The 54,116-nt window shown below is 59.8% G+C and carries 60 protein-coding genes and 2 pseudogenes (1 of these 62 running past the window's edge); 28 read left to right on the top strand and 34 right to left on the bottom strand.

The window, feature by feature from the left end:
- Positions 1-2,051 carry the 5' portion of a hypothetical protein gene (locus L8H52_RS27505; protein WP_242209637.1) on the bottom strand. Its footprint begins 847 nt before the window's first position, so only the first 2,051 of its 2,898 coding nucleotides appear in the window; the start codon lies at positions 2,049-2,051; its stop codon lies off the left edge, out of view.
- 506 nt (positions 2,052-2,557) lie between these two features.
- On the opposite strand from L8H52_RS27505, the gene L8H52_RS27500 reads away from it, so the two are divergent.
- Both L8H52_RS27500 and L8H52_RS27495 read left to right on the top strand, forming a co-directional pair.
- Positions 2,558-2,938, top strand: a complete 381-nt coding sequence (locus tag L8H52_RS27500; protein ID WP_242209638.1) for a DUF6124 family protein — start codon at positions 2,558-2,560, stop codon at positions 2,936-2,938.
- Positions 2,939-2,940: 2 nt separating this feature from the next.
- Positions 2,941-3,210 (top strand): hypothetical protein, encoded by a 270-nt coding sequence (locus tag L8H52_RS27495; RefSeq protein ID WP_116030089.1) that lies wholly within the window; start codon positions 2,941-2,943, stop codon positions 3,208-3,210.
- Between the two features lie 139 nt (positions 3,211-3,349).
- On the opposite strand, the gene L8H52_RS27490 is transcribed toward L8H52_RS27495, so the two are convergent.
- Both L8H52_RS27490 and L8H52_RS27485 read right to left on the bottom strand, forming a co-directional pair.
- Positions 3,350-3,763, bottom strand: a complete 414-nt coding sequence (locus L8H52_RS27490; protein ID WP_242209639.1) for a hypothetical protein — start codon at positions 3,761-3,763, stop codon at positions 3,350-3,352.
- A 35-nt stretch (positions 3,764-3,798) separates the two neighbouring features.
- Positions 3,799-4,137: an FKBP-type peptidyl-prolyl cis-trans isomerase gene (locus L8H52_RS27485; protein ID WP_053121462.1), complete on the bottom strand. Its 339-nt coding sequence runs from the start codon at positions 4,135-4,137 to the stop codon at positions 3,799-3,801.
- A gap of 163 nt (positions 4,138-4,300) precedes the next feature.
- On the opposite strand from L8H52_RS27485, the gene L8H52_RS27480 reads away from it, so the two are divergent.
- On the top strand, positions 4,301-5,377 hold the full coding sequence (locus L8H52_RS27480) for a sensor domain-containing diguanylate cyclase (RefSeq protein ID WP_242209640.1): 1,077 nt from the start codon (positions 4,301-4,303) through the stop codon (positions 5,375-5,377).
- Between the two features lie 5 nt (positions 5,378-5,382).
- Here the strand turns inward: L8H52_RS27480 and L8H52_RS27475 are convergent, their stop codons facing one another.
- Both L8H52_RS27475 and L8H52_RS27470 read right to left on the bottom strand, forming a co-directional pair.
- Positions 5,383-5,847 carry a hypothetical protein gene (locus tag L8H52_RS27475; RefSeq protein WP_242209641.1) on the bottom strand — a complete coding sequence of 155 codons (465 nt, stop codon included), beginning with the start codon at positions 5,845-5,847 and terminating at the stop codon, positions 5,383-5,385.
- A 101-nt stretch (positions 5,848-5,948) separates the two neighbouring features.
- Positions 5,949-6,254: an RcnB family protein gene (locus L8H52_RS27470; protein WP_242209642.1), complete on the bottom strand. Its 306-nt coding sequence runs from the start codon at positions 6,252-6,254 to the stop codon at positions 5,949-5,951.
- Positions 6,255-6,373: 119 nt separating this feature from the next.
- On the opposite strand from L8H52_RS27470, the gene L8H52_RS27465 reads away from it, so the two are divergent.
- The 4 genes from L8H52_RS27465 to L8H52_RS27450 all read left to right on the top strand — a co-directional run bounded on the left by L8H52_RS27465 (position 6,374) and on the right by L8H52_RS27450 (position 11,304).
- The gene (locus L8H52_RS27465; RefSeq protein ID WP_242209687.1) at positions 6,374-6,976 is read left to right on the top strand and encodes a LemA family protein; all 603 of its coding nucleotides are present in this window, start codon (positions 6,374-6,376) and stop codon (positions 6,974-6,976) included.
- Positions 6,977-6,998: 22 nt separating this feature from the next.
- Positions 6,999-8,954, top strand: coding sequence for a M48 family metallopeptidase (locus tag L8H52_RS27460; protein ID WP_242209643.1), 1,956 nt, complete (start codon positions 6,999-7,001; stop codon positions 8,952-8,954).
- 274 nt (positions 8,955-9,228) lie between these two features.
- Positions 9,229-10,521 carry an MFS transporter gene (locus L8H52_RS27455; protein ID WP_108226972.1) on the top strand — a complete coding sequence of 431 codons (1,293 nt, stop codon included), beginning with the start codon at positions 9,229-9,231 and terminating at the stop codon, positions 10,519-10,521.
- A 12-nt stretch (positions 10,522-10,533) separates the two neighbouring features.
- On the top strand, positions 10,534-11,304 hold the full coding sequence (locus L8H52_RS27450; protein ID WP_242209644.1) for a substrate-binding domain-containing protein: 771 nt from the start codon (positions 10,534-10,536) through the stop codon (positions 11,302-11,304).
- Here L8H52_RS27450 and L8H52_RS27445 read toward each other — a convergent pair.
- The gene (locus tag L8H52_RS27445; protein ID WP_242209645.1) at positions 11,294-12,208 is read right to left on the bottom strand and encodes a LysR family transcriptional regulator; all 915 of its coding nucleotides are present in this window, start codon (positions 12,206-12,208) and stop codon (positions 11,294-11,296) included. The two genes, L8H52_RS27450 and L8H52_RS27445, sit on opposite strands and share 11 nt — an antisense overlap.
- A gap of 251 nt (positions 12,209-12,459) precedes the next feature.
- On the opposite strand from L8H52_RS27445, the gene L8H52_RS27440 reads away from it, so the two are divergent.
- Positions 12,460-14,268, top strand: coding sequence for a monovalent cation:proton antiporter-2 (CPA2) family protein (locus L8H52_RS27440; protein WP_242209646.1), 1,809 nt, complete (start codon positions 12,460-12,462; stop codon positions 14,266-14,268).
- Positions 14,269-14,403: 135 nt separating this feature from the next.
- On the opposite strand, the gene hcnC is transcribed toward L8H52_RS27440, so the two are convergent.
- The 4 genes from hcnC to L8H52_RS27420 all read right to left on the bottom strand — a co-directional run bounded on the left by hcnC (position 14,404) and on the right by L8H52_RS27420 (position 18,168).
- The gene (gene hcnC / locus L8H52_RS27435; protein WP_242209647.1) at positions 14,404-15,663 is read right to left on the bottom strand and encodes a cyanide-forming glycine dehydrogenase subunit HcnC; all 1,260 of its coding nucleotides are present in this window, start codon (positions 15,661-15,663) and stop codon (positions 14,404-14,406) included.
- Positions 15,656-17,065 carry a cyanide-forming glycine dehydrogenase subunit HcnB gene (gene hcnB, locus L8H52_RS27430; RefSeq protein WP_242209648.1) on the bottom strand — a complete coding sequence of 470 codons (1,410 nt, stop codon included), beginning with the start codon at positions 17,063-17,065 and terminating at the stop codon, positions 15,656-15,658. The genes hcnC and hcnB overlap by 8 nt, the downstream gene beginning before the upstream one ends.
- Entirely contained in the window at positions 17,062-17,379 is a 318-nt protein-coding gene (gene hcnA, locus L8H52_RS27425) for a cyanide-forming glycine dehydrogenase subunit HcnA (protein WP_242209649.1), read from the bottom strand. Before hcnA ends, hcnB begins: the two co-directional genes overlap by 4 nt.
- Before the next feature lie 240 nt (positions 17,380-17,619).
- Positions 17,620-18,168 carry a hypothetical protein gene (locus L8H52_RS27420; protein WP_347340761.1) on the bottom strand — a complete coding sequence of 183 codons (549 nt, stop codon included), beginning with the start codon at positions 18,166-18,168 and terminating at the stop codon, positions 17,620-17,622.
- Here L8H52_RS27420 and L8H52_RS27415 point away from each other — a divergent pair.
- On the top strand, positions 18,152-18,358 hold the full coding sequence (locus tag L8H52_RS27415; protein WP_242209651.1) for a hypothetical protein: 207 nt from the start codon (positions 18,152-18,154) through the stop codon (positions 18,356-18,358). The two genes, L8H52_RS27420 and L8H52_RS27415, sit on opposite strands and share 17 nt — an antisense overlap.
- A 24-nt stretch (positions 18,359-18,382) precedes the next feature.
- On the opposite strand, the gene L8H52_RS27410 is transcribed toward L8H52_RS27415, so the two are convergent.
- On the bottom strand, positions 18,383-19,312 hold the full coding sequence (locus L8H52_RS27410) for a hypothetical protein (protein WP_242209652.1): 930 nt from the start codon (positions 19,310-19,312) through the stop codon (positions 18,383-18,385).
- A gap of 192 nt (positions 19,313-19,504) precedes the next feature.
- Positions 19,505-19,813, bottom strand: a complete 309-nt coding sequence (locus L8H52_RS27405) for a hypothetical protein (protein ID WP_242209688.1) — start codon at positions 19,811-19,813, stop codon at positions 19,505-19,507.
- Between the two features lie 193 nt (positions 19,814-20,006).
- On the opposite strand from L8H52_RS27405, the gene L8H52_RS27400 reads away from it, so the two are divergent.
- Both L8H52_RS27400 and L8H52_RS27395 read left to right on the top strand, forming a co-directional pair.
- Positions 20,007-20,690: a response regulator transcription factor gene (locus L8H52_RS27400; protein ID WP_016986226.1), complete on the top strand. Its 684-nt coding sequence runs from the start codon at positions 20,007-20,009 to the stop codon at positions 20,688-20,690.
- Entirely contained in the window at positions 20,668-22,062 is a 1,395-nt protein-coding gene (locus L8H52_RS27395; protein ID WP_242209653.1) for a HAMP domain-containing sensor histidine kinase, read from the top strand. The genes L8H52_RS27400 and L8H52_RS27395 overlap by 23 nt, the downstream gene beginning before the upstream one ends.
- Before the next feature lie 25 nt (positions 22,063-22,087).
- On the opposite strand, the pseudogene L8H52_RS27390 reads toward L8H52_RS27395, so the two are convergent.
- The 4 genes and pseudogenes from L8H52_RS27390 to L8H52_RS27375 all read right to left on the bottom strand — a co-directional run.
- A pseudogene (locus tag L8H52_RS27390) lies at positions 22,088-22,270 on the bottom strand (hypothetical protein); the annotation flags it as partial.
- On the bottom strand, positions 22,194-22,604 hold the full coding sequence (locus L8H52_RS27385) for an SRPBCC family protein (RefSeq protein WP_242209654.1): 411 nt from the start codon (positions 22,602-22,604) through the stop codon (positions 22,194-22,196). The gene L8H52_RS27385 and the pseudogene L8H52_RS27390, both read right to left, overlap by 77 nt.
- 23 nt (positions 22,605-22,627) lie before the next feature.
- Positions 22,628-23,425 (bottom strand): SDR family oxidoreductase, encoded by a 798-nt coding sequence (locus tag L8H52_RS27380; RefSeq protein ID WP_242209655.1) that lies wholly within the window; start codon positions 23,423-23,425, stop codon positions 22,628-22,630.
- Complete coding sequence (locus L8H52_RS27375) at positions 23,422-24,444, bottom strand: aldo/keto reductase (protein WP_242209656.1); 1,023 nt, start codon at positions 24,442-24,444, stop codon at positions 23,422-23,424. Before L8H52_RS27375 ends, L8H52_RS27380 begins: the two co-directional genes overlap by 4 nt.
- 113 nt (positions 24,445-24,557) lie before the next feature.
- Between L8H52_RS27375 and L8H52_RS27370 the strand changes: the two genes are divergently transcribed.
- Positions 24,558-25,454 (top strand): LysR substrate-binding domain-containing protein, encoded by an 897-nt coding sequence (locus L8H52_RS27370; protein ID WP_242209657.1) that lies wholly within the window; start codon positions 24,558-24,560, stop codon positions 25,452-25,454.
- Positions 25,455-26,068: 614 nt separating this feature from the next.
- Positions 26,069-26,728, top strand: coding sequence for an isoprenylcysteine carboxylmethyltransferase family protein (locus L8H52_RS27365; protein WP_242209689.1), 660 nt, complete (start codon positions 26,069-26,071; stop codon positions 26,726-26,728).
- 126 nt (positions 26,729-26,854) lie between these two features.
- Here the strand turns inward: L8H52_RS27365 and L8H52_RS27360 are convergent, their stop codons facing one another.
- On the bottom strand, positions 26,855-27,523 hold the full coding sequence (locus tag L8H52_RS27360; protein ID WP_242209658.1) for an HAD family hydrolase: 669 nt from the start codon (positions 27,521-27,523) through the stop codon (positions 26,855-26,857).
- A 56-nt stretch (positions 27,524-27,579) separates the two neighbouring features.
- Positions 27,580-27,993 carry a response regulator gene (locus L8H52_RS27355; RefSeq protein ID WP_242209659.1) on the bottom strand — a complete coding sequence of 138 codons (414 nt, stop codon included), beginning with the start codon at positions 27,991-27,993 and terminating at the stop codon, positions 27,580-27,582.
- 199 nt (positions 27,994-28,192) lie between these two features.
- On the opposite strand from L8H52_RS27355, the gene L8H52_RS27350 reads away from it, so the two are divergent.
- Positions 28,193-29,134: a class I SAM-dependent methyltransferase gene (locus L8H52_RS27350; protein WP_242209660.1), complete on the top strand. Its 942-nt coding sequence runs from the start codon at positions 28,193-28,195 to the stop codon at positions 29,132-29,134.
- Positions 29,131-29,262: pseudogene (locus L8H52_RS27345) on the top strand (metal ABC transporter ATP-binding protein); the annotation flags it as partial. The gene L8H52_RS27350 and the pseudogene L8H52_RS27345, both read left to right, overlap by 4 nt.
- A gap of 21 nt (positions 29,263-29,283) precedes the next feature.
- Here L8H52_RS27345 and L8H52_RS27340 read toward each other — a convergent pair.
- Complete coding sequence (locus L8H52_RS27340) at positions 29,284-30,057, bottom strand: helix-turn-helix transcriptional regulator (RefSeq protein WP_242209661.1); 774 nt, start codon at positions 30,055-30,057, stop codon at positions 29,284-29,286.
- A 110-nt stretch (positions 30,058-30,167) separates the two neighbouring features.
- Here L8H52_RS27340 and L8H52_RS27335 point away from each other — a divergent pair, with 110 nt between their 5' ends.
- Positions 30,168-31,283, top strand: a complete 1,116-nt coding sequence (locus L8H52_RS27335) for a polyamine ABC transporter substrate-binding protein (RefSeq protein WP_242209662.1) — start codon at positions 30,168-30,170, stop codon at positions 31,281-31,283.
- A gap of 159 nt (positions 31,284-31,442) precedes the next feature.
- Positions 31,443-32,561, top strand: coding sequence for a P1 family peptidase (locus tag L8H52_RS27330; protein WP_242209663.1), 1,119 nt, complete (start codon positions 31,443-31,445; stop codon positions 32,559-32,561).
- Positions 32,562-32,669: 108 nt separating this feature from the next.
- Here L8H52_RS27330 and L8H52_RS27325 read toward each other — a convergent pair whose 3' ends face one another.
- On the bottom strand, positions 32,670-33,257 hold the full coding sequence (locus L8H52_RS27325) for an NAD(P)H-dependent oxidoreductase (RefSeq protein ID WP_242209664.1): 588 nt from the start codon (positions 33,255-33,257) through the stop codon (positions 32,670-32,672).
- An 86-nt stretch (positions 33,258-33,343) separates the two neighbouring features.
- Between L8H52_RS27325 and L8H52_RS27320 the strand changes: the two genes are divergently transcribed.
- The gene (locus L8H52_RS27320) at positions 33,344-33,982 is read left to right on the top strand and encodes a TetR/AcrR family transcriptional regulator (protein WP_242209665.1); all 639 of its coding nucleotides are present in this window, start codon (positions 33,344-33,346) and stop codon (positions 33,980-33,982) included.
- A gap of 189 nt (positions 33,983-34,171) precedes the next feature.
- Here the strand turns inward: L8H52_RS27320 and L8H52_RS27315 are convergent, their stop codons facing one another.
- Positions 34,172-34,858, bottom strand: a complete 687-nt coding sequence (locus tag L8H52_RS27315) for a GNAT family N-acetyltransferase (RefSeq protein WP_242209666.1) — start codon at positions 34,856-34,858, stop codon at positions 34,172-34,174.
- A 151-nt stretch (positions 34,859-35,009) separates the two neighbouring features.
- Here L8H52_RS27315 and L8H52_RS27310 point away from each other — a divergent pair, with 151 nt between their 5' ends.
- The 3 genes from L8H52_RS27310 to L8H52_RS27300 all read left to right on the top strand — a co-directional run bounded on the left by L8H52_RS27310 (position 35,010) and on the right by L8H52_RS27300 (position 36,255).
- Positions 35,010-35,495, top strand: a complete 486-nt coding sequence (locus L8H52_RS27310; RefSeq protein WP_242209667.1) for a DUF3592 domain-containing protein — start codon at positions 35,010-35,012, stop codon at positions 35,493-35,495.
- 181 nt (positions 35,496-35,676) lie between these two features.
- Positions 35,677-36,000, top strand: coding sequence for a YXWGXW repeat-containing protein (locus tag L8H52_RS27305; RefSeq protein ID WP_242209668.1), 324 nt, complete (start codon positions 35,677-35,679; stop codon positions 35,998-36,000).
- Between the two features lie 42 nt (positions 36,001-36,042).
- Complete coding sequence (locus L8H52_RS27300) at positions 36,043-36,255, top strand: YXWGXW repeat-containing protein (protein ID WP_007908149.1); 213 nt, start codon at positions 36,043-36,045, stop codon at positions 36,253-36,255.
- Positions 36,256-36,270: 15 nt separating this feature from the next.
- On the opposite strand, the gene L8H52_RS27295 is transcribed toward L8H52_RS27300, so the two are convergent.
- Both L8H52_RS27295 and L8H52_RS27290 read right to left on the bottom strand, forming a co-directional pair.
- Positions 36,271-36,828, bottom strand: coding sequence for a YceI family protein (locus L8H52_RS27295; RefSeq protein WP_242209669.1), 558 nt, complete (start codon positions 36,826-36,828; stop codon positions 36,271-36,273).
- 74 nt (positions 36,829-36,902) lie between these two features.
- Positions 36,903-38,258, bottom strand: a complete 1,356-nt coding sequence (locus tag L8H52_RS27290; protein WP_242209670.1) for an MATE family efflux transporter — start codon at positions 38,256-38,258, stop codon at positions 36,903-36,905.
- Between the two features lie 199 nt (positions 38,259-38,457).
- On the opposite strand from L8H52_RS27290, the gene L8H52_RS27285 reads away from it, so the two are divergent.
- The gene (locus L8H52_RS27285; RefSeq protein ID WP_242209671.1) at positions 38,458-39,018 is read left to right on the top strand and encodes a chorismate mutase; all 561 of its coding nucleotides are present in this window, start codon (positions 38,458-38,460) and stop codon (positions 39,016-39,018) included.
- 156 nt (positions 39,019-39,174) lie between these two features.
- Here L8H52_RS27285 and L8H52_RS27280 read toward each other — a convergent pair whose 3' ends face one another.
- The 3 genes from L8H52_RS27280 to L8H52_RS27270 form a co-directional block, all read right to left on the bottom strand.
- Complete coding sequence (locus tag L8H52_RS27280) at positions 39,175-39,468, bottom strand: hypothetical protein (protein WP_242209672.1); 294 nt, start codon at positions 39,466-39,468, stop codon at positions 39,175-39,177.
- A 266-nt stretch (positions 39,469-39,734) separates the two neighbouring features.
- On the bottom strand, positions 39,735-40,154 hold the full coding sequence (locus L8H52_RS27275) for a cytochrome c family protein (protein ID WP_242209673.1): 420 nt from the start codon (positions 40,152-40,154) through the stop codon (positions 39,735-39,737).
- Between the two features lie 52 nt (positions 40,155-40,206).
- Positions 40,207-41,538 carry a PLP-dependent aminotransferase family protein gene (locus tag L8H52_RS27270; protein ID WP_242209690.1) on the bottom strand — a complete coding sequence of 444 codons (1,332 nt, stop codon included), beginning with the start codon at positions 41,536-41,538 and terminating at the stop codon, positions 40,207-40,209.
- Positions 41,539-41,627: 89 nt separating this feature from the next.
- Between L8H52_RS27270 and L8H52_RS27265 the strand changes: the two genes are divergently transcribed.
- On the top strand, positions 41,628-42,521 hold the full coding sequence (locus L8H52_RS27265; protein ID WP_242209674.1) for a DMT family transporter: 894 nt from the start codon (positions 41,628-41,630) through the stop codon (positions 42,519-42,521).
- Between the two features lie 3 nt (positions 42,522-42,524).
- On the opposite strand, the gene L8H52_RS27260 is transcribed toward L8H52_RS27265, so the two are convergent.
- Positions 42,525-43,340: an AraC family transcriptional regulator gene (locus tag L8H52_RS27260; protein WP_242209675.1), complete on the bottom strand. Its 816-nt coding sequence runs from the start codon at positions 43,338-43,340 to the stop codon at positions 42,525-42,527.
- Positions 43,341-43,471: 131 nt separating this feature from the next.
- Between L8H52_RS27260 and L8H52_RS27255 the strand changes: the two genes are divergently transcribed.
- The gene (locus L8H52_RS27255; RefSeq protein ID WP_242209676.1) at positions 43,472-43,984 is read left to right on the top strand and encodes a carboxymuconolactone decarboxylase family protein; all 513 of its coding nucleotides are present in this window, start codon (positions 43,472-43,474) and stop codon (positions 43,982-43,984) included.
- A 576-nt stretch (positions 43,985-44,560) separates the two neighbouring features.
- Here the strand turns inward: L8H52_RS27255 and L8H52_RS27250 are convergent.
- Complete coding sequence (locus tag L8H52_RS27250) at positions 44,561-46,006, bottom strand: SulP family inorganic anion transporter (protein WP_242209677.1); 1,446 nt, start codon at positions 46,004-46,006, stop codon at positions 44,561-44,563.
- 156 nt (positions 46,007-46,162) lie between these two features.
- Here L8H52_RS27250 and L8H52_RS27245 point away from each other — a divergent pair, with 156 nt between their 5' ends.
- Positions 46,163-46,480, top strand: a complete 318-nt coding sequence (locus L8H52_RS27245; protein WP_242209678.1) for a hypothetical protein — start codon at positions 46,163-46,165, stop codon at positions 46,478-46,480.
- Between the two features lie 53 nt (positions 46,481-46,533).
- Positions 46,534-47,079, top strand: coding sequence for a hypothetical protein (locus L8H52_RS27240; protein WP_141129093.1), 546 nt, complete (start codon positions 46,534-46,536; stop codon positions 47,077-47,079).
- A 41-nt stretch (positions 47,080-47,120) separates the two neighbouring features.
- Here L8H52_RS27240 and L8H52_RS27235 read toward each other — a convergent pair whose 3' ends face one another.
- Both L8H52_RS27235 and L8H52_RS27230 read right to left on the bottom strand, forming a co-directional pair.
- Positions 47,121-47,756, bottom strand: coding sequence for a hypothetical protein (locus L8H52_RS27235; protein ID WP_242209679.1), 636 nt, complete (start codon positions 47,754-47,756; stop codon positions 47,121-47,123).
- A gap of 128 nt (positions 47,757-47,884) precedes the next feature.
- Positions 47,885-48,343, bottom strand: coding sequence for a GNAT family N-acetyltransferase (locus L8H52_RS27230; protein ID WP_242209680.1), 459 nt, complete (start codon positions 48,341-48,343; stop codon positions 47,885-47,887).
- 143 nt (positions 48,344-48,486) lie between these two features.
- Between L8H52_RS27230 and L8H52_RS27225 the strand changes: the two genes are divergently transcribed.
- Positions 48,487-49,131, top strand: coding sequence for a TetR/AcrR family transcriptional regulator (locus tag L8H52_RS27225; RefSeq protein WP_242209681.1), 645 nt, complete (start codon positions 48,487-48,489; stop codon positions 49,129-49,131).
- Positions 49,132-49,150: 19 nt separating this feature from the next.
- On the opposite strand, the gene L8H52_RS27220 is transcribed toward L8H52_RS27225, so the two are convergent.
- The 3 genes from L8H52_RS27220 to ggt form a co-directional block, all read right to left on the bottom strand.
- Positions 49,151-50,164 (bottom strand): hypothetical protein, encoded by a 1,014-nt coding sequence (locus L8H52_RS27220; RefSeq protein WP_242209682.1) that lies wholly within the window; start codon positions 50,162-50,164, stop codon positions 49,151-49,153.
- Between the two features lie 198 nt (positions 50,165-50,362).
- Positions 50,363-50,896 (bottom strand): cysteine hydrolase family protein, encoded by a 534-nt coding sequence (locus L8H52_RS27215; protein ID WP_242209683.1) that lies wholly within the window; start codon positions 50,894-50,896, stop codon positions 50,363-50,365.
- A 66-nt stretch (positions 50,897-50,962) separates the two neighbouring features.
- Positions 50,963-52,690, bottom strand: a complete 1,728-nt coding sequence (gene ggt, locus L8H52_RS27210; RefSeq protein ID WP_242209684.1) for a gamma-glutamyltransferase — start codon at positions 52,688-52,690, stop codon at positions 50,963-50,965.
- 152 nt (positions 52,691-52,842) lie between these two features.
- Here ggt and L8H52_RS27205 point away from each other — a divergent pair, with 152 nt between their 5' ends.
- Positions 52,843-53,358 (top strand): methylated-DNA--[protein]-cysteine S-methyltransferase, encoded by a 516-nt coding sequence (locus L8H52_RS27205; RefSeq protein WP_242209685.1) that lies wholly within the window; start codon positions 52,843-52,845, stop codon positions 53,356-53,358.
- A 1-nt stretch (position 53,359) separates the two neighbouring features.
- On the opposite strand, the gene L8H52_RS27200 is transcribed toward L8H52_RS27205, so the two are convergent.
- Complete coding sequence (locus L8H52_RS27200) at positions 53,360-53,950, bottom strand: NUDIX domain-containing protein (RefSeq protein WP_242209686.1); 591 nt, start codon at positions 53,948-53,950, stop codon at positions 53,360-53,362.
- Positions 53,951-54,116 lie beyond the last annotated feature (166 nt).

Here is a 54,116-nt window from a genome sequence, read left to right as displayed (position 1 = left end):
TTGGCGCCGGTAATGACCGCCGGTATGTTGAAATCAACAAAGGCCTGGTCGTTAACCTTTTTCGGTTCGGGCGAAGACGAACCATCGCCCGGACGACCGATTACCGTCAGTTCGATTTCGTCGTCGGGTTTCAGTTTCGAGGTGTCGAAGCGCACGGTGAAACCCTGCTGATGCTGGTTCGGGTCGAGCACATAAACGGGGGCTTCGATAACAGTAGGCGGTGGTACTTCGGCCTGCGCCTGGCCGATGCTCAGCGTCAGCTCACCGGATGTACCGAGCAGTTCGCCGTTACGCAAAATCGTGTAAGTCGCTGCAACTTTGCCGTTCAGATTGGCCGTCACATACGGTTTGGCCACAGTAAACTTCACCGGACTGCCCGCCGAATGCGACGTCAGGTCGGCGAAATCACTTGTGCTGCCATTGCTGCCTGAGCCGCGCCAGACATACGTCACGCGATCGTGCGCCAATGTGCCCAGATGCGGACAAATCAACGTGACACCGGCGGGCGGCACCTGCTCAGGATCGAGCGTGCCGTCCTGAGCTTCCTCCACCTCTGGTGCGGCAAACGTCGGCAATGTCACCCCTACTTGCAGCGACAACGGCAACGAATCGCGCACGTTCTGCAGCAGCAGATCGTCGTTGGCCACCGTGTAATGCACAGTCACCCGCAACCCGTTGAACCTGCGGATGACTGCATTACTGACGGTACGCAGGATCGGTGTGTTTTCCGGCACGTTGCCGACCGGACGCGGATCCGAGTAATACTCCGCACCGCCGCCAGGCAGCGTGGCCTCCCAGATCAGGTTGATCTGATCGCCGCTTTTGCGCCCTGCATACCAAGGGATTTCGTTGGTTGCCCAGGGCGCCTCGGGGTCCAGAAAACCGCCCGATGCCTCGATCACGTTGGGCGCCGCCAGTTGACTGATTTCCCCTTGCACATTGACGCTAGCGACCATTGAAGAGGCATCGACCTCGCCTGCTCTCGTGCGCACATACCTGACTGAGGCCGAACCCTTGGCAAGGGCTCGAACTGAAGCATTGGGAATCACGAACTCGTAGGCGAATTCGGTAAATTCGACGAGTTGCTCCGCTGGCGTAACGACGATCGGTTTGCCTTGCGCAGGCATACCGGTCCAGGTCACCGCAATCGTGTCGTTTATTTTGAAGTGTTCATCCCGCGTGTACACACTGACGATGACATCGCTGTCGCCCAGTTGCTCGAGATCAATGACGATTGTGACGGGTCTGTTGTTGACCAGAATTCTCGGCTGGGGAAGCCGCGTTCCCTTCGCATCCACCAGGACCCGAGTGATTTTCGCCCAAGGCGCGCGCTCATCCGGGTAGTTGCCAACGCGATCGATGACCTGAAAAGTCACCGCTACATCCGGGCCATCGCCAGCGCTCTCGATCACGCCCTTAGCGAAGGTGATCAGGATCGGATGATTTACCGGGTCGTCGACCTGCTCCTGAGTCACCGGATAGTAAGGTACTTCCTGACTACCCCAGCGGCACAAGATGTAATCGAAAGCAGCCATGTTTTCGTAGGGGAAAACATGCATCTGAACGCCTTTCTCAGCTATTTCCGGAGTGACCCCATGCGCCAGGTCCGGCATCAACATGTACGTGAGACCAGAATGACCTTCTTCGGGATCATTATCAAAGCCGCCGGGGCGCTGGAATTTGGCCAGCAGAATCAACGTTGGCTCGGAGTCCTGGAACGCCTGTCCCACTCGCTTTACGCGATAAAACGCATTGACCTCGCCCTCCAGAACAAAACCTTTAGCAATCCTGAATACGAGTCGCTTGTTGAGATCTTCGGCGTCGAGTTCCTTGCTCCACACCGCGACCGTCAAATTGCCCAGAAACATTTCGAACTTGTCCCCAATGCTCATCACCAGCCACGGGTCAACGATGACTTGCAAATCCCCCTCGACAGCGCGAATGGGAATACCACCGTGGTAGTGCTCCGGCGTTCGCAACTCGGTTCTGCCGGTAATATGCGGTGGGCTCAGGGCGAGTGTCTGATTGTCATCCTGCAGGCTGTTGTTCATGGCGAAGCTCCTTTGAGGTGGGCTGGCGTCGGTCAACGAGGCGCTGCGCTCATCAGAAAGGATTTCATCGTTGAGGTGTACTGACAGATCTGACAGGTAGAGGCAGTTTTCCGACAGATGGCAGTGCTGGTCAGATTGCTGAATCTCTGGTCGGGCGCCGGGTAAAACGCAGCATCATTTAGACATCAGCCACAAGGCTACAGCGCCTTGCGCCTTTGCCTACAACTACGCCAGAATCCGCCGGCTTGTGCGGCTTGGAGGTCACCGGTAACTTGGTTCGCGTCACTGAATGTTCAGTGATCGGGTTTAGTCGCTCGGTAATCTACTTAAACTGCACAACGTTCCAGACAGTAGGTATTTCGATACCTCACTCAATGGTAGCTGTGCGCAGGGCGCCTTCGGGTGCGCCGGTTTTGGTGGGTTTACCGGTCGACTAACCTGCGTACAGCTGCCACCTTTTCGTTTAGTCGCGAGGTGGTGTCGGCATCAATTAGGAAACCTACACCATGTTCAAAATAACGCCGAATCCGCCCGAAACAGATGCGGAAGTTGATCAAAATCCAACGTCCCCCTATTCCGAACCGGGCTCCAGAAAACTCCACGAAGCCGCCGAACGCGCCCTCGACCACTACCTGAAACCCACACCGCCTTCACCACCGCGCAGACCAAGCACCATGTTCCTCGTCGACCCCAACACCGGCGCCGAAGACCTTATGGCCCACGCCTGCGAATCCATGGCTTCGGCCAGCGTCATGCTCAGCGACTTCGCCGCCCTGCTCGACTCGCCCTATCGCAACACCGTGCTCGGCATCCAGCAAGTGGTCATGCTCGGCGAACTCGCGGTCAACCGCGCCCTCGACAAAATCGACCCCACCCTGAGGCAATAAACATGTCCAACAAAACCGATGCACAAGTCGTCGCGGCACTGGTGGCCATGGGCTTCAACGAACGGGACGGACGCTGGGCGCAGAACGCCTGCCTGGTGCTCTTCGAAAGCGAACGCGAATCCATCGTCGCCTCCGCCGTCACCGTCCTCCCTCAACTCGATGAACTGGAAATCGACGCCGTGCTACCCGCACTGCGGCGCGTGACCCGCCGGTTCCCCTCACTACAAAGAACCGTGGCCGACACACTGGCCGAGATGGCGCACGCAGCCTGATTGACCGCGTGATCGTTCTTCGCGAGCAGGCTCGCTCCCACAGTTGTTCGCGGTTACTCGCAGCACTTGAGTACACCGCCGACCCAATGTGGGAGCGAGCTTGCTCGCGAAAGCGTTCTTTCTGCATCGGACGCGTGAGTCACGACGCTCGAAAATCCGCGAGGATAAAGGGTGTGTGGTCACGCAAGTAAACGTCGACATCGTCCAGCGAGTGCAACGCTTCACTGGATGACTCCACGTATTCTTCATCGTCATGGCGAATGACCGTGACGAAAAAGGTGTCTGCCTGTCGGTCCAACGTCGCAGTGCGTTTGACCGGCCGCCCATCCTCCTGAGCAAAGGACATCGCACGTAAAGTTTCATGTTGCAGAGCTTCAGACACGTTTGCTTGGAGGGCTTTGCGTTTGGCGAGCAGTTCTTTCGCGACTACCCAACTGCCCACTGCAGCGGCAGCAGAAACGAAATACATGTAGTTGTAAGTCGATCCCCTGCGCGAAGCATGCCTCTCCACCAGCCAATCGGCAACTTGTGAAACCCACTGCCACACATCCATCGCATTTATTCCCAAGCGTAAAAAACGACCCGGTTTCAATCCTCCCGCGTCAGCACTTCCAACAACTCAATCTCAAACACCAGATTCGAATTCGGCGGAATCTTGCCCATCGTCCGCTCGCCATACCCCAAATGCGCCGGCACCAACAATTTGCGTTTGCCCCCCACCTGCATGCCCATCAAACCCTGATCCCACCCTTTGATCACCCGCCCGGTGCCAATCACGCACTGGAAAGGTTTGCCACGGCTGTAGGAAGAATCGAACTCGCTGCCGTCTTCCAGCCATCCGGTGTATTGGGTGGTGATCAGCGCGCCTTTGACGGCGGCTTTGCCTTCGCCGACCTGAAGATCGATTACCTGCAGTTCATCATTCATAACATTCACTCTATTGTTCAGCTGGCCGCCGTTTTCCCAGAATTGCCGGTAATTGGCAACCTGCCAGCGCAGATCAACGTGGTATCCGAACCGAGTATTGAAGCATTAACATAGCCAACCGCCATTACTCCACGGATCGACCCGCCATGCTGGCAGCGCCTGAATGACTCTGTTCTGGATCAGCCTTGCCGTCGGCGCGAGCATGCTGGCCGTCATTGCCCTGCTGCTGTGGCGCGAACGCGGGTTGCGCAGGCAGCTCGCGCAGTACCGGGATCTGCTGACGCGTGCTGCTGATGGCCAGCACATTCAGCAGGACGGCGACGTCGAGCGTTTCAAGCGCAGCCAATACTTTGCGCGCATCGGTACGTGGGACTGGGAAGTCGACACGGATCGGCTGTACTGGTCGGATGCGATTTACGGCATGTTCGGGTTCAAGATCGGCGAAATCACCCCGTCCTATGCGCTGTTCTGTTCCTGCGTCCATCCGGACGACCGAACCAAGGTGCGCGAAGGTGAACTGCGTTGCCTGGAAACCGGCGAAAACCATGATGAGGAATACCGCGTGGTGTGGCCCGACGGTACGATTCGTTGGTTACGGGAAACCGGCAACGTGGTGCACAACGACCGCGATGCGGTGGTCAAGATGATGGGCGTGGTGCGCGACATCACCGAAGAAAAAGCCTCGGCCAGCTACCTGCAACACCTCGCCCACTTCGATCCGCTGACCGGCCTGGCCAATCGTCTGGTACTGGAACAACGCTTGTCGGAAGCACTGGATCACGCACGGCAGACCGAGACCCGTGTCGCACTGGTGTTCGTCGACCTCAACGGCTTCAAAACCATCAATGATCGCTACGGCCATGCCGCCGGCGACCGGGTGCTGATCACCACGGCCACACGGTTGAAACGCATCTTGCGCGCCACCGACACCGTCGCGCGCATTGGCGGTGATGAGTTTGTGGTGATTCTGCAAGGCCTGGCGCCGAGCCTGAGTTTGCAGGACGAAGCCCGCAGCATCTGCCAGAAAATCTTCATCGAACTGTCGCCCCCGATCAGCATCGGCAACGACCAGCGCCACATCGGCACCAGCCTTGGGGTGGCGGTGTTTCCGGATCATGCGACGGCTATGGATCGCCTGCTGCACATTGCCGATCTGGCGATGTATGAGGCCAAGCGCAGTGGCAATAATCAGTATCGGTTGGGGGGTGGGCAGGTGATGAATCAGGTTCGGGTTGAGTAGCCAAATCAGTCCGCAGGCAGGCCAAACGGAACACCGTTGAAGGTATGCGTGCAGCAACGGCAATGAGGCTTCATCTCCTCGACACTCAGTTGCGGATTGACGATTTGCAGCTGCTTTTGCTCATCGACGAAGAGGCCGTTGAAGTAGGCCGACTCGCCCAGTCGCACAATGTCCTCTCGATCCTCTTCATGGATGGCAACCATCCAGAACACTGGCTCTGGCCGATCAAGGCGAGATACCGCTTCGCTGAAAATCTCATCCCAATGACCGCCGACGCGAGATAACAGAAAACGAAACAACGGCGTGTAGTCGTAGCCGTGGTGTTTGATGCCGTGCATCGACCCGCGCGTGGCATCGCTGCGGCTTTGCGCTTTGGTGTTTCGTTGATTGCGGTAGTGCCCGCCGGGGTTGTTGCGCCAGACATTGTGGGCGGTGGTGTTTTCTTTGCGATACAGCGGTTTCTTTTCCAACCTGTTGCTCCTGACTTGCCGACATCCAAAACGCCCCAAGGGTTTTACCCGAACGGCGCTCGATTGCAATCAACCGTCCATGGCTGATTATTGCCGGAGGTTTAACGCTCCACCGGTTTCATCTCGACAATCGTCCCGTTGGTGATCATCACCATGACGTACTGGTCATTGATCTGTACCCACTGCGCCTGCTCAACAGGTTTTTTCAGGCCCTTGGTTTTCCAGTCGATGGCTTTTTCACTGCGCTGATAAATATCCGGCGCACGGTCGTTAACCTTCAATTCACGGTCGCTGGTCGGCGATTGCACGGCCTGTTCATTTGAGGTTTGCGCCGCTTGAACAAGTGGGCTGATCCCGGCAATGCCGGCGACAAGAGCCAGGCTGGCGATTAGGGTTTTGCTGTTCATCGGTGAACCTCCTGAGATGTGTGCTACCTGAACTCGGACTGCCGGGTTCGGGAATCATTCCTTGTTTTTTTGCATTTGCGCTAACATGCCGCGCCCCATTCCACCGTGTGAACAAGGACATCACCGTGAACAGCACCCTCGTCATCCTTTTGGTCGTTGGCGGCCTCCTCGCCCTCTATGCCATCTTCCTTTTCAACAGCCTCGTCGCTCGACGCAATCAAATCAAAAACGCCTTCGCGCAACTCGAAGTACAACTCAAGCGCCGTTATGACCTGATACCTAATCTGGTGGCCACCGCCAAGGGTTATATGGCCCACGAGCGCGAAACGCTGGAGGCGGTGATTGCCGCGCGCAACAACGCCGTCGCCGGTCTTCAGGTCGCTCAGGCGCAGCCGGGCAATGCCCAGAGCATCGCGCAACTGGGCCAGGCCGACAGTGCGCTGAGCAATGCCATGGGCCGGCTGAATGTAACGGTCGAAGCGTACCCGGAACTCAAAGCGTCGCAAAACATGCAGCAACTGAGTGAAGAGCTGAGCAGCACCGAAAACAAAGTCAGTTTTGCCCGCCAGGCTTACAACGATGCAGTGATGACCTACAACACGCTCAAGCAAAGTTTCCCGGCAGCCCTGCTCGCCCCGCTGTTCGGCCATGGTGCCGATGCCTCGGCGTTGACGTTCGCTGATAGCGCGGCCATTCAGGAAGCACCAAAGGTTTCGTTCTGACCCCCAGCCAACGGATGGCAACATGAATTTCTTTGAACAACAGCGCCGGGCCAAGCGCCGCACCGTGTACCTCATTTTCTTGATGTTCATGGCGGTGCTCAGTCTGATCGCCGTGTCGTGTGTGCTGATGACCATTCCGGTCGAGGACGGCAGCGGTAAAGTCCTGATGGATCTGGAACTCGACCGGCAACTGGTCATGACCGTGTCAGCCGTGGTCGTCGGCATCGTGCTGCTGGGCAGTCTGTCCAAGCTCATGGAGTTGTCAGAGGGCGGCAAAGTGGTTGCGCGGCGCCTCGACGGGCGCGTGATCAACCACAGCGCGCAGACGCTGGAAGAGCAGCGATTGATGAACGTGGTGGAAGAAATGGCCATTGCCTCCGGCACCGCCGTGCCCTCGGTGTACTTGCTGCCCGATCTGGGCATCAACGCCTTCGCGGCAGGACTCACACCACAGGACGCCGTCATCGGCGTCACTCAGGGCGCGATCAATGTATTGACCCGCGAAGAGCTGCAAGGGGTGATCGCCCACGAGTTCAGTCATATCTATAACGGTGACATGCGCCTCAACACCCGATTGATTGCCATCGTCCACGGGATCATGGTTCTCGGGTTGACCGGCAGCTATATCCTGGAAGGCACCGAGCAGGTCGGTAAAACCCCACTGCAGCGCAGCAAGTTCGTCGCGATACCGATGTTGATTGGTTTTGTGCTGTTGTTTGTGGGTATCGCGGGGACGATTTTTGGCAATATGATCAAATCTGCGATCAGTCGACAGCGTGAATTCCTCGCCGATGCAACGGCGGTGCAATACACCCGCAACCCGCAAAGCATCGCCGGTGCGTTGAAGAAAATTGGCGGTTATGAACTGGGTGCACGCATCAATTCCGCGCGCGCGGAGGAATACAGCCATTTGTATTTCGGACCGGGTTACTCGAGCACCGACTCGACGGCGTCTCATCCGGATTTGAATGAGCGGATCCGTCGAGTCGATGCGCAATGGGATGGCAGCTTCATCAAAGTGGCGGCACCGCCCGCAGATGCACAACCTTCGGTCGCTCTGCCTGTGCCCGACGCATTCGGCGGCATCCCCGCTGCGGCCAAGTCGGTGCTCTACGACATGAATGCTGTCCAGACCTCCGTGGCGGCCATTGGCGCCCCGCAGCCAGAACACCTGCTGGAAGCTCGCCGCGTGCTGGATGACATTCCGCACACGCTCAAAAGCGCAGCACGCAATATTGAAGGCGCCCAGGCCGTTGTGTATGGGCTGCTGCTGTCGCGTTCAACCTCCCTGCTGGGCATACAGGTCGAGCTGCTCAGATCGGAAATCGACGCCACGGTGTTCGACTATTTGAGTCAGCTGCGGGAGCCGCTGTCGTCGCTGAGTCCCGGCCTGCGCCTGCCGCTGCTGGATCTGGCCATCCCGAGTCTGCGAGAGCTTGGCAAAAAGCCCTTTGCCAAGGTCAAGCACAACCTGAATTTGCTGATCGAAGCGGATAACGAAACAGAGTTGCTGGAGTGGACGCTGTTGCGCATCGTAGAGCGCAATGTTGAAGGCGCGACACCAGTGCAGTTCAAATTCGGACTGTTCCAGTGCGCCGAAGAACTCATGGCACTGTTAACCGCAATGGCCCGTGCCGGACAGGACAATTTATCGGTAGCGTCGCAGGCCATTCAGTTTGCCTGGCAAGGTCTTGCGTTCGAACAGCCTGAAGAAATGCGCGCCGAACTTGAAGAGCTGGTGGGGCTGGAAGCGGCGATCAAGCGCCTGCGCCATCTCATGCCAGAGGAGCGTCCGGCATTGCTCGACGCCATGACCCGCTGTGTGATGCACGATGGCGTGATCACCGTGGCTGAAGCAGAACTGTTTCGCGCTGTCGCGGACTTGCTCGACTGCCCACTGCCACCATTGCTTGCCGCACACGCCGAAATGGCTGACAGCACTCGTGACACTGCTCACCATGCAGTTGCAATGTCCTGAGTTTGCAGGTGCGACAAAACCTGTGGGAGCGAGCCTGCTCGCGAAAGGGTCGGCACATTCGACATTTTCATCGATTGAACCACCGCTTTCGCGAGCAGGCTCGCTCCCACAATGGCCTGCGGTATCGGCATAGACGGATTGATCCACTTTTCACATCAATCCATGCCAACAATGCAATTAACAGATTGTTACATCTGCGCCACCATCCGCCTCAATAAAAACCGTGCGCCGCCCTCCCGTCGCGCACGTCATAAAAGCGGTGGAGTACTTTTCTATGACAGCCTCAATCCCTCACAACGGCTCGCGGGCCGGTGCCATTTTCCGGGTGACCTCGGGCAACTTCCTCGAACAGTTCGATTTCTTTCTGTTCGGTTTCTATGCCACGCAGATCGCGGCGGTGTTTTTTCCGGCGAGCAGTGAGTTCGCTTCCCTGATGATGACCTTTGCAGTGTTCGGCGCAGGCTTTTTGATGCGTCCGCTGGGCGCCATCGTGCTCGGTGCGTACATCGATGATGTCGGTCGGCGCAAAGGTTTGATCGTCACGTTGTCGATCATGGCCAGCGGCACGATCCTGATTGTGCTGGTGCCCGGATACGAAAGCATCGGCCTGTTTGCTCCCGCACTGGTGTTGATCGGGCGCTTGCTGCAAGGCTTCTCGGCCGGTGCGGAACTGGGCGGTGTGTCGGTGTATCTCGCCGAAATCGCCACACCGGGTCGCAAAGGTTTCTTCACCGCTTGGCAGTCGGCCAGTCAGCAAGTGGCGATCATTGTTGCCGCTGCACTGGGCTACGCCTTGAACGCGTGGATGGCTCCAGATGTGATTGCCGATTGGGGCTGGCGGATTCCGTTTTTCGTCGGCTGCATGATCGTGCCGTTCATCTTTTTCCTGCGCCGTAATCTGGCGGAAACCGAAGAGTTCGCCGCTCGCAAACACCGCCCGAGCATGGGCGAAGTGTTCCGCACCCTCGGTCAGAACTGGGGCGTGGTCCTCGGCGGCATGTTGATGGTCGCGCTGACCACCACCGCGTTTTACCTGATCACCGTGTACGCGCCGACCTTCGGTAAAACCGTTCTGCACCTAAGCACGTCCGATGCGCTGCTGGTGACCTTGCTGGTCGGTGTGTCGAACTTCTTCTGGCTGCCGATTGGCGGCCTGTTGTCGGATCGTATCGGCCGTCGTCCGGTGCTGATCGCCATGTCGCTGCTGGCCCTAGCCACCACCTATCCGGCGCTGTCGTATCTGGTGCAGGCGCCGAGTTTCAGCCACATGTTGCTGTCGCTGTTGTGGCTGTCGTTTATCTACGGTTTGTACAACGGCGCGATGATTCCGGCGCTGACCGAGATCATGCCGGTGGAAGTGCGGGTTGCCGGTTTCTCCCTCGCTTACAGCCTGGCCACAGCGATTTTCGGTGGCTTCACCCCGGCGATGTCGACTTTCCTGATTCAGTACACCGGCGACAAAGCCGCACCGGGTTACTGGATGAGCATCGGTGCGCTGTGTGCCTTGTGCGCCACTCTTTATCTGTACCGCCGTGCCGGTGGTCGTCTGCAACCTGTCGCGGCCTGAGGAAAACTCGCCATGAAAAAACTGTTTACTGTCACCGCCCTGCTCGCCGGTCTCGCGTTCAACCTCGCGGCGCAGGCCGAAGAATTGAACGTGATGACCTCCGGGGGCTTCACCGCTGCCTACAAAATCCTCGGGCCGAAATTCGCCGCCGCTAGCGGCAACACGCTGACCACCAGCCTCGGCCCGTCGATGGGCAAGGCGCCGGAGGCGATCCCCAATCGTCTCGCGCGCGGTGAACACGCCGACGTGGTGATCATGGTCGGTTACGCCCTCGATGACCTGATCAAGCAAGGCAAGGTCGACCCGGCCTCGCGCGTTGAGCTGGCAGATTCGCGAATCGGCCTGGTGGTGCGTGAAGGCGCGCCGAAACCAGACATCAGCAGCGTCGACGGCCTGAAGAAAACCCTGCTCGACGCGCAGTCAGTGGCTTACTCCGACAGCGCCAGCGGCGTGTACATCGAGCAGCAGTTGTTCAAGAAACTCGGCATTGAAGATCAGTTGAAGCCGAAGGCCAAGATGATCGCGAAAATCCCGGTCGGCTCGGTGGTTGCCACTGGCGACTATCAATTGGGCTTCCAGCAGGTCAGCGAATTGTTGCCGGTGCCGGGCGTGAGTTTCGTCGCGAAAATTCCGGAGTCGGTGCAATCGGTAACGCGTTTTGCCGCCGGGATTCCGGTCGGTGCGCAGCATCCTGAAGAAGCCAAAGCCCTGCTCGCTTACCTCGCCGCACCAGCCGCGCAAGCAGACGTGCAGGCCACCGGGCTGGATTCGGTCAAGCGCTGATCGTTGGCGGCTGGACTTTCATCTCCACCACCAGCCGCTCCAGTTCCAGTGCCGCCGGGGTCAGCGTGCGACCCCGGCGCTTGATGATGCCGACACTGCGCATCACTTGCGGATCAGTCAGCGGTACCCTCGTCAGGATCGGATGATCCGGCCCGGGCAGCGCCATCTGCGGCACAGCTGCAACCCCCAATCCCGCCTCGACCAGACCAATCATGGTCGTCACATGCTTGGTTTCGCAGATGCTCTGGCGCTGCGGCACCACGGTGCTCAGGGCTTGATCGAGCAAAAAGCGGTCGCCGGAGGTCTTGTCCAGCGAGATGTAATCCTGCTGATAGAACTCATCCCACGTCACGCTGCTGCGCCCGGCCAACGGGTGATCGCGACGACAAGCGACGACGTAGCACTCCTGCACAAGCGGTTCGAACTCGACTTTGGCATCCTGCGTGCCGAGAAAACTCAAGCCGAAATCCGCCTCGCCATTGACCACCGCACTCAACACATCGTGGGCGCTGGAGTCGAGCACTTTGACTTTGATCCGTGGGAATTGCTGGTGATAGCGCGCGACCACGCGAGGCATGAAGTAGTACGCCGCCGAAGGCACGCAGGCGACGGTGACATGGCCTAAACGGGTTGATGCGACTTCGCTGATGCCCAGCAACGCGACGTCGAGATCATCGAGCAAACGCTCGACGCTGGGCATGAAACCGCGTCCGGCCTGGGTCAGGCTGACCTTGCGCGTGGTGCGTTCGAAGAGTTTCACGCCGAGGGCGTCTTCGAGCTTCTCGATGCGCCGGCTCAGCGCCGGTTGCGAGAGGCGCACGGTGTCGGCGGCCTTGCGGAAACTGCCCTGCTCGACCACGGCGCGAAAGGCTTGCAGGTCGTTGAGGTCGAAGTTGATGGCCATGGCGGGACTCGGGAGATTGATACACAGAGGTTATTAATGTAACCAATTGATGCAAATTATTACAGGTTAAAACCAGGATCCCTGTGGGAGCGAGCCTGCTCGCGAATGCGTTCTGTCAGTGACAACTATGCTGACTGACACTCCGCTTTCGCGAGCAGGCTCGCTCCCACATTGGATCTCCAGTGGCCTATAGGTCTTGGTAACCCTTATCCTTGTCACCCCCGCCGTACCGTTGTCAGGAGTAACCCCCCATGCCCCATGAAGGCAATCTGTTGCAAGCCGCTGTCGTCTTTCTATTCGCGGCCGTGCTCACCGTGCCTTTGGCCAAACGTCTGCAACTGGGCGCCGTGCTCGGTTATCTGTTTGCCGGCGTAATCATCGGCCCGTCGGTGTTGGGCCTGATCGGCAACCCACAGAGCGTGGCGCATATTTCTGAGCTGGGCGTGGTGTTGCTGCTGTTCATCATTGGTCTTGAGTTGTCGCCGCGACGTTTGTGGGTGATGCGCAAATCAGTGTTCGGCGTCGGTCTGGCGCAGGTGCTGCTGACGGCTTCGGTGATCGGCGTACTGGCGTTGTCAGTGTTTGGCCAACCGCTGAACAGCGCGATTGTGCTGGGCCTCGGTCTGGCGCTGTCCTCGACGGCATTCGGTCTGCAAAGTCTGGCCGAGCGCAAGGAACTGACCAGCCCCCATGGCCGTCTGGCGTTTGCGATTCTGCTGTTCCAGGACATCGCCGCGATCCCGTTGATTGCGCTGGTGCCGATGCTCGCCGGTGGTGCTCACGACACCAGCAGCAGCGAAAGCCTGAATCACGCGCTGCAGGTACTCGGCGGTATCGCCGTGGTCGTGGTTGGTGGGCGTTATCTGTTGCGTCCGGTGTTCCGCGTAGTGGCGAAAACCGGTTTGCCGGAAGTGTCGACGGCCACGGCGTTGTTGGTGGTGATCGGCACGGCGTGGTTGATGGATCTGGTCGGTGTGTCGATGGCGCTGGGGGCGTTTCTTGCCGGTTTACTGTTGGCGGATTCGGAATATCGCCATGAGCTGGAAGCGCAGATCGAGCCGTTCAAAGGCTTGCTGCTCGGGCTGTTTTTCATCAGCGTGGGCATGGGCGCCAACCTCAGTTTGCTGCTGAGTGCGCCGATCACCGTGCTGGGGCTGACGCTGCTGTTGATCGGGTTGAAATTGCCGCTGCTGTTTGTCGTCGGGCGCCTGGCCGGTGGCTTGAACAAGGTCAGTGCGATCCGCCTCGGTATCGTGTTGGCGGCGGGTGGTGAATTCGCCTTTGTGGTGTTCAAGATCGGTCGTGATCAGGGCCTGTTCGAACCGCGCTTGTATGACTTGCTGGTGCTGACCATCACCCTGTCGATGGCGGTGACGCCGTTGTTGCTGTTGATCTGCGCGCGGCTGGTCAGCCCGAAAGTGCAGCCGGTGGAAGTGCCGGAAAAATACCGCGAGATCGACACTGACACCCCGCGTGTGGTGATCGCCGGCATGGGCCGGATGGGCCAGATCGTCGCGCGGATTCTGCGTGCGCAGAACATCAAGTTCGTTGCGCTGGACACATCGGTGGAAACCATCGAACTGTCGCGCAGTTTTGGCGGTGTGCCAGTGTTTTATGGTGATCCGATGCGCCCGGAAATTCTTAACGCGGCCAAGGTCGGCGAGGCGGAATATTTCGTGATTGCCACGGATGATCCGGAGACCAACATCAAGACTGCCGAGGTGGTGCGCAAGCTGTATCCGCACATGAAGATCATCGCCCGGGCGCGTAACCGTCAGCATGTGCATCGGTTGGTCGATGTTGGTGCGGAGGCGATTCGTGAGACGTATTACTCAAGTCTGGAGATGAGCCGGCGTACGTTGGTGGGGCTTGGTCTGACCCAGGCCCAGGCCGATGCACGAATCAAGCGCTTCAAGCATCACGACGAACAGGTGCTGGAGGCGCAACACGCGATCTACGACGACGCGGCGAAAGTCCTGCAAACCGCGCAGGAAGCCCGAGCGGAACTGGCGCGGTTGTTTGAATCCGACCAACTCGAAGAAGAATCACGCAAATCCTGAGCCACACCCGATTGTTCCCACGCTCCGCGTGGGAATACAGCCCGGGACGCTCTGCGTTCCAATTCGCAAGCTGGAACGCGGAGCGTCCCTTGAGGCATTCCCACGCGGAGCGTGGGAACGATCATCTTGCCAAGGTCAGACCAGTTCCAGTTCCAGCACTTGCTTGACCGGCGCCACCTCAAACCGGTCCGCCAGAAACGGCGTGATGTCCAGCGGCAGCGGTTCATCGTTGACCAGTTTGTCCAGCAGCACGCCAGTAATCGCCGAGGTCAGAATCCCGGTGCGGAAATGCCCGCAGGCATTCAAATACCCTTCCACCCCACGCATCGGCCCGAGAATCGGCAACTCATCCGGCGAGCCCGGACGCAAGCCCGCCCAGGTGCGTTTCAGATTCACATCCTTGAGTTCCGGCAGGCAGCGCACCGCGCCCTGCACCAACCCGGCGATTTCCGGGTAGGTGGTGGTGACGTCGAAGCCTTTGTCTTCGGTGGTGCTGCCGATCAGGATCTCGCCGTTGTCTTTCTGCGCCACGTAGCAATCGCTGGTGGTCAGGCAGCCGTTGAGGATTTTCGGCATGCGCTCGGTGAGCAGAATCTGGCCCTTCACCGGTTTCACCGGGATGCGAATCCCCGTCGCCCATTCGCTCAAGTCCGCCGCCCAGGCACCGCCGGCGTTGATCAGCGTCTTGCAGTGGAACACGCCCGCCTCGGCCGTCTGCACACCGGTCACGCGGCTGCCGTGATGTAAGACGCCGGTGACGTTGGTGTTGACGAAGATGTCGACGCCGTTCTGCCGCGCGCCTTCCATGTAGGCGTCGGCGAGGCGGAACGGGCTCACCTGATGGTCGCAGAGAAACTCCAGCGCCCCGCGTGCTTCATGGCTGACGCTCGGTTCAGACTCGCGCAGCGCCGCCTGATCGAGCCAGCGCACCTGATCGGCCAGGTGCGGAATGCAGCCGACGATGTGCTCGGCGTAGAGCCGGTCTTCGTCGTCGTAGATGACGAATTTCAGCCCGGTCTTTTCGAACTTGAAATCCATGCCGTGGTTGTCCTTCAGCTCACGGTGCAACGCCGGGTACAGGGCGTTGGACTGCAGGGCAAAATCGAAAAACGACTCCGGCAGAATATGCGGCGTGCTGGCGTCCACCGCTACCGCCGCGCCCTGGGTTTCGCGCTTGCGGTTGGCCGACATCATGCGGAAGAAAATCACCCCGCAGCCGAGGCCGACCGACTCACCGATCGCCCACAAACCGCCGGCCGACGCACGGGTTGCGTTGCCCGGGCGTTTGGCGTCGATCAGTGCCACCTTGAGGTTTTTGCGCTTGGACAATTGATAGGCGCAGGACGCCCCGATCACGCCGCCACCGACAATGACCACGTCATAGAACTTACTCATGGGCAGCGGCCTCCGTGCCGACAGACTGGAACGCGGAAAAAGGAATCGGATCGATCGGGAAACGCGGGCGCAGCCAACCGACGTCCTTGCGGCCGGTCGCTTGACGCAGACGGTCGCTGCAGTAGCCGACGCACATCCGGCCCTGGCAATCGCCCATGCTCACGCGGGTGCGCATTTTGAGGCTGGCGATGTCTTGCACGCCCTGCTCCAGCGCCAGGTCGATGTCGGCGCGGGTCGCGTGTTCGCAACGGCAGATCACCGTGTCGGCGGCGGGCAATGCGGTCTGGCCGACGCCGCGTTCGGTGTAGCGATCGACGGCGGCGCGAAAGCGCACGATGGCTTTGAGTTTGCTCAAGTAGCGGTCGCGGCGAACCCGCGCCAATTCCTCTTCGAGCACGCCGCTTTGCAGGAGAATCGAGGTTGCGGCGATCTTGCCGGCGAGCATCGCCGCTTCGCCGCCGCGAATCCCGCCCATATCGCCGGCCAGATGCACGTGCGGTTCGTTGCTTTGCTGCCAGACATTCGCGTTGGCGCGCAGATAACCGTCGTCGCTGAAACCGTGATCCAGGCCCATCTGCTGGCTCAGTTGCGTGCGCGGAATAAAGCCGTAACCGACCGCGAGGGTCTTGGCTTCGAAGCGCTCGACGCGGCTCATGTCCGGTTCCCAGTTGGCCGAGTACGGCGCGACGCTGACGCTTTTCAGCTCGCCCTCGCCATGCGCCTCGACCACGCCCCAGCCGTAGTTTATCGGGATGCCGTGCAGTTTCAGGTAGGCGAGCATGCTCAAACCGTCGAGGAACAATTGCGGCTTGTTCAGCAGCGCCAGACTTTCCCGGGCGATCTTGCCGAACGCGCAGGCCTCATACACGCCAGCGACGCTGACGCCGGCGGCATGCAGTTGTGTCGCCACCAGCGGCAGCAACGGCCCGGTGCCGGCGATGATCACCGGCCCTTGCGGCTTGACCACGCCACTTTTGATTTGCAGTTGCAGACCACCGAGCATGATCACCCCCGGCAAGGTCCAGCCGGGAAACGGCACGCTGCGTTCATGGCAACCGGCAGCCAACAGCAACTGCGCATACCCGATCTCGTGCAGTCGCTCGTCACCATCGAGCACCACCAGCGCACGGGTGCCTTCAGCGCCGACCACACGATGGTTGAGGCGCACGTCGATCAGCCCGGACTGTTCCTGAAAATCACCGTGCAGTTTGCCTAGCGCTTCGGCGTAGCGCGGGCCGAGATAATCCAGTTGCACGCCGTCCCGCAGCGGCCCGCGATAGACCACGCCGCCAAGCCGCGAAGCTTCCTCGAGCAAGGTGCAGCGCACGCCGTGGCGTGCCAGTTCGATGGCCGCCGCCATCCCCGCCGGGCCGCCGCCGACGATCACCGGTTGCAGGCTCATACGATCACCTCCTGCGTGGTGATGCGGTTGACCTGGGTTTCGATGTGCATGCCGTCACGCACCACGGTCTGACAAGCACGGCGTTTGTGCCGTCCGTTGATTTTCACCAGACAGCACTGGCACACGCCCATGCCGCAATAGGCGCCGCTGATCTGATTGTGATCGTTGCGCGCGATCTGGCGCACGCCGAGGGACTGGATAACGCTGAGGACGGTCTCGCCGATGGCGGCGGTGACCGCTTGGCCGTTGATGTGGACGGTCATATCCGCCTGCGCCAATGGCTGGATATCGAAAGTTCTTTCTTGGCAGTGCATTGCGATGTTCATCCGTGAAAGTTCGGTTGAGGTGGTGTCAGCTCCTTGCTGCACTACAGCGTGTCGACGCGTTTATTGTTGCTGTGATTGGGGCGTCGACGCGCACTTCGTCAGCGCAACAAGGTGCGCGTGAAGCACTGTAGTTCATACCTCAGCAAAGGCCGGGATCATTTACGTTAGGCGATCTCGCCGCTCGAAATATTGATCCAGGCCAGTGAAAGCGGTTGGATTGTCCAACGATCAGTTGGAGAAGACGAACTGCCCTTTGATCTTTTTTGCACCGAAGAAACCCAGGTCAGGAAACAGCAGGTTTTTCAGCCAAGCGACGAAAAAGACCATGGCCAACGTGATCGCTACGCCAATCACCGTGCCTATCGGATCTTCGCCATAGTCCTTGAACATACGAGGCATCTGGGTGATCGAGAGAAATACATACACGGTGTAGGCCTGCGCCACGTTGCGGTAAAAACCCCAAGCGAACAGCAAAGGTACGACACCGGCAAACAACCCCATGCCGATGGCCCAACCGGTGCTGATCGTCAGACCGAGGAAATAACCGCCCACCAGCCCGATCAACGCCTGGATATAGGTCAGCCCGAGCAGCACCTTTATCTTGCCGGTGTGACGATCAATCAGTTCTGGATCGGGCCACGAGCCGATCAGATACGCCAGCACCTTGTCTTTGACTGCGCCACCGGACAACGCCTTGAAGGTTTCGGTTTTCGAGCGACCGGCGTCGAGCATCTCGCTCACCTGACGTTTGATTTCCTTCTTGTTCAACGTTCTCATCCTTAATCAGAGGTCTATCGAAATACAGCACAGCGCGGATTCTCGCCTTGTTGCCCGCCAGAAAGCAAAAAGCCGCTTCCACCCGAAGGTGGAAGCGGCCGAGGCATGGGCCTCAATGGAGCAATCAGTGCACGAACAGGGCGATCAGGATGATGATCGGGATCGGGACGCCGAGGAAAAACAGCAGTAGTGAGCGCATGGTCATGCTCCTTGTTTAACGGACTGGAGTGGTCGTGGTGTAGGTGTCGACTTCAACGTACTCGACCGCATCGCGGCGACGACCGCCGAAGGTGGCTGCGAGGCTGGCAAAGAACGCACCGGCCAACAGCGAGATGAACATCCACAGCGAGGTCCAGGCAGCGACTTTCGCAGCGGTGTCGGCGGCTTGTTGCGCTTTGACTTTGGCGTCGGCCAGGGCTTTCTGGGTGCGCGCATAGATTTCATCAACGCGGCGCTCGGCATCGGCCTGAGTCAGGTTGGTCCGCTGGGCGACCAGTTGCGCGAGGTAGGTACGGTCTTCGGCACTGAGCTGACCGTTGGCCAGGCTTTGCGCGAAGATCCGCGCCACGGCGCCATGCGCAGCGTCATCGCTGACGGAAGCCGGACGGTCATCGCGGAACAGGCTGTCGATGTAGTAACCGTACTGGTTGCTGTCGGTGTTCGCCGCAGCGCTACCAGCCGCTTGGGTCATCGCGCTGGCAGCACCGCCAGCAACACTGGCACCGGCCTGCACACCGCCACTGATGACGCTGCTGACCGAACCGACCACCAGCACTGCGGTAACCAATGTAGCCACACACCAGGCGAGGAAACCGTGCGCGGTGTCGCGGAAATACACTTCGTCACCATGCATGTTTGCCCACTTCACCCGCAGACGACCGGCGATGTAGCCACCCATGCCGGAAGCGATGATTTGCGTTGCCGCCAGCCAGACTATTGTGGAAATGCCCAGGCCTTTGGCGCTGACGCCCTCTCCGGCCCACGGTGAAACGGCAGAGAAACCCAAACCGAACCCGAGCAACACCAAAATCATCGACAGTGCAGCGGCAGCCGCAGCACCGGCGAAGATCGCGCCCCAGGACACGCCCGAAACGCTGCTCGACTCTTCAACGGCGGGATAAAACCCATCAGGGGATCTATTCATTGTTGTTCTGCTCCAGGCATGAAAAATGGTGTTACAACTCGTCATCAGAGGAATTGCAGTGACCGTGCCAGTCGCGAAAAATAAATAAATCATTCAGTTTCAATAAGTTAGAAAGAATGAACTTCCCAGGACCATGCAAATTGCAACAAGGGCCGAATAACAGCGGGTTTTATGCATTGGCACAAATGCCAGTTATTTGCGTTTGTAGCTCTTGTTACCGCTTGGGGTCAGGCAATACACCCCGCCGCGTGGGCCAGTGCAGAAGGAACCGGTGCCGCAGGCGCAGCCATCATCACTTTGCAGGAAGTTTTGCGGACGGGCCTGCTGGCGCTCGCCAAACATCGCTGCGCAGCTTTTCTTTGAGCCGCTGATGGAGCCGTCATTGCACAGGAACAGGTCGCCGTCGCAGCGATTGATCCCGCCCTTCTTACCGGAACACGGCGTGTTGGCGGCCCATGCCGAGGCGCTGAACAGCACCAGCAACAGACCGGTGATCGGCATCCAGCCACGGCGAATCGAAAGACGCACGGCACCACTCCTGATGGAAATTGTGGCCAGATGATATCAACGTTGCGGCAAATAAATCCCCAAGGCGCGCAAATGACAGCTACAACATGAAAGTTAATTTAAAGCGTCAGCGGAATTTCTTGGCAAAATGCTGCCATTCCGTTTGAACCGATCAGCAGGCCTGCCTATGACTCGTATCTTGACCATCGAAGACGACGCCGTGACTGCGCGGGAAATCGTCGCCGAACTGAGCAGCCACGGGCTGGAAGTCGACTGGGTCGACAATGGCCGCGAAGGCCTCGACCGCGCCGTGAGCGGCAATTACGACCTGATCACCCTCGACCGCATGCTGCCCGAGCTCGATGGTCTGGCCATCGTCACCACCCTGCGCACCATGGGCGTGGCCACACCGATTCTGATGATCAGCGCCCTCTCCGATGTCGACGAGCGTGTACGTGGCCTGCGCGCCGGCGGCGATGATTACCTGACCAAACCATTCGCCACCGATGAAATGGCCGCGCGAGTCGAAGTGTTGCTGCGCCGACAGAACAGCGGTGCGACTCAGGCGACAACCTTGCAGGTGGCCGACCTCGAACTGGATTTGATCAGCCATGAAGCACGCCGTGCCGAACAAGTGCTGACGCTGTTGCCGACCGAATACAAGCTGCTCGAATTCCTCATGCGCAACAGCGGCCAGATCCTCTCGCGGATGATGATTTTCGAAGAGGTCTGGGGCTATCACTTCGACCCCGGCACCAACCTGATCGACGTGCACATCGGCCGTCTGCGCAAGAAGATCGACGCCGTCGGCCATGTGCCGCTGATCCGCACGGTACGGGGCTCGGGTTATGTCATTGCCGAACCCGTCTGACGGCTGGCGCTCCTCCAGCAGCCGTTTGCTGGCGCTGTACAGTTCGCTGTTCGTGGCGTGGAGCGCGATCCTCATGGGGGTCATGTATTACGAGGTTTCCGGCTACCTCGACAACCTCGCCAAACATTCGCTGATGCAACGTCAGCATCTGTTTTCGCACTTTCGCGGCGAGCAACTGGAAGACGCCCTCGCCGCCAGCATGACTTTCGATATTCGCGGCATCGACGCCTATGGCTTGTTCGATGCCGACGGCGTTTACCTCGGCGGTGCCTTGCAGCAGATTCCCGAAGGCCTGCCGCTGGACGGCAAGATCCACATGCTCGCCGACTGCGCCGACTCCGATGACCCGACCCTGCCCAATGACAGCTGCGACGCGGTGGCCACGCAAACTCGCGACGGTCGCTGGCTGGTGTTGCTGCGCGACAACGGCTCGCTGTTTGCGGTGACGCGGATCATTCTGCATGCGTTGTTCTGGGGCGTGTCGTTGACGATTCTGCCGGGGATTGCTGGCTGGCATTTGCTGCGACGCCGGCCGCTGCGGCGGATTCGGGCGATTCAGGCCAGCGCCCAGGCGATTGTCGCCGGCGACCTGACCCATCGTTTGCCGCTGTCCAACCGCCGCGATGAACTGGACATGCTCGCCGCCATCGTCAACGCCATGCTCGAACGCATCGAGCGCTTGATGAATGAAGTCAAAGGCGTCTGCGACAACATCGCTCATGACTTGCGTACCCCGCTGACGCGCCTGCGCGCGCAGTTGTATCGCATGCAGCAGCAGGCCGGCGAAGGCTCGCAGGAGGCGGCGCAACTGGATCTGGTGCTGGCGGAAGCGGACACTCTGATGGCGCGGTTTCGCGGGTTGCTGCGGATTTCCGAACTGGAGGATCGCCAGCGCCGTTCAGGTTTTGTCGAGCTCGACCCGGTGCAGTTGCTGGAAGAGTTGCATGAGTTTTACCTGCCGCTGGCCGAAGAAGGCGAACTGCGTTTCGAGCTGAACATGCCGGAAACGTTGCCGGCGCTGAATGGCGATCGGGCGTTGTTGTTCGAAGCGCTGGCGAATCTGCTGAGCAACTCGATCAAGTTCACGCCGCCGGGCGGCACGGTGCTGTTGCGCGGGGTGAACGCGGGTGGACAGACGCGCATTGAAGTGCACGACTCAGGACCGGGGATTCCCGAGGCTGAACGAGAGGCGGTGTTCCAGCGTTTCTATCGCGCCGAGGGTGGGCAACCCCAAGGTGGTTTTGGTTTGGGCCTGTCGATTGTCGCGGCGATTGTCAGTTTGCATGGCTTCAGTCTTGAAGTCGGCAGCAGTGATCTGGGCGGGGCGAAACTGGTGCTCGATTGCCGGCAGAGCCTGATCGAGAATTCCTGACTTCCACCTTGAAATGCAATCAATGTGGGAGCGAGCCTGCTCGCGAAAGCGGAGTGTCATTCAACAAAGATGTTGCCTGACAGTCCCTCTTCGCGAGCAGGCTCGCTCCCACAGGTTTTTGTGGTGGATGATTAAGCTGGGTAGTTAGCGCGCAGTGCCTCGAGGCCACCCTGATAGATGCCGCTGAACAGCGCCACCACTTCTTCATCGCTCACGCCTTTGGCGTTAAAACGCCCCGACCACGTCACGCGTGCGCCCTGCCCCTGAGCTTCGACCTTGATCGTCGCCAGGTAATCAGTGGCCGGGAACGGCGCCTGTTCAATCGAATAGCTGTAGGTCTTCGCTGTGTTGTCGAACGCTTGCAGACGCTCGACCACCACAGCGCCGTCAGCGGTTTGCAAGGTGCGCACGCGGCCACCGTCGCTCAGCTCACTGTTGGGAATGAACGGCAGCCAATCGGGCAGCGTGTTGAAGCCGCCGATCAATTGCCAGACCTGATCGGCCGAGGCCGGAATATCGATGGTTGCAGATGCTGTAGGCATAGATAAATGTCTCTCTCGGGAATTCAGATCGTCAGGCTGTCGACCACGCCGCCATCGACGCGCAAGGCTGCGCCGGTGGTGGCCGAGGACAGCGGCGAAGCAATGTAGGTGACCAGGTGCGCGACCTCTTCAACATCGGCGACACGCTGGATGATCGAAGTCGGACGGGCCTTGAGCACGAAGGCGTCGGCTTCATCGCGCAGGTTGCGCCCGGATTCGGCGGCGGCATCCTTGAGCATGTCTTGCAGGCCATCGGTGAAGGTCGGCCCCGGCAGGATCGCATTGACCGTCACCCCGGTGCCAGCCAGACGTTTGGCCAGACCGTGCGACACCGCCAGATTGGCGCTTTTGGTCACGCCGTAATTGATCATGTCGGCTGGCGTGGCAACGCCGGATTCCGAAGACAGGAAAATCACTCGGCCCCAGCCTTGCTCGACCATCGCCGGCACATAATGCCGCGCCAGACGCACACCGGAAATCACGTTGACCTCATAGAAGCGAGTCCACTCGCTGTCCGGCGCTTCGAAGAAATCCACGGCGTCGAAGATGCCGAGGTTGTTCACCAGAATGTCCGCGCGCGGTTCAGCAGCGAACAGCTTCTGCGCGCCCTCCGCGGTGCCCAGATCGGCCGTCAAACCGCGCAATTGTGCACCCGGGACTTTCTCGCGAATACTCGCCAACGCCTGTTCAACTTTGCCGGTGTCGCGGCCGATCACCACCACCGTGGCGCCAGCTTCGGCCAGCGACTGGCTGATACCCAAACCGATACCAGCAGTGCTGCCGCTGACAATGGCCAGTTTTCCACTCAGATCAATCTTCATGCTTTCACCTCATCGATTGGCAATGGTGCACGTTCGGAAACCAGTTGGGCGTCGCGCATGGCCTGCCAGAAACCGGCAGGAATAACGGCTGACAATGCGGCGACGTCTTCAGCAATTCGGCCGGGTTTGCTGGCGCCGGGAATCACCGCCGCAACAGCGGGATTGGCCAGCGAGAACTGTAGCGCAGCGGCTTTGATATCGACGTTGTAAGCAGCGGCGATGCGTTTGATCTGCTCGACCTTGGCGATGACTTCAGGGCTGGCCTTCTGGTATTCGAAGTGCGAGCCACCGGCCAGGATGCCCGAGCTATAAGGACCACCGACGACGATTTCAACGTTTTGCGCCAGCGCTGCATCCATCAAGCGTTGCAACGGACGTTCGTGGTCGAGCAGTGTGTAGCGACCGGCCAATAGAAAGCCATCCGGCTGAGCTTCGCTGAGGTCGAGGGTCAGTTCACAGGGCTCGACTTTGTTCACGCCCAGGCCCCAGCCTTTGATCACGCCTTCTTCACGCAAGCGGGTCAGTACTTTGAATGCGCCGGTGCGGGCCTGATTGAAGTATTCCAGCCACTGATCACCGTAGAAGTCCTGAGCGATGTCGTGCACCCAGACGATGTCGAGGCGATCGGTTTGCAGGCGTTTGAGGCTGTCTTCAATGGAGCGCAGGGTCGCGTCGGCGCTGTAGTCATTGACGATTTTGTTCGGCCGACCGTGTTCGAAAACACCGCTTTTTTCGCCGAGATCGCGGGCAGCAGCGTCTTCGACTTCATCAAGAATCACCCGGCCGACCTTGCTGCTGAGCACATAGTCGTCGCGTTTGTATTGCTTCAACGCTTCACCGAGGCGGATCTCCGACAGGCCCGAACCGTAAAACGGTGCGGTGTCGAAGTAACGCACGCCGGCATCCCACGCGGCATGCACGGTGGCTTGCGCTTCGGCTTCCGGGATGGCGCGGAACATGTTGCCCAGTGGCGCGGTGCCGAAGCCCAGTTGGCCGGGGAGTTTGTCTTTCAAGCTCATGGGTTTTTCCTCAATAGGTTCTGGGTCTGTGTGACCGTTGAGCAGATCCTAGATTGCGACACCGAGACCGTCCAAGACATAATGCGCAGCACTTGAGTCCCTATAGGTCTGACATGATCGACATCCGCCAATTGCGCTACTTCGTTGTAGTCGCCGAGGAAGAACACGTCGGCCGCGCTGCCGAACGGCTGCATATTTCCCAGTCGCCGCTGAGCCGACAGATCGCCCAGCTCGAAGAGCGTCTGGGCCTGACCCTGTTCGAACGCAGCCAGCAACGCATTCGCCTGACCCGCGACGGCCAGACCTTCCTCGCCGAAACCCGCGCCCTGCTCACCCACGCCAATCGCCTGGAATCCCTCGGCAAGCGTCTCGGTCGCGGCGAAGAAGGTGGCTTGTGCATCGGCTATATCGAGAACGCCATGCACGCCGGCGTACTGCCCAATGCCTTGCGCGTGTTGCGCGCCGATCGGCCGAACGTGCACGTCGCGTTGTACAACCTCAGTTCCGCCGAGCAATTGGAAGGCCTGCGACAGCGTAGCCTCGATATCGCACTTGTGAGTGAGCCGCCGACCGATGACGATCCGGATCTGCTGGGCTTTCAGGTGCTGGATGATCCGATGCTGCTGGCGTTGCCGGAACATCATCCTTTAGCCAGAGCGCTTTCGTTGAGCCCGCAGGATCTGGCCGAGCAGGAATGGATCGGCGTGCAGCCGCGTCAGGATGCCAACGATGAATTTGTCAGCGCCTGCATCCGTGCGGGGTTCACCCCGGATGTACGCATGCAAGCGACCGAACCGTTTACTGCGCTGGGACTGGTGGCGTCGGGACTGGGGATTGCGATGATTCAAAAAGGCCTGAGCCATAACGCGCCGCCGGGCGTGGTGTTGCGTGAACTGCCATGGCTGACGCTGACCACGCCGTTGTGGGCGGCATGGCACCGGATCAATTTGCGGCCATTGGTGGAAACGTTCCGCAAAGTCCTGACTGACGACAAGGTATCTGCTGACTGACACGGCCCCTTCGCGAGCAAGCTCGCTCCCACAGGTTCAGATGTGAGCTCGCATTCTCTGTACGACGCAGAACCCTGTGGGAGCGAGCCTGCTCGCGAAGGGGCCGGCACATCCAAGATCAAAATTGACTGACCCAACGCCTTCGCGAGCAAGCTCGCTCCCACAGGTTCAGAAGTGATCTCGCATTCTCTATTCGACGCAGAACCCTGTGGGAGCGAGCTTGCTCGCGAAGGGGCCGGCACACCCAAAATCTAAATTGACTGACCCAACGCCTTCGCGAGCAGGCTCGCTCCCACAGGTTCAGATGTGAGCTCGCACTCTCTGTACGACGCACAACCCTGTGGGAGCGAGCCTGCTCGCGAAGGGGCCGGCACATCCAAGATCAAAATTGATTGACCCGACGCCTTCGCGAGCAAGCTCGCTCCCACAGGTTCAGATGTGAACTCGCATTCTCTGTACGACGCAGAACCCTGTGGGAGCGAGCTTGCTCGCGAAGGGGCCGGCACATCCAAGATCAAAATTGACTGACCCGACGCCTTCGCGAGCAGGCTCGCTCCCACAGGTTTTTCGGTGGATCTACACTCATGGGATCAGCATCCAGCCGTGAGTCGACCATGAAAATGTCTGCGCAAATGACCGTCGTTGCGGTACTCGCCACACTTGCCTACCTCGGGCTGGCGGTGTGGGGCATTGGCGGTGTGGCGATGTTCTTTTCTCACGGTTCACTGGTGATCGTGGCACTGGCGACGGTGGCGATGGTGATTGCTTCGCTGTTCAGCGAGGTCAACCTCAGTTCTGGCGAACGTGAAGATCGCGCCAATCGCTGGGTGATTCCGGCGTTCGGTGTGATCGGGCTGGTCAGTGGTTTTCTGCCGGCTTACTGCGACCGAGTGAACTTCTGGACGTTTGGCGGTGAAGGCGTGCGTTGGCTCGGCGCATTGCTGTTTATCGTCGGCGGCACACTGCGGTTGTGGCCGGTGTTTGTGCTGGGGCGGCGCTTCAGTGGACTGGTGGCGATCCAGCCGGGGCATCGTTTGGTGACGGATGGCATCTATCAGCACCTGCGCAACCCGAGTTATCTGGGGCTGGTGATCAATGCTGTGGGCTGGGCATTGGCATTTCGCTCGGTGGTCGGACTGATGCTGGCGGCGCTGACATTGATCCCGCTGATTGCCCGGATTCATTCGGAGGAAGCGCTGCTGCGTGCGCAGTTTGGGGCGGAGTACGAGGCTTATTGCGGGCGGAGTTGGCGTTTGGTGCCTGGGGTTTATTGACCTCCAATCCACACTGGACAAATGTGGGAGCGAGCCTGCTCGCAAAAACGGTGGGTCAGCCAAGATCAATATTGGCTATGACAATGCTTTCGCGAGCAGGCTCGCTCCCACAGGGATTGTGTTGTGTCAGTTTTTTTGCAAGTGGAGTTGGCCGTTGTTGTCGACTGCGACACGGATGTCAGCGTAACTGGCCAACGTCGCATGCGCCGTTTCCAGCGGATGCTGGTGCGTCGTGGTGATGATCATCAACCCCGCGCCAGCCGCTTCGGCAGCCTGAATGCCGACGGTGGCGTCTTCGAAGATCAGGCAATCATGCGCTTCCAGACCAAGACGTTTGGCTGCCAGAAGGTAGCCGGCCGGATCAGGTTTGCCAGCCTTCACATCTTCCGCGGTGATCATCACCGCCGGCGCGGGAATCCCCGCCGCCGCCATCCGCCGCAACGCCAGATCCCGTGGTGCCGACGTCACCATCGCCCAGCGATCGTTGGGCAGGCTGTTGAGAAACTGCGCCGCGCCGGGAATCTCGACAATGCCTTCAACGTCTGCGATTTCCGCCTCGGTGATGAACGCCGCTTGCGCCTCGGCATCCACGCCCGGCAGGTTCAGGCGATTGATCGTGTCGATGGCACGCGCGCCATGAATGGTCGGCAAAAAGGTTTCCACGTCGACGCCATGGCGCACGGCCCAGGCTGACCAGATCCGCTCGGCAGCGGCGATGGAATTGAGGACAGTGCCGTCCATGTCGAACAGAAACGCGCCGAACGCGCGGTTGAAAAGAGTGTCGTGAGCAGGCAAAAGTTCGCTTCCTCTGGCAAGGGGCCGGGCAGATGTGCCCGGCAATGTAGCACTTGTCAGTGCAGGCGCGGCGCCTTGGATTTGAACGCGCTGTCGACGCAGTCGAGCAATTGACCGATGGCCCAGGGCTTCTTGATGAACGCCACCGGGTGCTTGACCCCGGAGGTCTCCAGCGTTTCATAACCCGACATGACCATCACCGGTTTGTCCGGCCAGCGGTCGCCGACCAGATTGGCCAGGTCAGCGCCATTGAGGGTGCCGGGCATGGTGATGTCAGTCAGTAACAGCGCCACTTCCGGCGCGTGCTCCTCGAGATATTGCGAGGCCGCGTCGGCGCTGATCTGCGGCTCGACCTTGAAACCTTCCTCCTGAAGAATTTCGCAGAGAAACTCCAGAATCAACGGATCATCCTCAACCACCAGAATCAATCCGTCAGGAAGGTGCGCGCTCGCCGTCGGTGTTGGGCACATGGAACTGCACTCCCTGAATTGCATTAACGATTTAGCGGCTTGAATCCGCTGCTTAACTGGTATGAGCAGCGGGCTCTGCAGAAATTCATTTTTGATACAGGTCTTTTGCGAAACGGTATTTTTGCCCGTCGGCGGCAATCGTTCGCGGCGGCGTATTTGTGGTTAAAATGCCGGCCCTTTTGCTTGCCGATCCTGACCGATGAACCCTGAAGCCCTCGCCACCCTCCACGCCCATCTGCTGCCGGCCCTCGCGGCCGCACCGAGCGAAACCCGCCGCCTGTTCCACGGGCGCGGACGCTGCTGGCCGGGGCTGGAGCAGTTGACCGTGGACTGGCTGCAAGGCGTGGTGCTGGTGTCGCTGTTCAAGGAACCGCTGCCTGAGCAACTGGACAATCTCAAGGCGTTACTGCTGAAACTCACGGGTTCCGCCGAATGGAAACAGTCGGGCGCGCACACGCTGCTGATTCAGCATCGCTATTTGCCACAGAGCACCGCCGAATGGCTGCTGGGCGATGAGATCGACGAAATGAGCATCGTCGAGGGCGGTTTGCACTACCGCGTCGACCTCGGACGCAAACAAAACACCGGGCTGTTTCTCGACATGCGTTACGGGCGCAACTGGGTGCGCGAACAGGCCAACGGCAAACGCGTGTTGAATCTGTTTGCCTACACCTGCGGGTTTTCCGTGGCGGCCATCGAAGGTGGCGCCAGCCATGTGGTCAATCTGGACATGTCCCGCGCGGCCCTGAGCCGTGGCCGCGACAATCATCGCTTGAACGGCCATGACTTGAGCAAAGTCAGTTTTCTCGGCCACGACCTGTTCAAGTCCTGGGGCAAGGTGATCAACAGTGGCCCGTATGATCTGGTGATCATCGACCCGCCGTCGTTCCAGAAAGGCAGTTTCCTGCTGACCAAGGATTACCAGCGCGTGCTGCGCCGTCTGCCGGAATTGCTCACGGCGCAAGGCACAGTGCTGGCGTGCATGAACGATCCGGCGTTTGGTTCGGACTTTCTGATTGATGGCGTGACGCAGGAAGCGCCAAGTCTGCGTTTTGTAGAGCGGCTGGAGAATCCGCCGGAGTTTCCTGACGTAGATCCCGAAAGCGGCCTCAAGGCTTTAGTCTTCCAGCGCACCCCCTGACACCCCGAAGATTCCCTGAACAACACACATCCCCTGTGGGAGCGAGCTTGCTCGCGAAAGCGTTTTGTCAGTCGCCAATGAGGTTGACTGATCTACCGCATTCGCGAGCAAGCTCGCTCCCACAGGTTTATGTGTACGACCGATGATCTTCAGTGCGGGCGCAACACCAGCGCAAACAACTCACCATGCCCGGTGACATTGAGCTTGTGATACAGATTGCGCCGATGCACCTTGACCGTCTCCGGCGAAATCCCCATCTGCTGGGCCATCGCCTTGCTGGAGAAACCTTGCAGGATCAGCCGCGCCGTGTCGACCTCACGCACGGTCAGCCGCGCATCGAAGCGATCGAGTAACGTCGCCAGATCCCCAACCGGCGTATCAGCCACCGCGCCTTGCGGTGGCAGCAACTGCACATGCCGACGCATCGCCGCCAGCACCCAATCGCGCACGCACAGCAAGCGGCCCTGCTCGGCCATGTCGAACGGCGTCGAGCGCCCCAATGACAATCCAAGCACGCCGCCCTCGACATTAACCATGAACTGCAACTCGTCTTCGCCGACCACCGAACGGAAGTAACTCTGGTAGTACTCGCTGTGCAGAAACTGGTCCGGCGCGACCGAGGCGAGGCTGTGCAAGCCGTCGGCAATGCCAGTCGATGCGGCTTGATAAAACGGATCGAGCAGGTACATCCCGGCACTGTAACCGGCCAGCTCTTCCTGCTCGTCGGCGCGGCCCTGGCTGTCGAAGTCGATGAGCAACTGCGGCGCCTGCCCGGCTTGCATCAGCGCTACCAGTGCGTTGTCCAGCGGCACCAGCAACCGCAAGGTGTCCACCAGCGCGCGCCAGAAACCGGCCTGACCGACACCGGCAAATACCCGCGCCAGACTTTGATGCACTGGCAGTTCCTGCAGCAACGCGTCCACGCACTACCCCTTGTGAGTAACCCATGATGGGAATGGGTCAGGCCTGGCCGGCCCGATAGGCTGACCACTCTTGTTCATCACCGGCCTGCACAGGCCAGGAGTGCCGCATCATGCGTCGTCGCCGTGGCTGTATCAACCTCAGCAGTAAACTGGGCCTGCTGGCCGGGATTGGCGCCAGCTCGATCGCCCTGGCCGCTGACGCGCCGAGCGTGCACGTCTACAACTGGTACGACTATATCGGCCCGAATACCCTCCACGATTTCCAGCGCGACAGCGGTATCCAGCCGGTCTACGACACCTTCGACAGTGCCGAAGTCCTCGAAGGCAAACTGATGACCAGCCGCAGCGGCTACGACGTGGTGGTGGCAAGCAACTTCAGCCTGCCGACGCTGATCAAGGCCGGCGCCCTCGCCCCGCTGCCACGCGAGCAACTGCCGGGCTGGAAGAATCTCGACAGTGACCTGCTGGCGAAACTGGCCAACAACGATCCCGGCAATCAATACGCTGTGCCGTACCTGTGGGGCACCAACGGCATCGGCTACAACGTCGACAAGGTGCGCGCGGCGCTGGGCGACAAGGCGCCGGTGGACTCGTGGGATCTGGTGTTCAACGAAGCCAACCTCGCCAAACTCGGCCAGTGCGGTGTGGCGATGCTCGACTCGCCGTCGGAGATGCTGCCGGTCGCCCTGCATTATCTCGGCTTGCCACCGAACAGCACCGATCCCGAAGACTATAAAAAAGCCGAAGCGCTGTTGCTGAAACTGCGCCCGCACATCGCCTACTTCAACTCGTCGAAATTCATCAGCGACCTGTCCAACGGCAACATCTGCGTGGCGGTGGGCTGGTCGGGGGCGATGCTAGAAGCCAAGACCAATGCCGAGCAGGCCAACAACGGCGTGAAGATCGCCTACAGCCTGCCCAAGGAAGGCGCACCTGTGTGGTTCGACACGCTGGTGCTGCTCAAGGACGCGCCGAATCGTCCTCAGGGTCTGGCGTTTATCGACTATCTGCTGCGCCCCGAAGTGATCGCGCCGGTCAGCGATCATCTGTCGTATCCCAATGGCAATCGCGCCGCGACTGCGCTAGTGGCAGAAGCCACGCGGGACAACCCGGCGGTTTATCCCTCCGCCGCAGCGATGGCCACGCTGTACACCCTTGAACCTTTGCCGAAAGCCACGGAGCGGGTGCGCACGCGGGTGTGGAGCAAGGTCAAGAACGGCCAATAAAGCCTTTTGAACATTCCACAAAACCCTGTGGGAGCGAGCCTGCTCGCGAAAGCGGTGGGTCAGGCACTGATGTGTTGAAAGTGCCGACGCATTCGCGAGCAGGCTCGCTCCCACAGGGGTCGGCGAATAACCCAGCATTTTTTAGAGAGACAACAATCAATGAAACCTCGTGCCCGTGACCTCAACATCCGCATCGGCCAACTACCACCCGGCCCGCTCAACGCCATCACCGATGTGCCCGGCGTGCGCGTCGGCCACAGCAATGTGCGCGGCCGCAGCAGCGCCGGCCGCGACATCTGCAGCGGCGTCACGCTGATCGAACCGCGCGCTGGTTCGAGCAATCAGCAACCGTGTTTTGCCGGCGTGCATGTGCTCAATGGCAATGGCGACGCCACCGGGCTTGAATGGATTCGCGAGGCGGGGCTGCTGACCAGCCCGATTGCCTTCACCAACACCCACAGCCTCGGCGTGGTGCGCGATGCCTTGGTCGCGCTGGATCGTCAGCAGCAACCCGACGACGGTCGTCTCTACTGGAACATGCCGGTGGTGCTGGAAACCTTTGACGGTTTGCTTAACGACATCAACGGTTTTCACGTCCAGCCCGCGCATGTGGCTGAAGCCCTGAAAAACGCGGTCGACGGTTCAGTGGTGGAAGGTGCAATCGGCGGTGGCAGCGGCATGATCTGCCATGAGTTCAAGGGTGGCATCGGTACCTCGTCGCGGCGATTGAGCCGTGCTCAGGGTGGCTGGACCGTTGGCGCCATCGTGCAGGCCAACCACGGCATACGCAGCGAGTTGCGGGTCGATGGCTACCCGGTCGGGCGTTACATGGAACAGAAGGATTCGCCGTTCTTGCGCGCGTCATTGCCGCATCCTGGCATGGGTTCGATCGTCGTCTGCCTGGCCACCGACGCGCCGCTATTGCCGCATCAATGCACACGTCTGGCGCAACGCGCGAGCCTGGGTCTGGCGCGTACCGGCGGTGGCAACGAGGATCACAGCGGCGACATTTTCATCGCCTTCGCCACCGGCAACGCTCACGTGCCGCCCGCCGCCTACGAAGGCAAAGGCGCGCCGACCTGCGACGGTTTGCGCATGGTCAACAATGACCATATCAGCGAGCTGTTTCTGGCGGCGACCGAGGCGGTTGAAGAAGCGATCATCAATGCCCTGCTGGCCAGCGAAAGCACCGAAGGCAACGGGCATTGCGTGCCGGGACTGGATGCCGACACCCTGCTCGCTGCGCTCGAAAAATCAGGCTGGCCTGGATCGCGCTAACATCCGAGTTCCACTGTGGGAGCGAGCTTGCTCGCGAAGACGGAGTGTCAGTCGACTCAATACTGCCTGACACACCGCCTTCGCGAGCAAGCTCGCTCCCACAAAGAGCTATGTGAAGATTTGGCTACCGAGTTCCCTTGCAACCGCCAACTGCTCCCGTGGATCGCGCAACTCTGATTCCGGCAGCAACGTCGAACTCAGTACTGTCGCTCCGCAGTAATCGAAAATCCCGTGCTCAATCTGCGCCTTCATCGCAGCGCCATAGCCGTGGCGCTCGTAAGTGCGTGCATCCGCGCCGGCGAGGCCGACCAGATGCACGCGCAGGCGCTGCAGCAGCTTCACGTGTTTGAGATCGCCGGTGAAATCGAAGGCCCAGCCATTGCTGAACACTCGATCGATCCAGCCTTTGAGCAGCGCCGGCATCGACCACCAGTACACCGGGTAGACCAGCACCAAAGTATCGGCGCGGTCGATGCGCGCCTGCTCGGGCAGTATGTCCACGGGCGGCGTGGACTCACGGTGATGCACCGCGAAATCCGCCGCGCCGAAACGTGGCTCGAAGCCTTCGGCATAGAGATCAGCGATTTCAAAGGTATTGGCCGGATCGGCCTGAACAAGGCTTTCGGCAATCTGCGCGGCCACGCTGTGGGTCAGCGAGCGCGGGTCGTGGTGGGCAACAACAATCAGGGCGTGCATGGAAGAATCTCCGGTTGGTGATTGCACAGCAAGGCTTATATACTTGGAGTAAGTTACGAACAGTAAGCTACGGATGGTAGATAAGCATGTCAACCGGTAAAACTTCAGTACGGCAATCCTCTGTTCAACCGCGCCGCCGCCTGGCGCGCGAAGACCGCTTGCGCCAGTTGCTCGACGTCGCATGGCAAATCATCCGTGCCCAAGGCACCGAAGCCTTGACCCTCGGTTATCTGGCAGAAAAAGCCGGGGTGACCAAACCGGTGGTCTATGACCATTTCGTCACCCGTGCCGGTTTACTTGCAGCGCTGTATCGGGAATTCGATGCACGACAAACGGTGTTGATGGATGCCGCCACCGCCCGCAGCGAACCGACACTGAGCGGCCTCGCCTCAGTGATTGCCACGGCGTACGTCGATTGCGTCATGTTCCAGGGCACGGAGATTCCGGGGATCATCGCCGCGCTGGCGAGCACCCCGGAGCTGGAAAAGATAAAGCGCGAATACGAGGCGATCTTCCTTGAAAAATGCCGCAGCGATCTGGCGCCGTACGCCAGCGGCGGGCAGATCACGCCGGCCGGATTGCGCGCCATGCTCGGCGCCGCCGAAGCACTTTCGCACGCCGCTGCCAACGGTGAAATAAGCGCAAAAGAGGCCAGCGACGAGCTGTCTGCAACCATCATGGCCATGGTCGAACGCGCCGCCGTTCGGGCGACTGGCGGTACTTGAGTGGCCACTTGCACACTCCTAGGATGGAATCACGCAGTGGCTCCGCTCTTCGAGCGCTGCGTAGGCACGGGTGCTCTGAACCCCAATCAAGCCCGTGCCTTGCTTCATGCGCATCTTGAGCCTCGAGGGCTCTACTTCCTCCCCATCAAAGAGCTTTGAGGCTCTTTTTTTGTCTGCGTAAATCAGCTTTCAGTGCAGCGTGAGGCGCTGGCGGACAAATTCTTCGGTGTGACGGGTGGTCTGATCGAGGTGACGGTCGCGCTGTTTCTCGGCATCGAGCATCGCGCGTTTGCCGTTTTTCTGCAGCAGATAAGTGTGGATCTGCTGTACTTCCAGCGAGCGGTAAATCGGCGTGGTGTCGATAAACCCGCGCAAGCCATTGCTGCGGTAATGCCGGGTGCTCATCAACACTTGCGTTTCACGTTGGCCAATCACCTCAAAGCCCAACGCTTCGAAGTACGGGACTTTGCCGACCGTGCAGGCCAGTTCGGCATGGGGATAACGCCCGACCATTTCGCCGATCATTGCCCGCGCCACGCCTTGACGCCGATGCCCTTCGCGCACCGCCATGTAGGCGACGCTGCACGCTTCCCAGTCGCCCTGCACTGGCAGATACAACAAAAAGCCGATCACTTGCTCCGGATCATCCTCGTCGGTAGCAACCAGCAACTCCACGTCGATACCCTTCTCGCCATTCAACGCTTCCAGATACAGATGCACCTCATAGCCGACTGCGTACTGATAAACGTTGTACAGCAGATTGCTCGGGCCGAGACCGACCGCGCTGATGTCGGTCAGGTAGTCGACGACCAGCTGCAGAATCTGGCTGTTGACGGCCTCGTGGCATGGGGATTTGTAGTGGGTGATGCGTGGCATGACTAACTCCGACGGTAAAAAGCGTTGCCGACCGCCGCAGCGGTCGGCGAGCCGCGACATCATACCGTGACGCGCCCGCTCGACGTCTAAAGTTCCTGTTCCGAGCGCCGATGTAACGGTCTCCTACAAATGTCACCACCAGGGATCGGCCATGCACTACCCGCGCGAAGCTGCCAAGGATCACCTCTACAACCGTATCGTCATGCTGACCGTTGCTTGCTGCGTGGTTTTGCTGCTCGCTGCAATGGCGCACAAGTCGGGCATGCTTTTTGGGGCGCTGAGTTTCAACGGTGTGGAAACCCGCGGCAGCGTCACGGCACTGGAAAAGATTCCAATGAACGCCAATGGCAAGGTCATTCACTATCAATACACCGATGCCCAGGGCCAGCCCCATGAAGGGCAACACGCCGACGAACGCTACGTCGAGCATACCCAATATGAAGTCGGCGGCCCCATCACCCTGCTGGTGTCTCCGTGGATGCCGGATAAAAGCTGTATCACCAGCCAATTGCAGAGTTACCGTACGAGCTTCTACATCATGACCGGCGGTGTGTTGCTCGCACTGCTGTTTCTGCTGATCTCGGGCAGGACGTTCTGGCAAATTCAGGCAATGAAAGAACAAGACCGGTTTTATTGAGTCCAGCCTCACAGGCAAAAACCATCACGCGCGCCGGGCGTCTTGCTGCGGCGCCATGCTGACGTTCTCGCATCGCCCTCCCTGACAAAAATTTCATCCGCCTCAGACGGGATCTTTCGCAAATCAGGCATCCAATTCTGCAGTTGCGTTCACTTTTCAACGCAGGCCTTGAGGAGTTGTCATGAGCGTTTTGCGTTCCCTGTCCAAATGGCGAAAAACCCTGCTGCTGGTGCCGTTGACGCTGGCCGCGCTGAGCAGCGCCCCGGTGTTTGCGCAACCGGTGGTGATCGTCCAGCAAGCGCCACCGCCGATGCGCATGGAAGTGATGCCCGGCGCGCGTCCCGGTTATGTCTGGGATCAAGGGCATTGGCGCTGGCAAGGACGTGGTTATGTGTGGATGCCCGGACACTGGCAACCGGTAAGGTACGGCGCACGCTGGAAACCCGGGCACTGGCAGGCGCGCGGGCCAAACTGGTTCTGGGTCGAGGGGCATTGGGTGCGATGAATGCGCGACAGCCTGACCATCACTTCTCGCGAGAACACCTCCATGTCGAAGACCGTTAAAGCACTGCTGGCCGCCACGCTGGTGGCCGTTACGTTGTCCGGTTGCGTCGTCGAGCCGGCCCGTCCGCATCGGCCCCCGCCGCTGGTCGAAGTCGTTCCGGTGATGCCGGCGCCGGGTTATCACTGGGTTGCCGGGCACTATCGCTGGGGCGGCAACCAATGGCGCTGGGTGCCGGGGCACTGGCGCGCGTATTGATTGAAACCGGTGGCGTCACTGCTGTGGCGCCACCACTTTGAATTTGATGGCGATGTCCTTGGACACCACGGTATCCGCCCACTCCCCAGCGCCGAGGCCGAACTCGTCGCGCTTGAGCACCAGCTCACCGTCGAAAATACCGATGTCGTTGCCCGGTTTCAGTTCCACCGGTACCTGTACATCACGGGTGATGCCTTTTAGGGTGAGCTGGCCATCAATCAAGTAACGGTGTTCCGCAACTAGAGTGAAATGGCTCGACTCGAATACCGCCACAGGGAATTTTTCGGTGTCGAACCACGCCGGTTTCACCAGTTCGGTGTTGGCGTCCGCGCTACCGGCGTCGATGCTGGTGAGGTCGATGTGCAACGTAGTGTGGGCGTTGGCGAGGTCGTCAGTATCGAAGTCCAGTGTCGCCTCGAACTTGCCGAAGGTGCCGTACATCCGCGAACCCATCTGGTTATAGGTGAAACTGATCTGACTGGCGGTGGTGTTGACCCTCGTGTATTCGACCGCCTGCGCGGCAGAGACGACGCACAGCGAACACGCGGCAGCCAGCAGCAATCGGATCGACATGGGATTCTCCAGGCGGGGCTTGCCGTCGAGGGCCACGATTGACTTAAGCAAACATCCGACCGTTACGCCAGCGCCTACACCATTCGCTCGATCTTCTGATGCTGCCAGACCAGTTTGTAATACAAGGTCTGCAGCACCAGCATGCCCAGATACGCCACCGGAAACGCCATCCACACGCCCTGCAAACCATACTGCCCGTCCAGCCAGTACGCCGCCGGCAATTGCACGCCGACCACACAGATGATCGCGATTGCCACCGGTACCAACACCGTGCCGCTGGCGCGCATGATGCCGCCGATGATCGCCTGAAAACCGAACACCAACAGGCTCCACAGCATGATGTGCAGCAGATGCTCAGCCATCGCCCGGGTCGAATCCTCGGTCAGGAACAGCCCCAGCAACCAGTGCGATAACAGGTAGCCGAGTACGATCAAACCGCCGGTCAGGCACACGTTGATCAGCAGCCCGGTGCGCAGAATCGGCCCCATGCGCTCCAGTCGTCCGGCACCGATGGCCTGCGCACCGAGGATCGACGCGGTAATCGCAATCGACAACGCCGGGAACTGCACGTAGTTGACGATCTGCGTCACCGCGCCATACGCCGCCGTCGCTTGCGAGCCGTGCTGGTTGACCAGCGCCAGAATCACCAGCTCCGACAGCGACAGCACGATCATCTGCACGCCGGTCGGCAGGCCAATGCGCAACACCTTGCCGAGAATCGCCCCGTCGAGACGCAGCGCGGCGAAGAACTCGCGGTCTGGCGCCAGTGGATGGCCCTTGCGAATCAGGCGCCACGCCAGCCACGCCATCGCTGCCAGGTTACCGGCCAGTCCGGCGTACGCCGCACTTTGAATCCCCAACTGCGGCAAGCCGAACCAACCGCGAATCAGTGCCGGCGTCAGTGCCAGGCCGACACTGGTCGATACGATCAGCGCCAGCAACGGCGACAGCGTGTCACTGACCCCGCGCAACAGCTGCGTGAACAACACAAATACCAGCAGCGACGGCAAGATCCACATCATCACATGGGCATACGCCACCGCATCGTCGAGCACATCCGTCGGCGTGCCCAACCCCGTCAGTGCCTGGCGCGCAAACACGCTGCCCAGTACCGCGGCCACAAGACCGATCAACACGCCCAGCAACAGCGTCGCCCCGGCGATCGCCTTGACCATGTGCGGCTCATGCGCGCCCCAAGCCTGACCGATAAGCACACCGGCGCCCGCGCCGAGGCCGATCACCAGGGCGATAAAGAAGAACACGATGGGAAACATCCCCGACACCGCCGCCAGTGCCTGCGTGCCGAGCATCTGGCCGATGTAGATGCTGTTGACCGTGCCCGACATCGATTGCAGAAAGTTCGACAGCACCATCGGCGCGAGGAACAGCAGGTAGGTTTGCCAGAGTGGGCGTTGGGCGGCGACTTGCATTGAATAAAGGTCCATCTCGACGGCGGGAGGGCTAATTGAGGATAGCTTCGGTGAGTTGCTCTTGGGGCGCAATTAACATTTCAAATCGCTGTTTATCAACGCTGCCCGCATCTGTGTAATTGACGCGGATCTGTAGGTGTCGGTTCACAGCTGTGGTAAACAACTGCCCACTTTCATTTCTCTGATTGAGGCTCTGTTCATGCCGCACTTCGCCAACCTGCTGACCGGCACCCTCCTCGCCTTGCTCGCCACCACCGCTCACGCCGCCGCACCCGCCGACACCTTGAAGCCTTTACTGGAAACGCTGAACGAACGGCTGAACATCGGCGACCTCGTCGCGCTGACCAAATGGGACAGCGGCAAGCCGATTCAGGACAGCCCGCGTGAAGCGCAGGTCATCGCCAATGCCCGCACGCTGGCTGCCGAGCGCCAGCTCGATCCGGAAGACGTGGCGCAACTGATCGCGGCGCAAATGGAGGCAAACAAACTGGTGCAGTACGGGTTGCTCGCGCAATGGCAAGCGGCTGGTGCCGCGCCGGACACCGCGCGCCCCGACCTGGGTAAACAGATCCGTCCGCGTCTGGATGAGCTGCAAACCCGTCTGCTGCAGCAATACGCCGCGTTCCTGCCGTATCGCCACGACGCCAATTGCCCGGTGTGGCTGGCCAAGGCTCGCAGCGGCCTGACCCACGACGCGCTGCATGAACTGGCTCTGACGCGGGCTACCGGTGAACTGTGCGTGCGACCAACCACCCCATGAAACGGGGGCTCGGGCATGCCCAGGGCGGTTCCGATCGTCTACTCGAACGCCCCGTTGCCTGAATCACTGGTTTCACCGCAATCCCAAGAAAAAGCCCGGCCTGATCAGCCGGGCTTTTTCATGTTCACTGGTGCAGATTGCAATCATCTCGCGTGATCAGGCTTTCTTCACTTCGCAAACCCCATTGGCCCGGCTCTTCCCGGTGTACGACACCGCAGGCGAACCATCTGGATTGATGCTCAGAGAAATGGTCACACCCGCGCCTTTGGCCTCGAAATAGTTGTCATTGAACTTCTTCAACTTGCCTTCCTTGCCATTGATGTAAATCGGCCCGCCTTCATCGGCATGCACTTCGATCTTGCCCGGGCACGTGGCGTTGAGCATCGGGATGCCAGCGTGGGCGAGTCCGGTGACCAGCAATAGCGGCGCTGCCAACAGCAAAGATTTCATGGTGGTTTCCTTGAGTGAAGGTGTGTCAGGCGATAGAGAGATCACGCGTAAGTACCCTATCGACCTGTGGCCGGGTGCAGCGTTCCACGAACACCCTGGCCGTGCGCAAACTACTGTTTCAAGTGCTCGACCAGTTTGTTCACCACCAGATCAGACACAGCACTTTTACTGTTTTGATTTGCTGGCGGTCTTCAACGCTGAGGCTCTTGGTCACACAACCCGTTAACAAAACGAGGACAGAAACGGCAGCTATCTCTCACACCTTTTCAAGGTTGAACGATATTGGCTGGGGCGTGGCCTTTAACGTCAAAGCTCTGCAGATACGCCAGCAGGTTGTCGAGTTTTTCTTCGTCGCTCAGCCCCCAGAAAATCATCCGCGTACCGGGCACGACGCCTTTCGGATCCTTCAGATAAGCGATCAGCGTTTCACGATCCCAGGTCACTCCCGAGTTCTTCATCGCATCGGAATACACGTAGTTGGCCGACGTACCGGCAGGCCGACCAATGATGCCATTGAGTTGTGGGCCAAATCCCGGGCGGGCCGATTCGCCGACCTGATGACAGCCGCCGCACAAACGCGGGAAGATTTTTGCGCCGGCTTCGGGGTCGCCCGCGGCATGGGTCAACGTGCTGAGCAGGCTGGTACCGAGGATCAGGGTGAGTGACAGTGCAGCGGTGTTTTTCATCGAGGGTTCCGGGACGGTCTGCATCGGGCGGCGCAAGGGTAGCATGTTGTTTTTACAGGTAAGCGCCGATGATCTTTCTGACTTTGATCAACGCCTGATGCAGCACCTCCATGTCGACTGAACCCAGTGCCAGGCGAATCGCGTGCGGCACATATCCCGATACCGCAAACGGCTCTGCTGTGGTGACCGATATCTGTTCGTGCATCAACTCGACGACAATCTGATCGGCGCGCACATCTTCCGGCAGCGGCAGCCACAGGAAATACGACGCCGGATGGCCAATGCTCGACAGCCCTTTCAGTACTTTGGCCGCCAACGCCTGCCGTGCTTTGGCATCGTTGCGTTTCTGTTCCTCAAGCAGCGTTACCGTACCGTCGTCGAGCCAGCCGCAGGCGATGGCGGTCATGATGCCGGGGGTGTTCCAGGTCGTGGCGCGGATGATGCGTTCCAGCGCCGGCACCGTTTCTGGCGGGGCGGCAATGAAACCGACGCGCAGGCCGGTGGCGATGTTTTTCGACAGACCCGAGACGTACACCGTGCGCTCCGGCGCCAGATCGATCAGCGTACGCGGTGGGTTTTCCACCAGAAATGCGTAGGCCGCGTCTTCGATGATCGTCAGATCATGCCGACGGGCAATCGCCACCAACTGCTCGCGCTGGGCCAATGGCATCACCCAGCCCAGCGGATTATGCAATGTCGGCATGCTGTACACGGCACGCACCGAGCGACTGCGACAGAGTTTTTCCAGCGCCACGAGATCCGGCCCTTGATTGCTGAACGGGATCGCCACAACCTCTAGATGCAGCGCTTCGGCCAAGACCTTGAACCCGGAATAAGTCAGCGCGTCGGCAGCAATCACATCGCCGGGTTTGAGCAAGGCCATCAGCGTGACGGCCAGGCCTTGCTGGGCACCGTTGACGATCAGCACTTGCTCGGCCTCGACAGCCACCCCGCGCGTCAGCAAATGCCGAGCAACCGACGCACGCTCGTGGGCGCGCCCGGCATGCGGTTGATATCGCAGCAACGCTTCCAGATCGCCGGACAGCGCCAACTGGCGCAACGCAGTGCGTAACAGATCTGCCTGACCGGGCAACGACGGGTAATTGAAATTGAGGTCGATCATGCCGACCGCCACCTGTTTCTGATCGATGCCCTGCCCCGGCGCCAGCGAGGTTTCGCGGACAAACGTGCCGCGCCCGGTTTCGCCGCTGACCAGGCCCATGGCCTCCAGCTCTGCATAGACCCGCGAGGCCGTGACCAGCGCCAGCCCTTCTTGAGCGGCCAGTTGCCGGTGGGTCGGCAACCGCGTGCCCGGCGGCAAAAGACCGGAACGAATGTCCGTTGCATAGGCGTCAACGAGGGTCTTGTAGCGCGAGCGTGGCATCTCGGATGTATCCATGACAATTCTTTGATTGTGCTGATTCTCGGCTCTAGCATCACGACAATGCAACCCACTTCTGAGCGTGATCGGCAATGGAACGGACCTCGAACCTGACAAACCCGGCACTGGAGAAAACCAGCGGCTGGATCAACGGTTTTATCGGCGTAGTGATCTTCAGCGGTTCGCTGCCGGCCACGCGTCTGGCGGTGCTGGAGTTCGATCCGGTGTTTCTCACCGTGGTCCGCGCCGCCATCGCCGGGGTGTTGGCGGTGGCACTGCTGTGGCTGTTTCGCGAGCGGCGGCCGGCGCGCGATCACTGGCTGTCGCTGTTGATTGTCGCGCTGGGCGTGGTGCTCGGTTTTCCTTTGTTGACCGCACTGGCACTGCAACACGTGACGTCGGCGCATTCGATTGTGTTTGTCGGCTTGTTGCCATTGGCCACGGCGATTTTTGCCGTGCTGCGCGGCGGAGAGCGGCCGCGACCGGTGTTCTGGATCTTCTCGACTCTCGGCAGCGCGCTGGTGGTCGGCTTCGCGCTGGCACAAGGTCTGACTGCTTCGCCTACCGGCGATCTGCTGATGCTCGCGGCGATTCTGGCCTGCGGTCTCGGTTATGCCGAAGGCGCGAAGCTGTCGCGAACCCTCGGCGGCTGGCAGGTGATTTGCTGGGCACTGGTGTTGTCGTTGCCGGTGATGGCCGTTCTGAGTCTGTGGCTGGCGCCCGCCTCGTTCAACACGATCAGCCTGCCTGCGTGGTTGGGTCTGGGCTATGTGTCGCTGTTCAGCATGCTGATCGGCTTTGTGTTCTGGTATCGCGGTCTGGCTCAGGGTGGAATTGCGGCGGTCGGTCAGTTGCAATTACTGCAGCCGTTCTTCGGCCTGGCGCTGGCGGCGACGCTGCTGCATGAACACGTCAGCCCCGGCATGCTCGCCGTGACGTTGGGCGTGATCCTGTGCGTGGCCGGGGCGAAGAAATTCGCCAAATGATCCTCAGGAGCCGGCCTTCCACTCGCGAGGGCTGAGCCCGGTCTTGCGCCGAAACGCCCGGGCCAGCGCCGACGGACTTTCGTAACCGACCTCCTCGGCAATCAGCGCAATTGCTTTGCCTTCACGCAAGCGCTTTTGCGCCAGACTGACGCGCCAGCTCAGCAGATAATCGGCCGGCGTTTGCCCGACCACCCGGCGAAACTGCTCGGCGAAACTGGCGCGCGACAGGTTGGCGACAGCGGCCAGATCCGCCACGCTCCAGGTTTTTTGCGGTTGCTCGTGCATCAGGTTCAAGGCGCGCGACAGACGTGAATCGGCCAGCCCGGCGATCATCCCCGGTTGCTGTTCACGACTGCTGATCAAATGCCGCAACAGCAGAATCACCAGCAATTCGAACAGGCGATCCACTACCGCCACGCGTCCGCAATGCCCTTCGAACGCCTCTTTGAACAGCCACTCGACAGTGCTGGCCAGTTCCGGAATTTGCGTCAGTTTCAGCACCAGATAATCCGGCAGTGCCGCCGCCAGCGCATTGCCGGAACCGCCGTCAAACGTCAGCGTGGCGCAGACCACCTGAGTGTCCATGGCTTCGTCGGCAAACATGCGATGGGCGAAGGGTCTGGGGAAGAAGATCAGCGACGGTTCACTTAGGCGAATCTCGCGTTCGCTGCCCGGTTTGAGCAGCAATTCACCGGCCTGCAACAAATGAACATGGCCGACCGGTTCATTTTCATGAACCGCGACGCCGCAGAACGTGCCGCTATGAAAGGTGCCGGCAGTCACGCCGAAATGGCTGAGCAGTGTTGAAAGGCGATCCATGGACGACTCCAAGGGCATATCTGGACGATCTGCCGCATATCCTCGACGATTTGCCGCCAATGCACCACCCCGACTCAATAACATGGCCTCCATCCCCGGCGCACTACGCACCGGACTCTCGGAGCATCACCATGAGCCGCATCCACGCAATCAGCCTCGAAAACGCCGCCGACGCCAGCCGCCCAGTACTGGAAGGCGTGAAAAAGAAAATCGGTTTCCTGCCCAACGTCTTCACCACCCTCGCGAAAGCGCCGGTGGCCCTCGAAACCTACGTGCAAGCCTCGGCGATCCTCGGCAAAACCTCGCTGAGCGCCCAGGAAAAAGAAGCCGTGTACCTCGCCACCTCACAGGTCAACGGTTGCGACTATTGCCTGGCGGCCCACACCTTGTTTGCCGGCAAGGCCGGGCTCTCGGCGCAAGACATCGTCGCCGCCCGCCAAGGCGAACTCAACGCGTACGCCGCCCTCGCCCGTCAGCTGACCGAAAGCCGCGGCCATTTGAGTGACGAACAGCTCGCCGCCGCCCGCGGCGCCGGCATCGACGACGTGAAAATCATCGAAGTGATCGCACTGGTGGCCGTGCAGAGCCTGACCAACTACCTGAACAACGCGGCGCTGACCGATATCGACTTCCCGGCCATCTGAATCCGGCGACACAAAACCTGTGGGAGCTGACCTGCTCGCGATAGCGGCGTGTCATTCAAAGCATCTTTGAGTGACAAACCGCTATCGCGAGCAGGCTCGCTCCTACAGTTGGATCGGGTACATCAGCAAGAGATTGGTCGGCTGGCAGGCCGCCTTCGCGAGCAAGCTCGCTCCCACATTTTTTAATTTGCGTACACCCCAGCGGCAAAGCCGCCCCACTCAACAGGATGAGCGTTAGCTCGGCTGCAGCTCTTGATCTTGATCTTGATCCACGGGCGACATCGGAAGGCTGAGTGGAGGGATTCATCCGGGAGTGGGAGCGCAGCGACCGTTTGGCGCAGCCAAATGCATCGAGAGGAGGTGCAGCGAAGCAAACCGTAGGCGCTGCGCCCGGAGGGATCCCGGAGCGAAGGAACCCCGAGCCCCAGCGAGCGGGCCGCACGTAGGAGCAAGCCTTTTTGGTTACTTTTTTCTGGGCCGGCACTCCGGGCGTCTGGAAAAAGTGACCCGCCGTAAGGGCGGAACCCTAATCAGCAACACCCGCAGCAACGGATATGTACCCAGTCAGCCAGATAATCAGTGATGCTCCTCACCCGCCCGCTTCAGCAATTTCTTGCACCGCTCAGACAAATGAAACACCTGCAAATGCTTACCCGCCTTGGCATAGCGCTCGCGCAAAGTCTTCAACGCCGCAATCGCCGAATAATCGACAAAACTCAAATGCCGACAATCCAAAGTCACCCGAGCCGGATCATTAGCCGGATCGAACTGATTGAGAAACGGCGTAGTCGAGGCAAAAAACAACGTGCCATGCAGACGATAAAGCTTGCTGCCGTCAGCCTCCAGATGCTCATCGGCATACAACTCACGCGCCTGCTGCCAGGCAAAGTTAAGCGCGGCAATGATAATGCCGCAGAGCACGGCGGTGGCCAGATCGGTAAACACGGTGATGGTGGTCACAGCGATGATCACCAGCACATCGTTGAGCGGCACTTTGTTCACCACCCGCAACGACGCCCAGGCAAAAGTCTGCTGCGACACCACAAACATCACACCCACCAGCGCCGCCAGCGGAATACGCTCGATCAGCGGCGACAGAAACAGAATGAACAACAGAATCAACACGCCAGCGACCACACCGGACAAACGCCCGCGCCCACCGGAGCTGAGGTTGATCACGGTCTGGCCGATCATCGCGCAACCGCCCATGCCACCGAAAGCACCGGAGACCATATTCGCCGCACCGAGCGCCACGCACTCGCGATCCGGGTAGCCCCGGGTTTCGGTGATTTCATCGGTGAGGTTGAGAGTCAGCAGGGTTTCCAGCAGACCGACCAGCGCCATCAGAATCGCGTAAGGCGCGATGATGCGCAGGGTTTCAAAACTCCACGGGATGTCCGGCAAAGCGAAAGTCGGCAAGCCACCGGCAATGTGTGCCATGTCGCCGAGGGTGCGGGTCGGCAGGCCGAACAGGTAGACCAGCAGGCCGACGCCGAGGATCGCCACCAGCGCCGGTGGCACCGCGCGGGTCAGGCGCGGCAGGATGTAGACGATGGCCATCGTCAGCGCCACCAACCCGGTCATCAGGTACAACGGCGTACCGCTGAGCCAGTCTTCGCCGCTTTTGAAATGTTCCAGCTGCGCCAGCGCAATGATGATCGCCAGGCCGTTGACGAAGCCGAGCATCACCGGGTGCGGCACCATGCGCACCAGTTTGCCCAGGCGCAGCAAGCCGAACGCCATCATGATCAAGCCGCCTAACAACACCGTCGCCAGCAAATACTGCACGCCGTGCTGCACCACCAGCGCGACGATAACCACGGCCATCGAACCCGCCGCGCCGGAGACCATGCCCGGACGCCCGCCAAACAAAGCCGTCAGCGTACAAATGATAAAGGCACCGTACAGGCCCATCAGCGGATTGAGGTGCGCCACCAGCGCGAACGCAATGCATTCGGGCAACAGGGCAAACGAAGTAGTGAGTCCGGCCAGGACATCGGCGCGCAGACGGATCGGTTTCATGACTTACCTGACTGAGCGGCCGACGAGCACGGCCGCGGGTGTTCGGGGAAAAGAGGGTTGCGGATGTTACGGAATTGTTCCGGATCGGGCCAGTGACGCTGACACATGCCGACTCGGGCTTTATGCTGGCGCGCTCCCGTATTCATCGAGTCCGACATGTCTGCATTTCTGACGTCCCGCGAAGTGTGCCAGCGTTTGCGTGAAGCGGCGCTCGGTGTGCTCGCGTTTAAAGTCTGCGAAGCACCTGCCGAGACCGGGCTGGTCACAGTCGATATCGACGGCTGGCGCCTGCTGCTGGATTTTGCCGGGGGGCGATTACATCACTGTGAATACGCCCGCAGCGGCGACGGGCAAGAAGGCGCACTGGAGAGCTGGCAGCGTTACGGCAACGATCCGGTGAGTTTGCTCAGTACCTGGGAATTGGCGCAGATCGAGCACTTGCTCAGAGCGCAGACGAACGAGGTTGCTCAATGATGGCACTCTGCCCATAATTCGCGCCCTCCTCTATTCCCACGCAAGGAACTGCCGTGAAGAAGTCGCTGTTGTTGATCCCGATGCTGGCCGTGCTGCTGCAAGGCTGTGGCATGACCATGACCCGCTACGAGCCGAGTTTCGAGAACGTTCAGAAGCTCAAGCAAACCCCGCCGCTGCATGCGATCAGCAATCCTCAGGTTACGGCCGAATCCGGTGAAGGTTCGCTGGTGGTCCGCGCCAATCCGGTTCGCTCGCCGTCCGGTAGCATCCCGGCGCACATTCAGGATGCGATCACCGAAGAACTGCGCAAGGCTGGCCTGCTTGATCCGCAGGCTCAGCGTCAGTTGAAAGTGCTGGTGGTGAAGAACGAACTGTCCGCCGGCATGGGCACGGGCGACGGTAAACTGGCCGCACGTTTCACCCTGCTCAACGGCAACGATGTGGTGTACGACGCGACCAAGAATGTCAGCAGCCAGTGGAGCAGCAGCTTCTTCGGTTTCATTGCGATCCCGAACGCGGTCAACGCTTACAACCCGATGGTGCGAGACTTGCTGAAGGAACTGTACAGCGATCCACAGTTCATTCAGGCCCTGAAGTAAGGGCAAAAAAAGAGCCGCGATTGCGGCTCTTTTTTTTCGCTTCAAACCCGTGGGATACCGGTTTCGAGTGACGAGTACTTCAGGTTTTTGTTATCAACCATTTGCTTGAGCAACGCGTTGACCTGACGGGTAAAGGTGTCATTCACCGCGTCTTTAGGCGTGTTGGCCATCAGCGGGATGAACCAGATACCGATCCAGGTGCCGACCGCATCGTGGTTGCTCGCGGTGGTCAGGGCCTGACCTTGGCCATCCAAGCCTTCCAGACTCAAGGTGTACTGATCGGTGCCATACGCCGGGATCACCATCATGCTGAAGCCGCTGATGAAGGCCAGCACCATTGAGCCAGCATTCGGCGGATGGTTGTACATTTTCAGACGCAGGCTGTAGTCGCCCGGCTGCTTCTGGAACTCGTCCAGAGTGACACGGCCGAACAGACCCGAATCGGTAAGGATTTTTTGCAGTTGTGGTTTCAGTTGATCACGTGCCTGCGGCACTTCCACGGCGGAACCACTTTTCGGCTCACCCTGGTAGAAATCGAAATCGACGTAGACGTTTGGCTTGTTGGTGTAGCTGGCCATCGACGGCATGGTCACCGGCGCCACTTCGTCTTTGGTGAAACTGGCACAACCGCCCAGCGCAAGTACCAGCCCCAGCGCCAGAATTTTCCCGAATTGCATGATGTCCGTCCCTATTTGTACAAGACCAAATGATGGCATTGAGCCTTCATTGCGAAGGCCGGGCGGATTCTAGAGAGAGCGGCCTTCCAGCGAAAGCCTGAATTGGCGAAATCGGCAAAAAAACTTGCTCAGCCCTGCCGCAAGTCGAGCAGGTAGGTGTAATACCCGCTGTCACGTACGTAGCCGAGGGATTCGTACAAGCCTTGCGCCGTGAAGTTGTCCGTGGCGGTTTCCAGCACCAGGCCCTTGGCGCCGGTTGCCAGAGCGAAGTCACGCGCCGTGTTCATCAGCAGTCGGCCAACGCCGCGTCCACGGGCGTCGGGGGCGGTGAACAGGTCGCTGAGTAGCCAGGTGCGGTGGGCATCGATGGACGAGAACGTCGGATACAACTGCACGAAACCCAGCGCTGCACCGCCTTCATCCTGCGCGAGAAAAATCGCTGATTCGTTGCCGGCCATGCGCTCGGCGATGAAGGCGCGCGATTGCTCAAGGTTCGACGGCTGCTGATAAAAGCCTCGATAGGCGTCGAACAATTGCGCCACCGCCTCCAGGTGTCTGACGTCGGCCCGCAGCGCCTGAAGGGTCATGTGCTCGCTCCATTTCCACTCAATGATCGAACCATCATAGCGCTGTCTGTCGAGTGCGCTGGCTTCATCGCTATATAGTTTTGTATATTGCGAAACCGAAATCGTCAGAATCTTGCCATGCCGTCCATCTATTCCGTGCTTCCATGAGTGCCATCCGCGTACGCAACGAGCAGTTGATCCTCGCCGCCGCCAGCGAAGAGTTCGCTGCCAATGGCTTCGACGCCACCCAGACCCGCGACATCGCGGCGCGTGCCGGGGTGCCCAAGGCCAATCTGTATTACTACTTCCAGACCAAGGAAAACCTCTACAGCAAAGTGCTGCTGGGTTTTGTCGAACCGCTGCTGGAAGCCTCGGCGGCGCTGCGTGAAAGTGATGATCCGCTGACGGGTTTGCGCGCCTACGTCGCCGCGCGAATTCGCATTGCTCGCGAGCATCCGGCGATTGCCAAGGTGTTCAGTGGCGAGTTGCTGCTGGGCGGTCGACAGTTGCCCGACGAGTGCCGCGATCTGTTGCATGCCGAAGCGCGGCGCAACGTTGAATGTCTGCGCAGCTGGATCGAGCGCGGCTTGCTCGCCCCGGTGGATCCGGAGCATTTGATGCTGTTCATCTGGTCGGCGACGCGCACGTACACCAACATCGGCTGGCAGATGGGCCGGATCATGGAACGTGAAGTGCCGCAGGATGAGGATTATCAAATGGCGGCGCAGACGATCACGCGAATGGTGCTGGAGGGCGTGGTCGTAGCGCCGCAGGTTGGCGAGATTCGTGGGGTTTTGTTTGCGACTTGAGGAAGGACTGCTGCGCAGATCAGGGCATGAAGTCTACGGGCAGTTCCAGATGATCTTTCATGCGCTCATTCCAGTCGTGCAAGGCATCGGGTAGACGTTTTTTCCATTTCGCCACGTTGGTGTAGTAGCGCAGACGCGAGTGACCGGAATTGTCGTAGCTCACCAACAACACCCAGAAATGGCCATCGGGTGACCGCATCACGATCCCGGTGCCACCCAGACCGCGCATCCACATCTCCCAGACCTGACTGCCCGGCACATCAGTGCCAGGCTCACCCGTCATCAAGGAGCCGGACTTTTCCACCTGCGTCTGATAATCACCTTTGAGCAAAGTGTGCAGGGCCTGATTCTCCTCCGGTGTTTGCGCCAGACCCAGGCTGAGCATGTCGTAATCCAGTGTCAGCGGGTGCTGCGAGGCGACAAAACGGCCGGTGTAGTAGACACCCAATCCGGCACTGCAATACCCGCCTGCATCGCCGACCGAAATATCCAGCACACCGTTGATGGGAGTGAACACCAGGGTGCACTCATCTTCCGAGTAAACGGCTTTACCGTCCTTGAGTGTGGCGATGCCATCCAGGTCACCGGAGTTGGCACCCTCAGCCGCCGTGATGTCGATGCTGATGTGCGTGGCATCGCGGCGCTGGGTTATCACCGTTGCCGAGGTTGAAGTCCCCGGCGGTATGAGTTGCCAGGTTGCGTCCCAACTGAAGGGCTGGGCGGAGTGTTCAAGTTCGGTCAGCCGCATCAAATACTCGCGACGCAAACAGGCCGTCTGATCACCACAGGCGTTGCGAGTTTTCAGCCACTGCCGCTGGTCAGCCTTGAGGGCTTTGGCATCGGGGACACTGGCCAATGTCGAATGCCAGAGCTTGCCCAGCTTCTCGTCGAGCAGCGAAATCTGCGGATCGCCACAAATGGCTTCTTCGGTTTTGTTGTTGGCCGTGGCGCAGTCGAAACTACTGGCGTGGGTGACGGAGGCAAATGCAAAGGCCGTCAGCGCCAGGGCATGTCGCAAGGAAATAGCGAACATCGAGAGATTCCATTCTTCGGACGGCGCGCAGTATGCCAGTGCTGCCAGCGGAAATCCCTGATGTACATAGCAATCAGGATTTCGCAATCACAGTGGGAGCGAGCCTGTTCGCGAAAGCGGTGGATCAGCCACTATCAATGTCGACTGACACACAGCCTTCGCGAGCAGGCTCGCTCCCACAGGGTTTGGTGTGGGTTGTCAGAACGTGATGTCGGCGGCGGGTTTGACGTCGATGCGGCCAGTAGCGCCAGTCAGGTGCGCCAGATCCTTGTTGTGTTCGGCGATGATGTCTTCGGCGCTCATTTTGCCGTTGTCGACGGTGGAATGCGCGTCGGCCACAAGCACCACGTCGTAACCCAGTTGATGGGCCTGGCGCACGGTGGCGTTGACGCAGTAGTCGGTTTGCAGACCGCAGATGACCAGTCGCTCGAAGTCTTCGCTCGGCAACAGTTTGCGCAAATCAGTCTGGTAGAACGAATCCGGGGTGGTCTTGCGCACGCGCAAGTCACTGGCGGCGGTTGCCAGCCCCTCAGCCAGTTGCCAGCCTTCGGCGCCGTGAGCCAGTGGGCTGTCGTTTTCTTCGTGCTGAATCAGCACCACCGGCACGCCGGCCCTGCGCGCTCTGCTGCTGAGACCGTTGATTTTTTCGATGATGCCGTGGATGTCGTAGCACTGATATTCGCCCGAACAGAGGGCGCGCTGGACGTCGACGATCAGTAATGCGGTGGTCATGATGAGCCTTCCTTGATCAGTCCTTGAGACAGGGGCGGACGTGAGCCCGCCCCCTTTTTACGCCCCTCAGTAACCCAGTGACAAGCCGGTGTTGCGGCGTGGATCGTTGGCGCCGTAGAAACGGTTTTTGCCAACAGGCTTACCGCCCAGCGACGGTGCGCCGACCAGAATCGCGGCGATGTGGTTGGCGTCCTGCGGGCCGGCGAACTTGTGGCCCCAGCTCTCGAGAATTTTCTTCGTGTCCGGGCTGGCGGCGAAGTCTTCGAGGTTGGTTTCTTCTGGCATCCACTGCTGATGGAAGCGTGGCGCGTCGACCGCATCCTGCAGGCCCATGCCGTAGTCGATGACGTTGAGCATGGTCAGCAAAGTCGCGGTGATGATGCGGCTGCCGCCCGGTGTGCCGACCACCATCACTACTTTGCCGTCCTTGGTGACGATGGTCGGACTCATCGACGACAGCGGCGCCTTGCCCGGCGCAATCGCGTTGGCTTCGCCCTGCACCAGCCCGTACATGTTCGGCACGCCGACCTTGGAGGTGAAGTCGTCCATTTCATCGTTGAGGATCACCCCGGTCTTGCTCGCCATCACGCCCGCGCCGAACCAGTCGTTGAGGGTGTAGGTGACTGACACCGCGTTGCCCCACTTGTCGACGATCGAATAGTGGGTGGTGTTGCTGCCTTCATGGGGCGCTACGCCAGGCTTGAGCTCAGCCGACACGCCGGCCTTTTGCGGCTGGATGGCATCACGCAATTTGGTCGCGTAGTTCTTGTCCAGCAGGTGCTCGATCGGGTTTTTGACGAAGTCCGGATCACCGAGATAGCTGTTGCGATCGACATACGCGTGGCGCATCGCTTCGATCTGATAGTGCATGCCCTGAGCCGAATGGAAGCCCAGATCCTTCATCGGATAGCCTTCGAGGATGTTCATGATCTGGCAGATCACCACGCCGCCGGAGCTTGGCGGTGGCGCCGAAACCACGTGGTAACCCCGGTAATCGCACTCTACCGGTGCCAGTTCGCGGGTCTTGTACTTGTCGAGGTCGGCCTGGGTGATGATGCCTTTGTTGGCCTGACTGGAGGTCACGATGGCATCGGCGACCCAGCCTTTATAGAAGCCGTCCGCGCCTTTTTCGGAAATGCTCCGCAGGGTTTTGCCGAGATCCTTCTGCACCAGTTTCTGTCCGACCTGCATCGGCTCGCCGTTGTGCAGGAAGATCGAGCCGGAATCGCGCATGTCCTTCTTGAACACGTCGGTGGCGTACTCCAGCAACTCGACGTCGCCCTGCTCCAGCGCAAAGCCGTCTTCCGCCAGTTTGATCGCCGGGGCAATCATCTCCTTGCGCGGTTTGGTCCCGTATTTGCTCAGCGCCAGCTCCATGCCCGACACCGTGCCGGGTACGCCCACCGCCAAGTGGCCACGGGTGCTCAAGTCGGGAATGACGTTGCCTTCCTTGTCGAGGTACATGTTGGCCGTCGCTGCCAGCGGCGCTTTTTCACGGAAATCGAGGAAGGTCTTGCGCCCGTCCGCCAGTTGAATGGTCATGAAGCCGCCACCACCGAGGTTGCCTGCTGCGGGATACACCACCGCCAGCGCGTAACCCACGGCGACTGCCGCATCGACGGCATTGCCACCACTTTTCAGTACGTCGACACCCACATGGGTGGCCAGGTGTTGCGCGGTGACCACCATGCCGTTTTCGGCGGCAACCGGTGCGACTGACGCCGCGTGAGCCATGAGACAGCTGAGTGCCAGTGAGGTCGCTATCAGCGATTTGGCCAAAGGTTCGTACTTCATGAGTCGATCTCTTTTTTTGTTTTAGGGTCTGTGCAAAACAGAGGGGGAACGCGTCAAGAGCAACAAGCAGTATGGTCGGCTTTGCGTATTGCGCCTCCCCGTTGACGCAGTATGCTGGGCGCTGTTGCCGTTCTGATCCGGAGCCTGCCGTCATGCCTTTTACGTTCATCACCCTGCCCTCGCCCGTCGGTGAGCTGAAGCTGGTCGCGAACGGCGCACGACTGGCGGCCATCCTCTGGGAAAACGACAAACCGAACCGCGTGCGCCTCGGGCCAATGAGTGAGGCACCCGACAATCCGATCCTGATTCGAACGGCTCGACAACTTGAAGAATATTTTTCCGGAATTCGGGATCGCTTCGATCTGGAACTGGATTTCGTCGGTACGGATTTTCAGAAAAAGGTCTGGGCGGCGCTGCTGACCATTCCATTTGGCGAGACACGCACCTACAGCCAGATTGCCGAACAGATAGGCAATCCCAGCGCCGTACGGGCAGTGGGCGCTGCCAACGGACGCAACCCGATCTCCATTGTCGCGCCGTGTCATCGGGTGATCGGCGCGTCGGGGAAGCTGACCGGATTTGCCGGTGGGCTTGAGGCGAAAGAGCGCTTGCTGACCCTGGAGGGTGGCGACTGGTCGAGGGTTGGCAAAACCGGGGATCTATTCTGAATCAAACGCTGAACAGGTTATTCATCGCCGCATACTGCAACAGCATGATGGTCTTGGCGTCGCAGATCTCACCGCGCTGAAACGCCGCCAGCGCGTCATCGAATGCCCATTCCAGCACTTCCAGTTCTTCGGTCTCCTCTTCCAGACCACCACCGTCGCTGACTTTCGACGCCGCATCGTATTCAGCAATGAAAAAGTGCAGCTTTTCGGTCACCGAGCCGGGACTCATGTAAGCCTCGAATACCTTCTTCACATCGTGCACGCGATAACCGGTCTCTTCCTCGGCTTCGTCGCGGATACGCTGCTCCGGCGCCGCGCCTTCGAGTAACCCCGCCGCCACCTCGATCAGCAAACCATCATGGCCATTGACGAACACCGGCAAGCGAAACTGTCGGGTCAACACCACCGTGCGCTGTTCGCGGTTGAACAACAAAATCGCCGCACCGTTACCACGGTCGTAGACCTCACGGGTCTGACGCTGCCACTCGCCGTTGTTGCGGTGATAGTCGAAGGTGATTTTCTTCAGCAGATACCAGTCATGGGACAACACCTGAGTGTCGACGATGTTGACCCGCTCGGCTGTGTTGGACATGACGCCTGATCCTTATGTCATTGAAGGCTTCCGGGTAGGTAAAAGCCCATTTTTGTGAACGAAAAAACGAAACCGTATACCGCCCCACAAACTATGTCGAAACATCCTACAGATAACGCCTACTCGCCCGACTTCTTTCCCGATTGATCCCCCGCAAAGTCCTCGC

Origin of the sequence: Pseudomonas sp. CROZ-RG-20F-R04-15 (assembly GCF_022662375.1) — a bacterium.
Lineage (GTDB): Bacteria > Pseudomonadota > Gammaproteobacteria > Pseudomonadales > Pseudomonadaceae > Aquipseudomonas.
Note: the sequence above shows the minus strand (reverse complement) of the source record. Positions and strands in the feature narration are given on the sequence as shown.

Coding starts and splice junctions, on each gene's coding strand:
- L8H52_RS27330 (WP_242209663.1), top strand. CDS start 31,443: ATGAAACCTCGTGCCCGTGACCTCAACATCCGCATCGGCCAACTACCA.
- L8H52_RS27385 (WP_242209654.1), bottom strand. CDS start 22,604: ATGCCTACAGCATCTGCAACCATCGATATTCCGGCCTCGGCCGATCAG.
- hcnB (WP_242209648.1), bottom strand. CDS start 17,065: ATGAGCCTGCAACCGGTGATCGTCGGCGGCGGCCCGGCGGGGATGGCG.
- L8H52_RS27355 (WP_242209659.1), bottom strand. CDS start 27,993: ATGTGCCCAACACCGACGGCGAGCGCGCACCTTCCTGACGGATTGATT.
- L8H52_RS27380 (WP_242209655.1), bottom strand. CDS start 23,425: ATGAAGATTGATCTGAGTGGAAAACTGGCCATTGTCAGCGGCAGCACT.
- L8H52_RS27305 (WP_242209668.1), top strand. CDS start 35,677: ATGAGCGTTTTGCGTTCCCTGTCCAAATGGCGAAAAACCCTGCTGCTG.
- L8H52_RS27440 (WP_242209646.1), top strand. CDS start 12,460: ATGCCCCATGAAGGCAATCTGTTGCAAGCCGCTGTCGTCTTTCTATTC.
- L8H52_RS27370 (WP_242209657.1), top strand. CDS start 24,558: ATGATCGACATCCGCCAATTGCGCTACTTCGTTGTAGTCGCCGAGGAA.
- hcnC (WP_242209647.1), bottom strand. CDS start 15,663: ATGAGTAAGTTCTATGACGTGGTCATTGTCGGTGGCGGCGTGATCGGG.
- L8H52_RS27350 (WP_242209660.1), top strand. CDS start 28,193: ATGAACCCTGAAGCCCTCGCCACCCTCCACGCCCATCTGCTGCCGGCC.
- L8H52_RS27400 (WP_016986226.1), top strand. CDS start 20,007: ATGACTCGTATCTTGACCATCGAAGACGACGCCGTGACTGCGCGGGAA.
- L8H52_RS27235 (WP_242209679.1), bottom strand. CDS start 47,756: ATGCAATTCGGGAAAATTCTGGCGCTGGGGCTGGTACTTGCGCTGGGC.
- L8H52_RS27500 (WP_242209638.1), top strand. CDS start 2,558: ATGTTCAAAATAACGCCGAATCCGCCCGAAACAGATGCGGAAGTTGAT.
- L8H52_RS27460 (WP_242209643.1), top strand. CDS start 6,999: ATGAATTTCTTTGAACAACAGCGCCGGGCCAAGCGCCGCACCGTGTAC.
- L8H52_RS27250 (WP_242209677.1), bottom strand. CDS start 46,006: ATGAAACCGATCCGTCTGCGCGCCGATGTCCTGGCCGGACTCACTACT.
- L8H52_RS27410 (WP_242209652.1), bottom strand. CDS start 19,312: ATGAATAGATCCCCTGATGGGTTTTATCCCGCCGTTGAAGAGTCGAGC.
- L8H52_RS27320 (WP_242209665.1), top strand. CDS start 33,344: ATGTCAACCGGTAAAACTTCAGTACGGCAATCCTCTGTTCAACCGCGC.
- L8H52_RS27455 (WP_108226972.1), top strand. CDS start 9,229: ATGACAGCCTCAATCCCTCACAACGGCTCGCGGGCCGGTGCCATTTTC.
- L8H52_RS27490 (WP_242209639.1), bottom strand. CDS start 3,763: ATGGATGTGTGGCAGTGGGTTTCACAAGTTGCCGATTGGCTGGTGGAG.
- ggt (WP_242209684.1), bottom strand. CDS start 52,690: ATGAAGTACGAACCTTTGGCCAAATCGCTGATAGCGACCTCACTGGCA.
- L8H52_RS27315 (WP_242209666.1), bottom strand. CDS start 34,858: ATGCCACGCATCACCCACTACAAATCCCCATGCCACGAGGCCGTCAAC.
- L8H52_RS27220 (WP_242209682.1), bottom strand. CDS start 50,164: ATGTTCGCTATTTCCTTGCGACATGCCCTGGCGCTGACGGCCTTTGCA.
- L8H52_RS27335 (WP_242209662.1), top strand. CDS start 30,168: ATGCGTCGTCGCCGTGGCTGTATCAACCTCAGCAGTAAACTGGGCCTG.
- L8H52_RS27450 (WP_242209644.1), top strand. CDS start 10,534: ATGAAAAAACTGTTTACTGTCACCGCCCTGCTCGCCGGTCTCGCGTTC.
- L8H52_RS27470 (WP_242209642.1), bottom strand. CDS start 6,254: ATGAACAGCAAAACCCTAATCGCCAGCCTGGCTCTTGTCGCCGGCATT.
- L8H52_RS27260 (WP_242209675.1), bottom strand. CDS start 43,340: ATGGATCGCCTTTCAACACTGCTCAGCCATTTCGGCGTGACTGCCGGC.
- L8H52_RS27290 (WP_242209670.1), bottom strand. CDS start 38,258: ATGCAAGTCGCCGCCCAACGCCCACTCTGGCAAACCTACCTGCTGTTC.
- L8H52_RS27225 (WP_242209681.1), top strand. CDS start 48,487: ATGAGTGCCATCCGCGTACGCAACGAGCAGTTGATCCTCGCCGCCGCC.
- L8H52_RS27310 (WP_242209667.1), top strand. CDS start 35,010: ATGCACTACCCGCGCGAAGCTGCCAAGGATCACCTCTACAACCGTATC.
- L8H52_RS27300 (WP_007908149.1), top strand. CDS start 36,043: ATGTCGAAGACCGTTAAAGCACTGCTGGCCGCCACGCTGGTGGCCGTT.
- L8H52_RS27480 (WP_242209640.1), top strand. CDS start 4,301: ATGACTCTGTTCTGGATCAGCCTTGCCGTCGGCGCGAGCATGCTGGCC.
- L8H52_RS27495 (WP_116030089.1), top strand. CDS start 2,941: ATGTCCAACAAAACCGATGCACAAGTCGTCGCGGCACTGGTGGCCATG.
- L8H52_RS27200 (WP_242209686.1), bottom strand. CDS start 53,950: ATGTCCAACACAGCCGAGCGGGTCAACATCGTCGACACTCAGGTGTTG.
- L8H52_RS27485 (WP_053121462.1), bottom strand. CDS start 4,137: ATGAATGATGAACTGCAGGTAATCGATCTTCAGGTCGGCGAAGGCAAA.
- hcnA (WP_242209649.1), bottom strand. CDS start 17,379: ATGCACTGCCAAGAAAGAACTTTCGATATCCAGCCATTGGCGCAGGCG.
- L8H52_RS27245 (WP_242209678.1), top strand. CDS start 46,163: ATGTCTGCATTTCTGACGTCCCGCGAAGTGTGCCAGCGTTTGCGTGAA.
- L8H52_RS27255 (WP_242209676.1), top strand. CDS start 43,472: ATGAGCCGCATCCACGCAATCAGCCTCGAAAACGCCGCCGACGCCAGC.
- L8H52_RS27420 (WP_347340761.1), bottom strand. CDS start 18,168: ATGAGAACGTTGAACAAGAAGGAAATCAAACGTCAGGTGAGCGAGATG.
- L8H52_RS27265 (WP_242209674.1), top strand. CDS start 41,628: ATGGAACGGACCTCGAACCTGACAAACCCGGCACTGGAGAAAACCAGC.
- L8H52_RS27230 (WP_242209680.1), bottom strand. CDS start 48,343: ATGACCCTTCAGGCGCTGCGGGCCGACGTCAGACACCTGGAGGCGGTG.
- L8H52_RS27205 (WP_242209685.1), top strand. CDS start 52,843: ATGCCTTTTACGTTCATCACCCTGCCCTCGCCCGTCGGTGAGCTGAAG.
- L8H52_RS27275 (WP_242209673.1), bottom strand. CDS start 40,154: ATGAAAAACACCGCTGCACTGTCACTCACCCTGATCCTCGGTACCAGC.
- L8H52_RS27395 (WP_242209653.1), top strand. CDS start 20,668: ATGTCATTGCCGAACCCGTCTGACGGCTGGCGCTCCTCCAGCAGCCGT.
- L8H52_RS27365 (WP_242209689.1), top strand. CDS start 26,069: ATGAAAATGTCTGCGCAAATGACCGTCGTTGCGGTACTCGCCACACTT.
- L8H52_RS27270 (WP_242209690.1), bottom strand. CDS start 41,538: ATGCCACGCTCGCGCTACAAGACCCTCGTTGACGCCTATGCAACGGAC.
- L8H52_RS27445 (WP_242209645.1), bottom strand. CDS start 12,208: ATGGCCATCAACTTCGACCTCAACGACCTGCAAGCCTTTCGCGCCGTG.
- L8H52_RS27325 (WP_242209664.1), bottom strand. CDS start 33,257: ATGCACGCCCTGATTGTTGTTGCCCACCACGACCCGCGCTCGCTGACC.
- L8H52_RS27375 (WP_242209656.1), bottom strand. CDS start 24,444: ATGAGCTTGAAAGACAAACTCCCCGGCCAACTGGGCTTCGGCACCGCG.
- L8H52_RS27215 (WP_242209683.1), bottom strand. CDS start 50,896: ATGACCACCGCATTACTGATCGTCGACGTCCAGCGCGCCCTCTGTTCG.
- L8H52_RS27295 (WP_242209669.1), bottom strand. CDS start 36,828: ATGTCGATCCGATTGCTGCTGGCTGCCGCGTGTTCGCTGTGCGTCGTC.
- L8H52_RS27280 (WP_242209672.1), bottom strand. CDS start 39,468: ATGAAATCTTTGCTGTTGGCAGCGCCGCTATTGCTGGTCACCGGACTC.
- L8H52_RS27405 (WP_242209688.1), bottom strand. CDS start 19,813: ATGCCGATCACCGGTCTGTTGCTGGTGCTGTTCAGCGCCTCGGCATGG.
- L8H52_RS27285 (WP_242209671.1), top strand. CDS start 38,458: ATGCCGCACTTCGCCAACCTGCTGACCGGCACCCTCCTCGCCTTGCTC.